The organism is Micromonospora sp. ATLC20 (assembly GCF_057196585.1).
In genome coordinates, this window is sequence record NZ_JBXUOV010000019.1 from 1 (window position 1) to 53,225 (window position 53,225).

Sequence of the window (53,225 nt, forward strand, 5' to 3'; positions counted from 1 at the left end):
GGGGGCGAGGAACTGCCCGTAGAGCTGCCGGGCACGCCGGTGCTTGGCCGGTTGACCGTGGTAGACGGCCAGGGAACGGGTGATCCCCCAGCGCGGCGGGCCGGGAGTCCCGGGCGGCGGCGTACAGCTCGGCGAGCTCGGCGGTGACGATGCCCAGCGACCATTCGTCCACCGCGGCGTGGTGGAAGGTCAGCGCGAGCACGTGGGTGGCGTCGTCCAGCCGGAACAGGGTGGCCCGCAGCAGCGGGCCGCGGGCCAGGTCGATCGGGGTGGCCGCCTCGGCGGCGAGGTGGCCGGTCAGCTCGGCCTCCCGGCCGGCCCGGGCCAGCCCGGTCAGGTCCACGGTGCGCAGCAGCCCGGCCGGCGGTTCGGCGACCACCGGGACCACCTGCTCCCCGGCGTCGTGCAGCGTGGTGCGCAGCGGCTCGTGCCGGGCCACCAGCGCGTCCAGCGCGGCGGTCAGGGCCGGCACGTCGAGCGGGCCGCGCAGCCGCCAGGCCACCGGGGCAAGGTAGGCGGCGTCGCCCGGGGCGGCCCGCTCGAGCAGCCACATCTGCCGCTGCGCGGCGGAGGCCACCGGCTCCCCGCTGCCGGCGGTGATGCTGTCCGGGCCAGCGGCCCGACCGGCCCGCAGCGCCGCGAGCAGGGCGGCCCGGCGGGGCGGGAGCAGATCAGTCACGGTGCGCCCCGAGCATCGCCTCGGCTTCGTCGTCCGAGCAGGTCAGCAACCGCAGGTACGTCTCGGCGGCGGCGTCCGCGTCGGGTCCGTGCGCGGCTCGCAGCGCGGCCACGAACTCACCGAGCACCGGGTGCTCGAACACGGCGCTCAGCGGCACCCGTACGCCCAGCGCGACGCGTAGCTGTGCGGCCATCCGCGCGGCGTCCAGCGAGGTGCCGCCCGCCGCGAAGAAGTCGGCCGGCTCCGCCGGCCCGCCGGGCAGCACCGCACTCCACGCGGCGGCCACCACCTCGTGCAGGGCGTCGCCGCGCCCGGCCGGATCCTGCGTGCTCATTCGTCCCCCAGGTGAAGTGCCCAGCATCGGTCCGGCGTGGGCGACGGTGCGCGGTGTCCCCCGTGCGTGGTGCTTTTCGTGAATCCGCCGCCGGCCGGGTGGTCGTCGACCCGCGTCGGCGGTGTGGTCGCCGGCCGGTCCGCGGTCGTCAGCCCGAACCGGCGGCCGGCTCGGCGGCCAGCGCGTCCAGGGCGGCCCGCTCGTCGGCCAGTTCGGCATGCGGGCAGGGCAGCCGCGCGTCCGCGCGGTACGCGGCGTCGAGCAGGAACCACAGCCAGGCCCGGTACCGTCCGGCGATCTCGTCGGCAGCGGCGGCCGACTCCTCGGGCGGGAAGCCCTGCTCGGCGACGAAGGTGCGGGCCTGGCCGGTCAGCTCGGCGCCCCACCTGGCGGCGAGGGCCGTCGGGTCGCCGTCGCCGGGCGGGTCGTCGGCGACCGGGGTGGCCCGGCCCAGCTTGCCGAGCAGGGCGGCGTACTCGGCACGCGCGGTGGCCACTGTGGGCCGCGCGGCGGCGACCAGCAGCACCCGCCGCGGGGTGGCGCCGGCGTCGGCCAGGGCGCGGGCGACGTGCCGAGCCAGCGGCGCGGCGCTGCAGTACCCGAGGACGGTCACCGGTGCCCCGCCGGGCCGGCGCCGCAGCAGTTCCTCGGCGCAGGCCCGGGCGAGCGCCGGGTGGTCCAGCGGCGTACCGGCGCGTTCCAGCGTGGTCACCGGGTCGAACCGCCAGACCGACCGGTCCGGGTCGGCGGCCGCGAGGGCGGCGGCCAGCCCGGGGCCGGCGGAGTCACCGGAGAACTCGACCGTCAGCAGCGAATCGGTCGGTCCCTGGCTGACCTGCCGCAGCGCGAGCGTGGCTGACATCTGGTTCCCCCTGGACGTGAGCTTCGAGCTGGTCCGTGACGTCGGTGGCGAGCGCAGCGGTGGCGGCGGAGTCCAGCAGCCGGCCGTCGCTCTCGACGAGCACGGTGAGGGTGCCGTCGGCGTGCTGGCGCAGGGTCAGGCAGACCGGGAAGCGGTTCACCGGCCGGTGCAGCTCCCGGCGCCGCCAGCGAAGCGCCCCGGTGACGAGATCCGGTTCCGCCACCGAATCGAGGTAGAACGCCGGGAAGTCGCCCGGCCGGGTGCCGGTGCCGCGGAGCACTTCGCGTGCGACGGCGGTGAACGGGGCCTGCTCGGCGACGGCTCGGCGCAGCTCCCGGCGCACCCGGGTGAGGGTCTCCGGCCAGCCGTCGTGCAGGTCGTCGGCGCGCAGCAGCACGCTGTTCACCGCGTACCCGGCGACGGCGAACTCGTCGGCGTCCTCCCGGGTGGCGCTGGCGCAGCCGAGAACCACGCTGTCGGGTCCGCACAGCGCGCCCAGCGCCCGGGCGTACGCCGCCGCGGTCAGCTCGGTGACGGTCCCGCCGCCGGCGGCCAGCAGCGCCCCGGCGGTCACCCCGACGGCCCGTTCCCGCACCGTACGGTCGCCCGTGCGGCGGGGTGCGGGCACCGGGACGTCGCGGATCCGGGCGACGGCGGCGTCGACGGCGGCCCGGCCGGACGGCGTGGCGATCCGGGCGGCCCGGCGCCGCGCCAGGTCGCAGACCGTGGCCGGTGCGGGCGACGGCGACCAGGCCGGGTCGGTCCAGGTCCGGTCGAGGTCGTCGAGCAGCAGCCGCACCGACCAGGCGTCCACCACCAGGTGGTGCCAGACCAGCAGCAGCTCGGTACGCGGGCCGGCGTGCAGCACCGTGGCCCGTAGCAGCGGCTCGGCGGCGGTGTCGAAGGGCCGGTACGCCCGCGCCGCCACCGCCGCGTCGAGGGCCGCGCCGTCGGGCAGCTCGACCAGCTCCACCGGTGGGTCGTGCCGGTAGAGGACCAGCTCCGGCAGCCCGTCGGCCGAGTCCAGTCCCGCGCCGAAGGCCGGGTGGCCGGCGATCGCCCGGCGCAGCGCGTCGACCAGCCGACGGTGGTCGACCGGGTCGTCGGTGCCGAAGCAGACCGGCTCGACGTACAGGGGCGAGCCGGGCTGCATCTCGTCGTGCAGCCAGAGGCCCAGCTGCTCGTCGGTGAGGGGTGCGCGGCGGGCACCGGTGGACCGCTCGTCCCCGGCCGGCGTGGTGCCGGGACCGGCGGCGGCGATCCGGCCGGCGAGTGCCGCCGCGGAGGGCGCCTGGAGGATGTCGGCGCCGGTCAGCGGCACCCCGGTGCGTTCGCGCAGCCAGGCGGCGGCGCGGGCGGCGGCGAGCGAGGTGCCGCCCAGGGAGACGAAGTCGTCGCCGTCGCGGATGTCGGCGACCGGCAGCACCCGCCGCCAGGCCGTCCGCACCAGGTCGGAGTCGTCCTCGGCGGTCGTGGCCACGGGCAGCGGCAGGGCGGCCAGGTGGTCGTGGTCGTACTTGCCGTGCGGGGTCAGCGGCAGCTCGGGCAGGAGCGTCACGACAGCGGGCACCGCGTGGCCGGGCAGCCGCCGCGCGGCGTGCTCGCGGACCGTCCGCTCGGTCAGCTCCGCGCCGGGCGTGGGGACGACGTACGCGGCGACCACCTGTCCCAGCCCGTCGACGGTCCGCCCGCCCACCACCACGTCGTGTACGCCGGGCAGCTCGCCCAGCACCGCCTCCACCTCGGCCGGTTCGATCCGGAAGCCGCGTACCTTGAGTTGCCGGTCCACCCGGCCGAGGAAGAGCAGGTTGCCGTCGGGCAGGGCGCGGACCAGGTCCCCGGTGGCGTAGCCGGGCTCGCCGTCGGCCATCGGCATGAACGGGGACGGCCCGGCGGGCGGGCGAAGGTAGCCCCGGGCAACCGCAGCGCCCGAGACGACCAGCTCCCCGGCACCGGTGGTGGCGTACGTGCCGTCGGTGCGGCGCAGGTGGATCCGGGTGCCCCGGACCGGGGTGCCGATCGGGGTCCGCTCCCCCGGCACGGCGCCGTCGCGCGGCACCACGTATCGGGTGCAGCAGACGGTCGCCTCGGCCGGCCCGTACCCGTTGACCACGTTCAGCTCGGGGCGGCTGCGGGCGATGTCCTCGAGCAGGGTGCGCGGGATCGGCTCGACGCCGACCAGAAGCCGGCGCAGCCCGGCCAGGGCCGCGGGGTCGGCGCGCAGCAGCGCCAGCAGGTCGGGCAGGAAGGCCGGTGGCACGTACCCGCTGTGCGCCCCCGAGCGGTCGAGGAAGGCGGCCAGCGCGGCGCCGTCGTGCCGGGCCGCCTCGGGCACCACCACCAGCGTCCCGCCGCGGTGCAGCGGAGCGAAGCACTCCCAGACCGCCACGTCGAAGGAGGGGCGGGTCCACCAGGTGCCGACCGGCGACCGCGGCACCGGCGCCAACTCGTCCAGGTCGGCCAGGAGGTTGCCCAGATTCCGGTGCTCCACCTGCACCGCCTTGGGCATGCCGGTCGAGCCGGAGGTGTGCACCACGTACGCCACGTCGGTCGGCTCGCCGGTGTCGTCCAGCGACGCGACCGGCCGCAGCGCGACGGCGTCGGCTGCCAGATGGCGACGGTGCGGGCCGGCGGGGTCGTCACCGGTGACCAGGCGCGGGTCGGCCGCGGCGAGCAGGGTGGCGATCCGGGCCGCCGGCTGGCGTGGGTCCAGCGGCACGTACGCGGCACGCAGCGCGAAGGCGGCGAGCGCCGCGGCGACGGCGTGCGCGCCCGGCTCCCGGAGCACCGCGACCCGGTCCCCGGCGGTCACCCCGTGTTCGCGGTAGCCGGTGAGGTAGCGACCGGCGAGGGCGAGCAGGCCGGCCCAGCTGAGGGTGGCGTCGTCGGCCCGTACTGCGGTGCGCTCCGGATGGTGCGCGGCTGCGGCGAGGACGGCGGCGAGGAGGGTGCCGCTCACCGCGTGGCTCCCATCCGGTCCGGGTCCAGGGCCTCGACGGCGCGCAGGTAGTCGGCGAACCGGCGGTGCTCGTAGAGCAGGGCCGCCCGGACGTCGAGTCCCGAGCCGCGTCGCACCTCGGCGCTGAACCGGACCGCCAGCAGGGAGTCCCCGCCCGCGCCGAAGAAGTCGTCGTCCGGTTCGGCCGCGCGGCCCAGCACCGCCTGCCAGGCAGCGGCCACCGTGGACGCGACCGTACCGTCCTCGGCCTGCGGCGCCGTCGGCACGTCGTCCGTGGCGCTGTCCCGCAGGGCCCGGCGGTCGAGCTTGCCGTTGACGGTCAGTGGCAGCTCGGGCCGGACCTCGACCAGGTGCGGCACCATCGACGCCGGCAGCCGCTCGCGCAGCCCGGCCCGTACGGCGTCCGCGTCGACCGGGCCGACCACCCAGGCGGCGAGGACCGCTTCACCGGCCCGGTCCAGCACGTCGGCTACGGCCTGGGTCACCCCGGGCACCGCGAGCAGCGCGAACTCCACCTCGCGCAACTCGATCCGGTTGCCTCTGATCTTGACCTGCCCGTCGCTACGCCCGACGAAGTGCAGCTGCCCGGTGCCGTCGGAGCGGCACAGGTCTCCGGTGCGGTAGTGGCGTCCGCCCGGAGTGGAGCGGAAGACGGCTGCAGTGCTCTCCGGCGCGTTGCGGTAGCCGCGGGCCAGCAGCGGCCCGGCGACGAGCAACTCGTCTCCGCCGTCGACGGGGGCGAGGCTGAGCCGGGCGCCGGCGACGGGCCGGCCGATCGGGGGCGGCCCGGTGCGCTCGACGTGCCGGCGCAGGTCGTCGGTGGCGGTGACCAGGATGGTCGCCTCGGTCGGGCCGTACAGGTTGTGCACCGCCGCGCCGAAGTCCGCCGGCGGCCACACCCGCAGCCGGTCACCGCCGGTGGCGAGACTGCGCAGCCGGCCGGTGGGCGGGTCCGCGCGGAGCAGCTGTTCGGCCAGCGGGGTGGCGAGGAAGGCGTGGTCGGCCCGGCGCAGGACGTCAACGATCCGCTCCGGTTCGCGCAGCACCGTCTCGTCGGCGAGCAGCACCGTCGCACCGTGCGACAGCGGCGCCCAGAGGTCGAGCAGGCTGGCGTCGAAGGCCAGGCCGGCGAAGGCTGCGGTGCGCACGCCGGGACCGAGGCGGAAGAACTCGCCGTACCAGTCGAGGACGGCGCGCAGCGACCCGTGTTCGACCTCGACCTGGCGCGGCCGGCCGGTGGAGCCGGAGGTGGAGACCAGGTACGCGAGCCGCGTCGGGTCGTCCGGCGGCGTCAGCAGTTCCCCGCCTGGTTCGGTCGCTCGGGACCGGACGACGGTGAGTTCCGGCGGCAGCCGGTCGGCCAGGTCGTCGGCCGCGACGGCCAGCCGGCAGTCCGCCTCGGCGAGCACCTGGGCGATCCGGGCGGCCGGCAGGGCCGGGTCGAGCGGCAGGAAGGCGGCCCCGGCCAGCCAGGCTGCGAACTGGGCCACCGGTGCCGCCGAGGTGCGCGGCTGCAGCACGGCGACCACCGGTTCCGCCCCGGCCAACCGCGATCGCAGGACCGCCGCCAGCTCCCGGGCGGCGGTGACCAGCCGGCCGTACGTCATGGTCCCGTGCCGGTCGGTCAGCGCCGGCCGGTCGGGGTCCTCCTCGGCGCGGCGCAGTACGGCGGCGGGAACGGTGGCGGGGTGGTCCGCCTCGGCAGGGTGGCCGCCGGGCAGGACGGGCGGGGTCACGACGGAAGCTCCAGAGGTACGCGGCGACGATGCCGCGCGAGGGGGCAACAGGTGTTACGCGCCTCATGGTTGCATCGCTGTCGATGTCATACCTCCACCGACAGGGACGATCAGGAATGCGTTCGCCCCGAATACAATGCACGGCCGTCTATTGACGGCGGACCCGCTCCACGCCGTTACCCCGGGGTAGAACGCCGCTGACGCCCCGCCACCGCACGTCCGCGCTCCACCAGGCCAGCGGGGTGGGCGAGCGACCGATCAGCTCGATCGCACGGGCTCGGCGGTCTGCTCCCAGAGGGAACGCATCTCCTCGAACGCCTGCTCCATGAGCTGCACCATCGCCAGCCGGGCGCGCTCGCCCTCGTGCCGCTGGATCGCCTGGGCCACCTCGGCGTGCAGGCGCAGCGCCTCCTCGTGCGGATGGTGCGGCATGAGGTGGTGCTTGTGCCGGCCGGTCAGCACCTCGGCGACCAGGTCCTGCAGCCGGACGAACATCTCGTTGCCGGAGGCGAGCAGCACCCGGCGGTGGAACTCGATGTCCAGGCGCAGGAAGCGCTCCTCGTCGCCGGCCTTGCCGGCGGCCCACATCTTCGCCGCCAGGCCGACGAGGTCGCTGGCCTCGTCGTGACCGGCCCGGTCGGCGGCCAGCAGGGCGGCGTGCGGCTCGATGGCGGTGCGCAACTCGGTGATGGACCGGAGCTGGGCGAGCCGGCTGGCCGAGGCCAGCCGCCACCGGATCACCTGCGGATCGAAGACGTTCCAGTCGTGCGCGGACCGGATCGTCACCCCGACCCGTCGGCGGGTCTCGATGAACCCGATCGACGCCAGGACACGCAGCACCTCGCGCACCACCGAGCGGGAGACCTCGTACCGGTCGACCAGGTCGTCGATGTTGAGGACCGCCCCGGGGGCGAACTCTCCGCCGCAGATGGCGGTGCCGAGGTGCTCGAGGACGCGGGCGTGCAGCCCGACCTCGGGCGGAGCGGGCTGGGTGCCGACGCCCCCGGAGGAGTGCGATTCCACGCTAAGGATCATATCAGTTCGGTCAACCCCTTGAATAAATCAGCTTTTTCGACCTAGCATCCCGTGGTTAAGCGGACGTTACAGCGTTGTGGCGCTCTTCCCCCGGGGCGGCGACCACGAGAAATGGAGAGATGACGTGCAACGTCGATCGATAATCGGTACGTCTCTGGCCGTGGTGGTCGCCATGGGCTTGGCCGCGTGCGGCGGTGGAGAGGACAGCGGCGGGTCGAAGACCGTGCGCGTGACGCTGGTGAACCACGTCTGGACGGAGAACGTCAAGAAGGCGCTGCCGGAGTTCGAGAAGCAGACGGGCCTGAAGGTCGAGGTCACCCAGCTCGGTGAGGACCAGCTGTCCGACCAGTACAACGTCAAGCTGAACGCGGGATCCAGCGACCTCGACGTGATGATGTACCGGCCCCTGCAGGAGGGCAAGCAGTTCGGCAAGAACAAGTACCTGGCCGACCTGACCGAGCGGTCCAAGTCGGACAGCGCCTTCGACTTCAGCGACTTCCAGGCCGCCCCGGTGCAGGCCACCACGTACGACGACAAGGTGGTCGGCGTGCCGATCATCACCGAGTCGGAGGTGCTGTACTACCGCAAGGACCTGCTGAAGAAGTCCGGCTTCGACGCCCCGCCGAAGAGCCTGGACGAGCTCAAGGCGCAGGCCGCGAAGGTCGAGGCCGACAACCCGGGCGTCGCGGGCTTCGTCTCCCGCACCGGCAAGGCCGCCGCCGTCACCCAGTTCTCCAGCTTCCTGTTCAGCTTCGGCGGTGACTTCGTCGACGCCAACGGCAAGGCCGCGGTCAACACCGAACAGGCCAAGCAGGCGTACGCCTACTACGGCGGGCTGCTGCGCGAGCACGGCCCGAACAACGTCAGCACCGACATGAGCTGGTCCGAGGCCATGGCGATCTTCACCCAGGGCAAGGCGGCCTTCTACACCGAGGCCAACTCGCTCTACAAGAACGCCACCGACCCGGCCAAGTCGAAGGTCTCCGACACCGTCGGCTTCGCGCCCTTCCCGGCCGGCCCGGCCGGCTCGAAGCCCTACAACATCCCGTCCTGGGCGCTGGGCATCAACGACCAGTCGAAGAACAAGGACAACGCCTGGAAGTTCATCCAGTGGGCGGCCGGCAAGGAGCAGTCGCTGGCGCAGCAGGAGGCCGGCGTCCCCGGCGCACGCGCCTCGGTCTGGGCCAACCCGCAGGCAATCGCCACCTACCCGAAGGACCTCGCCGAGGCCACCACGGCCAGCACCGCCAACGGCGTCGGTCACGACCGCCCGCTGGTCGTGAAGGTCGCCCAGGCGCGCGAGATCGTCGGCCAGCCGATCGTCGACGCGATCACCGGCAAGGACCCGGCCGCCTCGGCGGACGCGGCGAACGAGGCGTTCCAGAAGTTCCTCGACGACGAGGCGAAGTAACCCGACCGCGGGACGGCGGGGCCGACCGGCCCCGCCGTCCCCGCACCGGGTCCCGGCCCTGACCACTCGGAGACCTCATGTCAGCCGTCACCACACCAGTCACCAGACCGTCGCAGGCCGGCCCGGCCCCGGCGGAGTCGGGCTGGTCGCGCTGGGCCAACGCGCACCGCAAATGGCTCTTCGCGGCCCCCGCCATGGCGTTCGTCGCCGTGCTGATCATCTTTCCGGTGGCGTGGACCGGATACCTCAGCCTCACCGACGCCGAGGGTTCGGTCCGCGCCGAGAGCGAGTTCATCGGGTTCCAGAACTACCTCGACGTGCTCGCCGACACCGACCGGTTCTGGCCGGCGGTGTGGCGAACCGTTCTGTTCACCGGCGTCGTGCTCGCCGTCGAGGTGGCGCTCGGCATGGCGATCGCCCTGCTGCTGTGGCGGCCGTTCCGCGGTGAGCGCTGGGTCCGGGTCGCCATCCTGCTTCCGCTGGTCGCCACCCCGGTGGCGGTCGGCATGATGTGGCGGCTGATCTTCGACCCCACCATCGGCATGGCCAACCAGGTGCTCAGCTGGGTCGGGATCGGTCCGCAGCCCTGGCTGTCCGGCCAGAACAGCGCCCTGCCGACGACGATGTTCATCGACATCTGGCAGTGGACCCCGATGGTCGTGCTGATCCTGCTCGCCGGCCTCACGTCGCTGTCGGACGAGCCGCAGGAGGCCGCCCTCATCGACGGCGCCAGCACCTGGCAGCGGTTCCGGCACGTCACGCTGCCGCTGCTGATGCCCACGGTGATCGTCGCGATCCTGCTGCGCGGCATCGATGCGCTGAAGACCTTCGACATCCTCTACGCCACGAAGGGTCGCGGCGGAGGGTCGTTCCACGAGGTCGAGACGCTCAACGTCTACGCGTACGGGCTGAGCTTCGACTACAACGACTACGGCGTCTCATCGACGGTCCTGATCATCTTCTTCCTGATCATCATCGGGGTGATGTGGGCCCTGACCTACCGCAAGAAGGGACTGGACCGATGAAGCCGGGCAAGCCGTTCAAGGTCTTCCGGGCGGTGGCCCTGGCCGTCGTGGTGCTGGCGCTGATCGCGCCGCTGCTGTGGATGATCGCCGCGTCGTTCAAGACCAACGTCGACATCTACGACACCGGCAAGGCCTTCGTCTTCTCGCCCACCCTGGACAACTACGGCAACGTGCTCCAGCAGGCCAACTACGTCCAGTTCATCGGCAACAGCCTGTGGGTGGCGTTCGCCGCCACGCTCTTCTCGCTCATCCTCGGGGTACCGGCCGCCTACTCGATGAGCCGGTTCAGCATGAAGAAGTCAGCGCTCGTGGTGCTCATGGCCCGGATCATCCCGGGCGTGTCGCTCCTGGTGCCCTGGTACTACGTCTTCTCGAACCTGCAGATGGTCGGCGGGTACACCGTGCTGATCCTCAGCCACATGTTCGTGTCGCTGCCGCTGATCGTCTACATCATGATGGGCTTCTTCGACAGCCTGCCGGAGGACCTGGAAGAGGCGGCGCTGGTCGACGGACTGACCCACATCGGCGCGTTCCGGCGGATCACCCTGCCGCTGTCCGTGCCCGGCGTGGCGACCGCCGGCATCCTGTCCTTCATCTTCTCCTGGAACAACTTCATGTTCGCCCTGGTGCTTTCCGGCGCGGACACGAAGACCCTGCCCGTGGCGATCTTCGACTTCGTCGGCTACGCCAGCATCGACTGGGGCGGCCTGATGGCCGCGGCCACCGTGGTCACTCTGCCGATCATGGTGATCGCCCTGTTCGTGCAGAAGTACATCGTCTCCGGGCTCACCGCCGGCGCCACGAAGGGCTGAGGACGCCATGACAACGATCGCACGGGTGGAGACGTTCCTCGTCGCGCCACGGTGGCTGTTCGTCCGGGTCGAGACCGTCGACGGGATCGTCGGCTGGGGCGAGGCGACCTGCGAGGGCCGCTCCGAGACCGTCCGCACCGCCGTCGAGCAGCTCAGCGAGCTGCTGGTCGGCCGGGACGCGCTGCGGATCGAGGACCACTGGCAGGTGCTGACGAAGGCCTCGTTCTACCGGGGCGGGCCGATCCTGGCCAGCGCCGTCGCCGGGCTCGACCAGGCACTGTGGGACATCGCCGGCAAGCACTTCGGCGCCCCGGTGCACCAGCTGCTCGGCGGCCCGGTCCGCGACCGGATCCGGGTCTACGGCTGGGTCGGCGGCGACGAGCCCGCCGAGGTACGCGACCAGATCAGCGCCGCCGTCGAGACTGGGTTGACCGCCGTGAAGATGAACGCGTCCGGGCGGATGAGCCCGGTCGCCTCGGTCGCCGAGCTCGACGGCGTGGTCCAGCGGGTGGCCGCCGCCCGGGAGGTGCTCGGCGACGAGCGGGACGTCGCCGTCGACTTCCACGGCCGGTTCAGCCTGGCCACCGCCCGGCGGGTCGCCCCGCTACTCGAGCCGTACCGGCCGTTCTTCCTGGAGGAGCCGGTGGTGCCGGAGAACTCGCACCTGATCGGCGAGTTCGTACGCACCACGACCACCCCGGTGTCCACCGGGGAACGGCTCTACAACCGGCAGGAGTTCCTGCCGGTTCTGCAGGCCGGCATCGCGGTCGCCCAGCCGGACCTGTCGCACGCCGGCGGCATCACCGAGGTCCGCAAGATCGCCGCGCTGGCCGACGTGTACGACGTCCAGCTCGCCCCGCACTGCCCGCTCGGCCCGATCGCCCTGGCGTCCTGCCTGCAGGTCGGCTTCGCCACGCCCAACTACCTGATCCAGGAACAGAGCATCGGCATCCACTACAACCTCGGCGCCGAGGTGCTCGACTACTGCCTCGACAAGACCCCGCTGACCTTCGTCGACGGCTACGTCGAGCGGCTCACCGCGCCGGGCCTCGGCATCGAGATCGACGAACACGCGGTGCGGACGGCGGACAAGCGCGGACACGCCTGGCGCAGCCCCACCTGGCGGCACGCCGACGGCTCCTATGCGGAATGGTGAAAACATGACTGTCAATCTCGTCGCCGAACTCGCCGCCGCCCGGATGCTCGCGGTCATCCGGGGCACCGACACGGCCTGCGCGATCGCCGCCGGCACCGCCCTGCTGGAGGAGGGCGTACGGATCGTGGAGGTGGCCCTGACCACGCCGGACGCGGCGCGGGCCGTCGAGGCCCTGCGCGCGGTCGCACCGGCCGGCTCCCTGGTCGGCGCCGGCACGGTGCTCACCGTCGCGGACGTCGCCGAGGTGGCGGCGGCCGGCGCGCAGTTCGTGGTGACGCCCGCGGTGGTCGAGTCGATCGCCGAGGCGGCGCGGCGCGGCCTGCCCGTCGCCGCCGGGGCGTTCACCCCGACCGAGGCGTACACGGCGATGCGGCTGGGCGCGTCGGCGATCAAGCTGTTCCCGGCGTCGGTGGGTGGCCCCCCGTACCTGAAGGCGGTGCGCGACCCGTTCCCCGACATCCCCTTCGTGGCGGTCGGCGGTGTCGGCCTGGCCGACCTGCCCGGCTACTTCGCCGCCGGCGCGATCGCCGTCGGCCTCGGCGGCCCGCTGGTCGGTGACGCCGCCTCCGGCGGCGACCTCGACGCCCTGCGCCAGCGCGCCCGCGCCTACCTCGCCGCCGTCGCATGAGCACCGCCGGCCTTCCCGTCGCCCACCCGCGCGACACCCGCCCGTCCGCCGCGCACCCGCGCGCCGGCGGCCACCCGGGCACCGCGTCATGACCGCCGTCGACCTGCTCACCTTCGGCGAGGCCCTGCTGTCGCTGCGCACGGCCGCGCCCATCGTCACCGGCGGCGCGCTCACCCCGCACCTGGCCGGGGCGGAGGCCAACGTGGCCGTCGGGGTGGCGCGGCTCGGCCACCGCGCGGCCTTCGCCGGCCGGGTCAGCGCCGACGAACTCGGCGAGTTCCTGCTCCGGCAGCTGCGCGCCGAGGGGGTACGCCTCGAACACGTGGTCCGCGACCCGGACCGCCCGGCCGGGCTGATGTTCCTGGAACGGCGGACCGCCGACCTGACCCGGGTGACCTACCAGCGGGCCGGCTCGGCCGGCTCGGCGGTGTCCGTCGAGGACCTGCGGCCCGCCCTGGCCGCCGGTGCCCGGGTGCTGCACCTGACCGGGATCACCGCGGCGCTGTCCGACGGCGCCCGGGAGGCCACCCGGTGGGCGGCCGAGACCGCCGCCCGGGCCGGGACGCTGGTCTGCCTCGACGTCAACCACCGGACGAAACTGTGGAGCCGGGACGCGGCGCGGGCCGCACTCGCTGACATCGTCGGCCACGCCTCGGTCGTGGTCGCCTCCGCCGACGAACTGGACCTGGTCGGCGCACCGGGCGCGGACGAGCCGGCTGTGGTCGCCGAACTGCTGGACCGGGGCGTGTCGACGGTGCTGGTGAAGCTCGGCGGCGACGGCGCCCGCGCGTACACCCGGGAGGGCGTGCGGCACGCGGCAGCGGTGCCCGTGACGGCGGTGGACACCGTCGGCGCGGGGGACGCCTTCACCGCCGGCTACCTCTCCGGCCACCTCGACGGTCTCGACCTGGCCGGGCGGCTGCGCCGCGCGGTCACCCTGGGCGCCTTCGCCGTCGGCGGCAACGGCGACTGGGAGTCGCTGCCTCGCCGCGACGAACTGTCCCTCCTGAACGACGTGCAGCCCGGCAGCACGCTGCGCTGACATCATCCCTGAGAAAGGCATCGGCATGAAGATCGTCGCCGCGGACGTCATCGTCTCCAGCCCCGACCGGAACTTCGTCACCCTCAAGATCACAACTGACGAGGGGCTCACCGGGCTGGGCGACGGCACCCTCAACGGACGCGAACTGGCCGTCGCGTCGTACCTGGCCGACCACGTCGTCCCGCTGCTGATCGGGCGCGACCCGCATCAGATCGAGGACACCTGGCAGTTCCTCTACCGCTCGGCGTACTGGCGGCGGGGGCCGGTCACCATGGCCGCCATCGCGGCCGTGGACGTCGCTCTCTGGGACATCAAGGCCAAGGCCGCCGGGATGCCGCTCTACCAGCTCCTGGGCGGCGCCTCCCGGACCGGGATCCTGGCCTACGGGCACGCCTCCGGGCGGGACCTGCCCGAGCTGTTCGACTCCATCCGCAGCCACCTGGAGCAGGGCTTCCGCGCCATCCGGGTGCAGACCTCGGTGCCCGGCATCAACGCCGTCTACGGCGTGGCCGCCCAGCCCAGCGCCGACGGCAAGCGCTACGACTACGAGCCGGCCCAGCGCACGCCGCTGCCCGCCGAGGAGGACTGGGACACCCGTTCGTACCTGCGGCACCTGCCGGGGGTCTTCGAGGCCGTTCGAAACGAGTTCGGCCCCGAGCTGCCCCTGCTGCACGACGGGCACCACCGGATGACCCCCATCCAGGCCGCCAAGCTGGGCAAGGCGCTCGAGCCGTACGACCTGTTCTGGCTGGAGGACTGCACCCCGGCGGAGAACCAGGAGGCGTTGCGGCTGGTCCGGCACCACACCACCACCCCGTTGGCCATCGGCGAGGTCTTCAACACGGTCTGGGACTACCAGACGCTGATCCGCGAACAGCTCATCGACTACGTGCGCTCCGCCGTCACGCACACCGGCGGCATCACCGCCATGCGGAAGCTGCTCGACTACGCCGCCCAGTACCAGATCAAGTCCGGCATCCACGGCCCGACCGACATCTCCCCGGTCGGTATGGCCGCCGCGCTCCACCTCGACCTGGCCATCCACAACTTCGGCATCCAGGAGTACATGCGGCACGGGGCGCTCACCGACGAGGTGTTCCGGCAGTCGTTCACCTTCGCCGACGGACACCTGCACCCGGGACAGCAGCCCGGCCTCGGCGTGGAACTCGACGAGGAGGCCGCGGCCCGGTTCCCGTACCAGCCGGCGTACCTGCCGTTCAACCGGCTCAAGGACGGCACGGTCCATGACTGGTGACCGCCGCCCGCCCACCCGGCACGTGGTGGTGATGGGCGTGTCCGGGGCGGGCAAGACGACGGTGGCGCGGGGGATCAGCGAGCTGACCGAGCTGGTGTTCGCCGAGGCGGACGAGTTCCACCAGCCGGCCAACGTGGCCCGGATGCGCGCCGGCATCCCGCTGGACGACGCGGCACGCCGGCCCTGGCTGCGCGACCTCGCGGCCTGGATGGCCGGCCGGCACGCCGAGGGCGTGTCCACGGTGCTTGCCTGCTCGGCGTTGAAGCGCTCCTACCGGGACGTGCTGCGCCAGGGACCACCCAGCGTGGAGTTCGTGCACCTGGCCGGCACGGCCGAGCTGATCCGGGACCGGATGACCCGGCGGGTCGGGCACTACATGCCGGCCAGTCTGCTCGACTCCCAGCGGGCCACCCTTGAGGACCTGGCGCCCGACGAAGCCGGGGTGGTGCTGGACGTGGCCGCGGCACCGGAGGAACTGGTCGTCGCGGCGGTCGACCGGCTCGACCTGCCCCGACGGACATCCGTCGGCACCGGTTCACCCGGCGACGTCGACGGGAGACCGCGCGGGACGGTCGCGCAGTGATCGCCAGGTCGGCAGTGCGCTCGCCAGCACCGCCAGGAGCAGGCAGAGCCCCACCACCCCGCCGACGACGGACCACGGCACCACCAGGTCGACCGGTACGCCGGTCTGCTCGGCCAGGCCGGCACGGATACTCAGCAGACCGACGAACGCGACGGCCCCGCCGAGCAGCGCGCCGATCAGCACCACCAGGGCGGACTCGGCCGTGACCAAAACCGGCCTGGTCGGGCCGGGCGGCCCACGCTGAGCGGGTCGTCCTCCCGGAAAGTGCATGGATGGCGGGGCCCCTCCGCGGCTAGGCTTGGCCGTCATGACGACCCTCGGCGTGGTGTTCCGGCCCCAGAATCCACCCGAACGCCTCCGCTCCGTCGCACGCGCCGCTGACGAAGCCGGCCTCGACCAGTTGTGGCTCTGGGAGGACTGTTTCCTCGAAAGCGGCATCGCCACCGCCGCCGCGGCCCTGGCCTGGACCGACCGGCTGGCGGTGGGCGTCGGGCTGCTGCCGGTGCCGTTCCGCAACGTCGCGGCACTCGCCATGGAGGCCGCCACGCTGCACCGGCTCTTCCCCGACCGGGTGCTGCTCACCGTGGGCCACGGCGTCCAGGACTGGATGGAGCAGGTCGGAGCGCGGGTGGGCTCGCCGCTGACGCTGCTGCGCGAGCACGTCGAGGCGCTGAAGGCGCTGCTGGCCGGCGAGACGGTCACGACGTCGGGTCGGTACGTCAAGCTCGACAAGGTCAAGCTGGACTACCCGCCGGTGGGCACGGCCCGGATCTTCGCCGGCGCGACCGGGCCGAAGACGCGTGCTCTCGCCTGCGAGGTCGCCGACGGGATCCTGCTGACCGCCGGCACACCTCCGCAGGAGGTGGCCGCCGTCAGGTCGACGGCCAAGGCCGTCACCGTGTACGTCCATGCGGCGACCGGCCCCGACGCCGAGGCACGCATGGCACGCGAGCTGGAGTCGTGGAACGAGTCGGACATCTGGGACGCCACAGCGTTCGGCGACGCAGCCGACATTGCCGCTGTCGTGAACCGCTACCGGGACGCCGGAGCCGACGCCGTGATCCTCCAGCCCACCGCTGACGAACCCGACCTCGAGGGCTTCGTCCGGTTCACCGCACAGCAGGTCGGTCCACTGGTGCGGTAGCCGGCCGATGTCGCTCCGCGCAAGGCCTGCCCGCGGCGTCCGGCGGGGCAGGCCTTGCGCGCGGCGGTGGTCAGCTCACCGCGCTCGGACTGCCGTCGAGCGTGGGGTAGTCGATGTAGCCGCGGGCGTCGCCGCCGTAGAAGGTGGCCGGATCGGGTGTGTTGTAGGGCCCGCCGGCGGCGAGCCGGGCGGGCAGGTCGGGGTTGGCGAGGAACAGGCCGCCGAAGCTGATCAGGTCGGCGGTGCCGTCCTCGATCAGCGCGAGCTGCTCGGGGCCGGTGACCGTTCCGGGCGTGAACGGGTTGAGGATCAGCGGGCCGTCCCACCGGCGGCGCAGCTCGCGGGTGAGGTCGCGGTCGTCGGCCTCGGCGATGTGCAGGTAGGCCAGGCCGAGCGGGTTGAGGGTGTCGGCCAGCGCGGTGTAGGTGTGCTGGTGTGCGTCCTCGGTGATGTCGTTGAACGGGTTGGCGGGAGAGATCCTCAGTCCGGTCCGGTGGGCGCCGATCGCGTCGGCGACCGCGCGGACGACGTCGACGGTCAGCCGGCTACGGCCGGCGACCGTGCCACCCCAGCGGTCGCTGCGCCGGTTGGCATTGGTGGAGAGGAACTGGTGCAGCAGGTAGCCGTTGGCGCCGTGCACCTCCACGCCGTCGAACCCGGCGGTAACGGCGTTGCGGGCAGCGGCGGCGAAATCGCCGATGGTCGTGAGGATCTCCGCGTCGGTCAGCTCGCGGGGCGTGACGAAGTCCTGTGGGCCCTGCGCGGTGAACACCTTGCCGGTGGCGGCGACCGGTGACGCACCGACCGGGACGAGGCCCTCGGGCAGCAGGCTGGGGTGACCGATCCGGCCGGTGTGCATGAGCTGGGCGAAGATGACCCCGCCCTGGGCGTGGACGGCGTCGGTGACCTGACGCCACGCCGCGACCTGTTCGGCACTGTGCAGGCCCGGCGTACTGGGGTAGCCCTGGCCGATCACCGAGGGCTGGATGCCCTCGGTGATGATCAGACCGGCGGAGGCGCGCTGGGCGTAGTAGGTGGCGGTGTCGGCGGTCGGCGCGGCGCCCGGGCCGTGGGCGCGGCTGCGGGTCATCGGCGCCATCGCGATCCGGTTGCTCAGCTTGGTGCCGGCGAGGCTGACGGGTTCGAATGCGGTCGTCATCGTGATCTGTCCTCCGTGCAGGGGGGTGGGTGGTGGCAGACGCCCCGCGAAGGGGGGCGGCTGACTCAGGGAATGAGGACGGTCTTGCCGGCCAGCCGACCGGCCTCGGACTCGTCGTGCACGGCGGCCAACTCGCGCAGGGCCCGCCGCTGGCCGACGTCGATGCGCAGGTCACCGGCGTCGACGCGGGCCACCAGCTGGGCGAGTTGGGCGGCGTCGCTGCGGACGAAGACCCGTACCGTGCGGATGCCGCGTCCGGGCTGCTCCGGGCCCGGAGCGGTGGTGCTCACGAAGGCGCCGCCGTCGGCGACCAGATCCACGAGTTCGACGCCCTGTGCGGGAGTGATGGGCGCCAGGTTCAGCACCACGTCGAACCGTTCGCCCGCCACGGCGTCGGTGAGCGCGGTGGTGGTGTGGTCGACGATCCGGTCGGCACCGTAGGAGAGCAGCCGGTCGCGGCTGCGCGCACTGGCGGTTGCGGTCACCTCGGCACCGGCCTGCTCGGCCAACTGGACGGCGTATCCGCCGACCGCGCCACCCGCACCGTTGACGACGATGCGCTGCCCGCTGGTCAGGCCGGCGTGCTCGAACAGCGACTGCCAGGCCGTCAGGCCGGCGGAGGGCAGGGCCGCAGCGTCGGCGAGTTCGCCGGTACGCGGCGCGGCGGCAAGCGCTTCGGCGGGGACGACCGCGTACTCGGCGGCCGCTCCCGGCGCGGCCATCGGCGCAAACGCCAGGACCGCGTCACCGACGTTCCAGTTGCCGGCGCCCTCGCCTACCTCGGTGATGGTTCCGGCGACGTCGAAGTTCGGCGTGTGGGGGAAGGTCAGCGGGAAGACGTCCCGCAGGTAGCCGGCGCGGATCGCCACGTCCACCGGGTTGAACGAGGTGCCGGCCACCTGGACGACCACCTCTCCGGCTCCCGCCACCGGCCGTTCGGTGTCCTCATAGGTGAGCACGTCGCTGCCGCCGTGGGAGTGGTAGCGCACTGCCTTCATGGTGTCCTCCTCGGGTAACCGCTTCGAACTCGAAGCATGACTCGACCCTAGGTCGCTTCGAGTTCGAAGCAAAGCCACGCGAGGAGTGACACCACTCACAATGCTGCGAGTTCGAAGCAGGTAAGGTGCGCACATGACATCCACCCGCACGGCGGGGGACGGCAGCGACGACGGGGTGCCACCGCTGCACCCCGAACAGCTGCAGACCTACTTCGCGCTCCTGGAGGCCGTCAGCCTGCTGCAACACCACGTCGAGCAGCAGCTACGCACCGAGGGCGGCATCAGCTACGTGCAGTTCCAACTGCTGGCCAACCTCGCGCGGTCCGAGACGCCGCTGACCATGACCCAGCTCGCCGACGGCGTCGTCTACAGCCGCAGTGGGCTGACATATCAGGCCGGACTGCTGGAGAAGGCCGGCCTGATCACTCGCAGCAGCTTTCCCGGTGACGAACGAGCCACCCTCGTCGCCCTGACCGACGCGGGCGCCGCCCTGTTCCGCCGGATCCTGCCCGGCCACATCGAGGTGTCGCGGCTGCTGCTGTTCAACCCGCTCTCCGACGACGACGTGCGTCACCTCGGCGACATCATGACCCGGGTACGCGACCACATGCGCGCGCTGCCGCCCCGCTCGGCCGCACCACGCAAGCGCCGCCCCAGGTCCACGCCGGACACCCCGGCCCAGGCCGACTGACCCGCTCCGCCGTCAGCCCGCCCGGACAGAGCAGTCCCCGCCGCTTTCCTCGGCACTACGCCGACGTCGGTGACCCGGGCACCGACCCGGACCTCCGGGTCAGGTGGCGCTGGTGCGGGCGGGCTGCCGGTCGATGTCGGGTTCGAGGTAGATCGCCGTGGCGATGGGCAGCACCCGACGGATCCGCGCCTCGGCGTCGTCGATGGCGGCGGCGACGTCGACTCCCCGGTCGGAGGTGCTGATGGCGATCTTCGCCGCGACCAGGAGTTCCTCCGGCCCGAGGTGCAGAGTGCGCAGGTGGATGACCCGGTCGACGCCCGGGGTGGAGACCAGCTCGGTGTGGATCGCGGAGACCTCTTCGGGCAGTGCCGCCTCGCCGATGAGCAGGCTCTTGGTCTCGACGGCCAGGACGACGGCGATGACGACCAGCAGGACGCCGATGCACAGGGTGCCGATGCCGTCGAAGAGCGCGTTCCCGGTGAGCACGCTCAGGCCCACGCCGGACAGGGCGAACAGCAGGCCGAGCAGGGCGCCGGCGTCCTCCAGCAGGATCACCGGCAGTTCCGGGGCGCGGGCGTGGCGGACGAAGGAGGCCCAGCTCCGCGTGCCGCGTACCTTGTTCGCCTCCTTCACCGCGGTCCGCAGCGCGAAGCCCTCCAGGGCGATCGCGATCAGCAGGACGGCGACGGCGATCAGCGGCGAGGACAGCTCGTGCGGGTCGCTGATCTTGTGATAGCCCTCGTAGAGGGCGTACAGGCCGCCGAGGGTGAACAGGATGATCGCCACGATGAACGAATAGACGTAGCGCTCGCGGGCGTACCCGAACGGGTGCAGCGCGGTGGGGGCACGGCGGGCACGCTTGCCGCCGACCAGCAGCAGAGCCTGGTTCGTGGAGTCCGCGACCGAGTGCACGCCCTCGGCGAGCATCGACGCCGACCCGGTGATGCCGGCGGCCACGAACTTGCTCACCGCGATACCCAGGTTCGCGACCAGCGCCGTCACCACGGCCTTGGTGCTGCCCTCCGCCGCCATCGGCTGTTCCCCTCGTCGTACGTCACGGTGTGGGTGGTCAGTGTGCCAGCGCCCCGGCGGACCGCTGGCACAGGTGCCGACGAGCCCTTGCCCGGAAGCGTCCGAAACCAACCACACTGGCCGGAGCCGGCGTCCGGCGGCCCGGAGAGGTCTCCCGGGCCGCCGGCGGTGGTGCTACTTGGCGCCGGTCAGGGCGACCAGGGCGTTGGCGGTCCGGAAGTACGGGTTACGGCCCAGGTCGCCGACGGTGGTGATGTTGAAGGCGTCCTTGAGGAGCTTCGCGTCGCCGTCGCTGACCCCGGCGAGGGCGGACACCGGGGCGTCGACGATCTCGGTGAGGGTCTTGTCCTGGTAGGCCTTGTCGACCAGCTTGGTGAGGTCGGCGGTGACGGGCATGCGCACTCCTTCGAAATCCCGATCGGTGGAAACCGATCGTCTACGGACAAAACTGCCGAATTAGATCATGGAGCGGGCGCGTCAGTCCACTGTGGAAAAAGGTTGGCTCACGCCTCCTCGTCGCCGCCCTCGTCGTCACCGAAGGAGTCGAAGACCTCGTCGGCGACCATGCCCCCGGCGAAGCCCAGGGCCGCACCGCCCACCACGCCCGCGGCAACGGCACCCATGCCGGGCCCGCCGTGGTGCTCCTGGTGGTGGTGCTCCTTGTGGTGCCCGCCGGGGTGGCCGTACGCGGCGTGCCCGTAGCCGGGAGCGCCGTACACGGGCTGCCCGTAGCCGGGCGGCGGGGGCGGGTAGCCGGGAGCGCCGTAGCCCTGGGCGGGCGGGGCGTAGCCGTGGCCGGCGTGCAGGCTCTGGTAGCCGTCGAGGGCCTGGCGGACCCAGGTGTCGACCTGTGCGGCCCAGTCCACACGGTCGGCGTCGGCGTGCGCGGCGTGGTAGCGGCCGTACGAGTCGTGGCCGCCGGCGAACAGGCCACCGCGCTTGTCGAACTCCAGCACCACGTCGACGCCGCGCTCGTTCGTGACGAAGGTCAGCTCGACCTCGTTGACGCCGTGGGCGTACTGCGGGGCGGCGTAGTACTCGATCTCCTGGTAGAACGGCAGGCTCTGGTGCAGCCCGGAGATGTGCCCGCGTTCCAGGTCGGCGCCCTTGAACCCGAAGCCGAGCCGGCCGAACGCCTCGAGGATGCGCTCCTGCACCGGCAGCGGGTGGACGTACACCGGGTCCAGATCGCCCTTGTCGATCGCGCCGCGGATCGCCACCTCGGTACGCAGGCCCATCGTCATGCCGTGCAGACGCTGGCCGTACAGGTCGGTCACCGGCGTCTCCCACGGCATCGCCACCTGGAACGGCAGCGACAACTGCTGCCCCTCGCGCAGGTTCAGACCACCCGCCACCTGTACGCGATGGAACTCGACGAGGGCGTCGTACTCCTCCTCCGCGCCGTCGATCTCCACCCGGGTGACCAGCCCGACGGTGATGTGATCGATCGCCACGTCGTGGCTGCCGCCGGTCAGGTTCACCTGCCCGCCCAGCATCAGGCCCGGGCGGGTGCTCGGATTGGACAGGACCGTATCGACGCTCGGGCCGCCCACCCCGAACGCACCAAGCATCTTCTTGAGCACCACGAACCTCTCCCTCGACGACCGTCGTACGTGCGACACGGGAACTGTGAAACTTTCACGTGAAACCCTTGTGCCACAACGAGACCAGCGGCGTCCATAATGGAAGCCATCGAGCGGGGAAGCTACCAACGCCACCTGAGAAGTAGCTGAGTGAATCCGGACGACTACCCTCCGGAACCGGGATGGAGTGCCGCGACCGCTCGCATGGCGACGTCGACGGAGGCCTGAAGGTCCTCGCGGCTCGCGCCGGCCGCCGCGTGGACGGCGTGCCCCTCGCTGAGCGCCATCACGAAACGGGCGAGCGCCCGGCTGTCCAGGCCGTCCGGGAGATCACCCTCCTTCGCCGCACGGGACAGCCGTTCTTCGAGCGCGGCCTCGGTGGCCGCCCGGCCGGCGGCGAGGATCTCGGAGATGCGGGCGTTCTCCGGGGAGCAGGCCAGGCCGCCCTGGATGGAGAGACAGCCGGCGGGGTGGCCGCCCGCGGTCAGGTTGTCGGCACTCGCGCGCAGGAAGGCTTCGATCGCGGCGTACGCGGTCGGCTGGTCGAGGGCGGCGCGCGCGTTCGCCAGGTTGGTCTCGTGGTAGCGGTCGAAGGCCCGCTTGAACAGCTCTTCCTTGCTGCCGAACGCGGCGTACAGGCTCGGGCGGTTGATGCCCATCGCCCTGGTGAGTGAGCTCAGCGACGCGCCCTCGTAGCCCTGCCGCCAGAAGACCTCGGCGGCCCGGTCGAGGACCGTCTGCTCGTCGAAGGCCCGCGGCCGTCCCGGGGTCGGAGTCTCAGTGCCCATGCCTCGACTATACCGCTCGGTACAGAAGTGACCCAGCCCACGAACCGATCGGTACAGAAAGCTGTTACGGTGGTCCACGAACCGATCAGTACAAAACTGGGAACACGAGGGAACAGCATGACCGTCACGTTGATCACCGGCGCGAACAAGGGCATCGGTTTCGCGATCGCCAGACAGCTTCTCGACCTGGGGCACGTCGTCTACGTCGGAGCGCGCGACACCGGGCGGGGCGAGGAGGCCGCCTCGGCTCTGGGGGCACGGTTCGTGCCGCTCGACGTGACCGACGACGACTCGGTCACGAAGGCGCTGGCGACCATCGACGCCGACGAGGGGCGGCTGGACGTCCTCGTCAACAACGCCGGCATCGCCGAGAACGGCGTCGTCGACGGGCCGACCGCCCTGCGCGTCTTCGACACCAACGTGGTCGGGATCGTCCGGGTCACGGAGGCGGCGCTGCCGCTGCTGCGCCGGTCGTCCAATCCGAGAGTGGTCACGGTGTCGAGCAGCGCCGGCTCCTTCTGGGCGGTCACCAACCCCGACCGGCCGGAGTACCACCTGACGTCACCGCTCTACTCGGCGTCGAAGTCCGCCGCCACGATGATCACCCTCCAGTACGCCAAGTCCCAGCCGGGAATCAGGTTCAACGCGGTCGAGCCGGGCTACACCGCCACCGACCTGACCGCCGCGATCGGCGGCGGCAGGACCCCGGCGGAGAGCGCCCGGACCGTCGTACGCCTGGCGACGCTTCCCCCCGACGGCCCGACCGGAACCCTCCAGGACGACCTCGGGCCCCTGAGCTGGTAACCGTCCGCCCCGACCGCATCCGCACATCATCCGCACAGCAGAGGAAGAGTGACATGACTCAGCACGATCTCCGCGACTGGTACCTGCGCTACGTCGCCGCACTGAACGCCCACGAGTTCGACGGCATGGACGAGTTCATCAACGACACGGTGATGCTGAACGGCGAGCCGGGCACCCGGGACGACGTGCTCGCGGTGCAGAAGCACGACGTGGACGCCGTTCCGGATCTCCGCTGGGAGGTCAAGGAACTGCTGTTCGACCGCGACCGGATCGCCGTACGCGCGATCAACTACGGCACGCCGGTGAAGGAGTGGCTGGGCGTGCCGCCCTCCGGCGCCTCGTTCGAAATCGTCGAGTACGCCATCTACAAGGTCAGCGACGGGCGGTTCGTGCAGATGACCGCGCTGCACGACTCGGCCGAGATGCTGCGGCAGCTCACCGCCGCCCGCTGACGGACCACCGACGATGACATCCATCGGCATCATCGGCGCGGGCGAGGTCGGCAGCCAGCTCGCCCGCGCGGCGGTAGCGGCCGGGTACACGGTCGTGATCGCCAACTCGCGGGGACCGCACACGCTGACGGACCTCGTGGCCGAACTCGGGCCGTCGGCGCGGGCGGCGTACGCCGCGGAGGCGGCGGCAGCGGGCGACTTCGCGATCGTCGCCGTGCCACTCAAGGTCGTGAACGACATGCCGGTCGAGGAGCTGGCCGGCAAGGTCGTGCTGGACACGAACAACTACATGGTCTGGCGGGACGGGAACATCCCGGTCCTCGACTCGGGCGAGAAGACGGTCCACGAGCTGCGCCAGGAACAGCTCCCCACGTCGAAGGTCGCGAAGGCGTTCACCCACATCCAGGCGCCACGGCTGCTCACCTCGGCCCGGCCCGCCGGCGCGCCGGACCGGCTGGCGCTGTCCGTCTCCAGCGACCACCCGGAGGCGGTCGAGCTGGTGACACGGCTCTACGACCGGTTCGGCTTCGACACAGTGGACAACAGTCCGCTGAGTGAGTCCTGGCGTACCGGCCCGGGTCAGCCGGCGTGGCTCCGCCACGCGCACCAGAACCGCGAGGAGTTGGCGCGCAACCTGACGAGGGCGCGGCGGTTCGTCGCCGCGTGACTCCGGCCGCCCCCGCCCGGTGAGGTGCTCACCGGGCGGTGGCGACGTCGACGAAGCCGTGCACGAGTGACCTGCGGTCGCGGCGCCGCCACGCCACGACGAGCGGGCTCGGCGCCACGCCGTCCACCGGGACGACGACGATGCCGGGTACGGCAGGTGGACGAGGGCGGCCCGGCGTGGAGGAGTTCCTCCACGCCGGGCCACGACATGAGGGTCGGGGCCGGTCAGGCGGCGCAGGTGGCGGTGGCGCCCTGGCCGGTGCCGGTGCCCTGGAAACCGAAGTTGGTCGTCTGGCCGGCGCCGACCTGCCCGTTGTAGCCCACGTTCGTGAACCGGACGGTGCCGCTGGTGCCGCTGGCCTGGGCGTTCCAGGTGCCGGTGATCGCGGCGCCGCCGGGCAGCGCGACGGTCACGGTCCAGCCGTTGATGGCCGCGGAGCCGGCGGTGACGTTCACGCTGGCGGTGAAGCCGCCGTTCCACTGGTTGATCGCGACCGACGCGGAGCAGCCGTTACCGGCCGGCGGCGGCGTGGTCGGCGGCGCCGTGGTGGGCGGCGCGGTCGTCGGCGGGGCCGTGGTCGGCGGAGCGGTCGTCGGCGGGTTGGTCGTCGGCGGCGCGGTGGTGGGCGGGTTCGGCGCGCCGTTCGCGAGGCTGAAGGCCAGGTCCGGCTGGAACGAACCGGCCGTGTAGCGGCAGCCGTCGGCCTCACCCGGGGGCTTCACCCAGAGGTACGCGTCGATGTTGGCGTCGCCGGTGTTCGTCGTCGGGTACTGCCCGATGCGCCGGTCGGTGTTGTCGTCGGCGCACCAGTCACCGGCGGCTCCCCCGTTGCGGCTGGTGTCGATGACCTGCCGCTTGCCGGAGATGCCCATGCCGTTGAGCGCGGAGATGACCGCCCGGCCGAAGTTCGCCTCGCTGGAGGTGGGGTTGAAGTTCGACACGTTGGTGAAGAAGCCGTCGGCGTACTGCACGCCGGCCGCGCGGAGCCGGTTCGCAGTGTCGTTGGCGCTGTTCCAGGTCGAGTGGCCGCCGTCGAGGTACACCTTGGCGTTGGGGTTGGCCGACTTGATGGTCTGGGTCGCCGTGGTGAGCGCCTGGTTGCGGGCGTTCAGCTCACCGGTGCTCAGGCAGGTCTGGAGCGCGAGCGAGTCGGTCTCCAGGATGATCAGGACGGTCTGGTTGCCGAGTCCGCGGGCGAAGTTGGACACCCAGGTCTGGTACTGGTTGAGGTCCGGCGCCCCGCCCGCGCTCGCGCCGCCGCAGTCCCGGTTGGTGATCTCGTATACCGACAGCACCGGGATCTGCTGCGCCGAGTTGGCGGCGCCGATGAACGCGGAGACCTCGGACTGGATGGTCGACGGGTTGAAGTTGGCGTACCAGCGGGCCTGTGGCTGGCTCGCGATCTTGTCGCGGATGACGGCGGCGCGCGAGTCGCCGGGGTTGGCGGCGACCCAGCGGACGACCGCCGAGGACGGGTCGCGGTAGAGCGATCCGGACACGGTGCCGGCGGACGCGCCGCCGACGGCGAGACCGACGCCGGCCGCGGCGAGCCCCGCGACCGCGGCCACGCTGATGGCCGCTGAACTGCGGCGGGACGAGAGGATAGCCACGTCGTGTTTCCTCCTGATCAAATAGATGTATCTAAGTTCATGGGAGCGTTCCCACGACGGTAACGGAGGCGGGCGTCGATGCCAAGATGTGAACGCCGGCCACTGCCCCGTAATCTGGCGACGGTCGACGAGGCGGGCGTGGGAGGAAGACCAGGCATGACGGCGCTACCAGGCCAGCATCTGCCTACGGCGGGTTCGCCGGTCGCCGGGCGGCCCGCGGACGAGGATCTGCGGACACTGTTCGGCAAGTCCATCGCCGTCTTCGCCGCGCTCGCCGGGCCGACGCACGTGGTGGAGGCGGCGAACCCGGCGTTCTTCACCGCCATCGGCGAGGAACGGGCCCGTACCGGGGTCGCGCTCGCCGAGCTGATGCCCGAACTCGACGGCCAGGGCTTCATCGCCCTGCTGGACGAGGTCTACCGCACTGGCGAGTCGTACACCGGCCACGACGCCCGGATCATGCTCGGCGCCGGGCCGCAGGCGCGGGAGGCGTTCTTCGACTTCACCTACGAGGCACGCCGCGACGCCGACGGCACGGTGACCGGGATCCGCGTGATCGGCGTGGAGACCACGCAGGTCAAGCACGCGCAACGGCTGATGGCCGAGCACCGCGCGATGCTGGAGCAGATCGCCCGGCAGGCGCCGCTGGCCGAGGTGCTCGACGGGATGGCCCGCTGCATCGAGAACCTCGCGCCGCAGGAGGTGCTCGTCTCCGTCCTGCTCGCCGACGCCGACGGCCGGCACCTGCGCCACGGCGCCGCGCCCAGCCTGCCCGACTTCTACAACCAGGCCATCGACGGGATCGCCACCGGTGAGGGTGTCGGCTCGTGCGGCACCGCCGCGCACCGGCGGGAACCGGTCGTCGTCACCGACATCGCCACCGACCCGTTCTGGGCCGACTTCCGCGACCTGGCCGAGCGGGCCGGGCTGGCCGCCTGCTGGTCCACGCCGATTCTGGCCCGCGACGGCGGCCTGCTCGGCACGTTCGCCATGTACCACCGCACCCCGCGTGTCCCGCGCGACGCCGACCTGGCGCTCGCCCGGGTCTTCACCGGCACCGCCGCGCTGGCCATCGAACGCCACCACATCGAACAGGCGAAGGCCGACGCGGACGCCCGCGCCCGGGCCGCCCACGACGAGCTGGCCCGGGTGGTGCGGGCGGAGCGGGAACTACGGGCCGAGGCGGAACAGCGCGCCGCCGCGGCGGCGGAACTCACCGCCCGGCTGCGCGCCGCCGCCGCCGCGCAGGCCGCCACTCCGCGCCCCGAGCGGTGTCAGCTCGGCGGCGGCGACGGCTGCACGGCACCCGCCGAGATCAAGATCGCTGACTCGTGGGGCGACTCGGCGTGGGGCTGTCCGCTCCACGTCGAGGAGGCAATCATCAACGTGCGTTCGGTCTTCATCGCCAACGAGGAACTCGGCGTGGGGCTGTCCGCTCCACGTCGAGGAGGCAATCATCAACGTGCGTTCGGTCTTCATCGCCAACGAGGAACTCGGCGGCCTGGCCGCCTACCTCAACCGCTGACCACCGGTCGATCCCGCGCCCGGGAAGCGTCGACGCCGCGCCGGGGCCTGGAGCGGGCGCGTCCTTCGTCTACCCCGCCGCCTGGGCGGAGGGGCCGTGCGGCAATCGCACCATCGCCCCGATGAGCGCGGCCAGCGGCACGGTGGCGAAGCCGACCCGGGCGTCGCTCGCCCCGTACGGCAGCCACAGCTCGCCTGCGTGCACGAGCCCGCCGCAGGAGTAGACGACGTTCGGTACGTATCCGTCCCGGTCTGCCTCGTCGGGTGACAGGAGCGCGCCGGGAAGCCGTGCGACGACCCGCTCCGGTCGGCGCAGGTCCAGCAGGAGCGCGCCGATGGCGTAGCGGCGCATCGGGCCGACGCCGTGGGTGAGCACCAGCCAGCCGTCGTCGGTCTCGATGGGCGACCCGCAGTTGCCGACCTGGATCAGCTCCCAGCTGTCCCGGGGGGCGTGCAACGGCACCGGTTCCTGCCACCGGTTCTCGCCGTTCAGACAGGTCAGGCCGATGGTCTCGCCGTCGGCGCGGCACAGGGCGAGGTGCCGGCCGCCGACGGTACGGGGGAACAGCGCGACGCCCTTGTTGCGGACGCCCGGCCCGCGCATCGGGGTGACCTCGAATCGGCGCAGGTCGGTGCTGGCCAGCGTGCGGGTGGCGATGCGCCGGCCGTCGTAGGCGGTGTAGGTGGCCCGGTACACCGGTCCGTTCTCGTCGGTGAACCGCACGAACCGGGCGTCCTCCATGCCGTTGCTCTCCGCCGGCGTGGCCGGCCAGAGCACCCGTTGATGCAGGGCGGTGTCGGCGGGGAAGGCGGTGGCGTAGCCGGCGGCGTTGGTGCGGCGCAGTTGTTCGAGACTGGCCATCCCGCCACTGCGGGACAGCAGGTCCGGTGGCAGGTCGCCGAGCACCCGCTCGAAGGTGGCCTCGTCGTACCGTTCGGGCAGGGCGTCCAGCACGGTGGCGGTGATCTCGTTGTCGCAGTCCACCTCGGCCAGGCCGGCGGCCAGGAGGTCCCGCCGGTGCCGTACGCCGGTCCGCTGCCCCACCACGAGCGGACCCGAGCGTTCGGCGACTGTCAGTCGGCGTCCGGGTCCGAGGACGGCGGTGGCGAAGCCGATGGACGACAGGTGGCCCTCGCCGATCTGGCGCAGGCTGACCGCGGCGCGTACCTGCCCGGCGCTCAGACCGGTCTGATCGGGGTGGACCACCATCGACGGGTTGCACAGCGCGGCGGACTCGACCGCGTACTCGTGACTGAAGTAGGCGCCGACCAGGAGACGGGCGGCGGGGGAAAGGTCCCAGGCCCGGGCGGCGCGGTGCCGCACCAGGTCGTAGTGGTGGTGAAGCCGGCCGTCCAGATCCCGGTGCCGAGCTCCGAAGCGCTCGAAGGTGCCCCGCAACAGACGGCCGGTCTCCTCCTCGTCGAGGTGCGCGACGCGGTCGATGAGCGCCCTCGCGCGGCTGCGTACCAGGGCGGCGTCCTCGCCCGGGACGAAGAGTTTGAGAATCACCCGGCGTGGGTCCGGGGTGAGGACGACGTCCTGCCGGACGGCCAGGCTCCCGGTCACGACCACCGCCGGGCGTGCTGCAGGGTGGAGATCAGCGCGAGGGTCGACTCGGCGCCCTGGTTGGCGTTCGGCCCGTGCGTGGTCAGACCGTCGTAGGCGCCGCCGGTCGCCGGATCCCACATCCGCGTGCCGGTGTCGTTCTCACCGAGGAACCACCCCACCGCCTGCCGTATCCCGGCCTCCCAACCGGGATCGCCGGTGACCTCGGCGGCCGTGGCGCAGGCGTCGGCGAAGGCGGCGACCTCGATCGGTTGCTGGTCGTGGCGCAACCGTGCCGCGCCGCGCCGCCACCCGCCGGCGGGTATGACCGACAGCCGCCCGTCGCGCAGTTGGACCTCACGCAGCCAGGCCAGCATCCGTAGCCCGTCGTCGAGGGAGGGTCCCCCGTGACGCAGCTGGCTGGCGGCGACGACGACCTCCGCGAGGGCCGCGCTGGCGTAGGTCAGCCCTTGCTGCGGCCAGGGCCACCGCGGGTCGGATCCGGGGCCGCCGATCGTCGTCGCGGCGTCCGTCAGCAGCGCGGCAGCGGCAGCGTGGGCGGGGTGGCGGCGAAGCACCTCGACCGCGCCGAGCCCGGCGAAGGCCATCGTGTGCGGCGCCGGGGAGCGCCGGTTGGCGCCCCGGCTGAAGGCGACGAGTGCCTCCTCCCGGATCCAGGCGGCGGGACTGCGGGCAGCGGCGGTGCCGAGCCCCCACAGCGCCCGGCCCCACCAGTCGCCGAGGCCGGCCTCGTCGGTCCAGCGCCGGTCGTGCCCGAGCCGGTTGTGAAAGGCGCCGCCGACGTCCTGGGCGTGGGTCAGGAAGGCGAGGTAGCGCTCGGCGAGCCGCAGCACCTCCTCGGCCGGCTCCGGTTCGCGGCTGGTGACGACCAGGCCGCGGGCGACATCGTCGGTGCAGTAACCGTGCTCGCGCCGGACGATGGCGTGCCGGGCGTGTTCGAACAGCCCGGTGTCGTCACTCAACCGAATCAGGTGCGCGAAGCTCGGCCGGGGCGTCGGCTGCCGGCGGCCGGTGTCCGGCACGCTGGACAGACCAGTGGTCGCGGTCACGCCTATGCCGCACTGGCCGCGGTAAGGCGGGCGGCGACGAGCCGTTCGGCGAGGGCGCCGTAGCGGGCCGCCACCGCCGGCCAGCGCAGGTCCGAGGCGATCGGGCGGACGCGGCCGGCCAGCCGGGCCGCCAGGCCCGGTTCGCTGAGGATCCGCCGGATCGCGGCGGCCAGCGCCGCCGGATCCCGATGGGGTACGACCAGACCGGGGCCGCCGGTGAGCAGTTCGACGGCGTGCGGGAAGGCGGTGGCCACGACGGGCACCCCGGCGGCCACCGCCTCGACCAGCACACCTGAGGTGACCTGTTCGCGGGAGTCGTAGGGCAGCACGACCACATCGGCGGAGCGGATCAACCGGCCGAGGGCGGCTTGGTCGTGGTAGACGTCCTGGTAGTCCACGGCGTGGGCGATGCCGAGCTGCGCGCCGAGCCGGTGCAGTCCCGACCGGTACGCCTCCCCGTGGTGCTCGACCACCTTGGGGTGGGTCCGGCCCGCGACGGTGTAGGTGGGGGTCGGGTCGAGGTCCTGCAACCGCGCGAGCGCCTGCAACGACCACTCGACGCCCTTGCCGGGGCCGAGCAGTCCCCAGGTCAGCAGGTGTGGGCGGGTACGGCGGTCGGCGGGCACGCGGACGTGCTCGGCGGCGCCGTGCGGGATGACAGTGACCTTCTCCGGCCGTACGGAGTAGCCGACGAGCAGCCGGTCGCGAGCCGTGCCGGTCATCGTGACGACCGCTCCGGCGGCGGCGACGATCTGCTCAAGCAGGGACTTCTGCCGGGCGGTCGGACGGCGGAGCACGGTGTGCAGGACCACGATGCTGGGCACGGTGAGCCGGCGCAACACCGGCAGGACGTCCTCGCCGTCGGCCCCGGGGTAGATGCCGTACTCGTGCTGCACGACGGCCACGTCGAAGGCGTTCAGGGCGGCTGCGGCGTCCCGCCAGCCGGCCTGGGTGCACGTCGACCAGGTGTGCACGACCCCGGGCCCGGCCCGCTGGTCGTCGCCGCGGTCGGTGACCCGGACGATGCCACCGCGCGTGCCGTCGGCGGTCAGGTGGGCGGCGAGGGTGGAGTTGAAGGTGGCCAGTCCACACCGTGTCGGCGGGTGGGTGCTGAGAAATCCGTAGCTGGGCATGGGTGTCGGGCCTTCCGGTTGTCGGCCACCTCCGGGGTACGGGGACGAGCCTCACGCGGTATCGGCGTACGCCGGCCAGCGTGTGTGGCCGGCGGAACGGATTCGGGAGCTGCCCGGTGCGGGGCGCCCCCGGCAGGTTCAGCGTCTCGGTCGACGGATGAGGTCGTCGTAGACGGCAAGGTATTCGGTGGCCATCCGGTCGCCGCCGAAGCGCTCCCGGGCCCGCGCCCCACAGGCGGCCCGGTCCAGCTCGGCAGCCCGGGTGACGGCGTCGACCGCCTGCTCGACGGTGTGCACGAGGAAGCCCGTCACCCCTTCGTCGACCACCTCCGGCATGGATCCTCGCGCGTACGCGACGACAGGCGTGCCGCAGGCCATCGACTCCACCACGGACAGCCCGAACGGCTCCTCGAAGGCGATCGGGTGCAGCAGCGCGGCGCTCGCGCCCAGCACCTCCGCACGTCGTTTCGGGCCGACCGAGCCGAGGAAGACGACCTGGTCGCCGTCGATGTGCGGGGCCACCTGTTCGGCGAAGTACCGCTCGTCCTGCACGATGCCGCAGATGGTCAGCGGCCGTCCGGCGCGGCGGGCGATCTCGATGGCGGTGTGGATGCCCTTGTCCGGATGGATCCGGCCGAAGGCGGCCAGTCCCGGGCCCGCCTCCCGCCTCAACGGCAGCCCGGTGAGGTCGACACCGTGGTACACCGTGGCGACGTAGTCGAGTTCCGCGCTCCGGTCGGCGTCGGAGATCGACACGTAGGACGAGCGGGCCCGGGCGTACGCGGGTAGGATGCCCGCGCCGGAGAAGCCGTGCACGGTGGTGAGCAGCGGAGCACGACAGTGTTCGGCGAACGCCAGCGGCAGCCAGTCGAGATGACTGTGCACCAGGTCGAACCGGCCGGAACGGGCCATCGCGTGGGACACGTGCATCGCCTCCCACACCCGCCCGTCCATTCCCGGGTCGTCGGCGTAGCCACGGGGGCACACGCCGTCGAGGGCGGCGGACGTGACGGAGTCGAGTGTCGCGAAGAGGGTCACGTCCACGCCGCGAGTGACCAGCCCTTCGGCGAGCAGCCCGGTCACCTGCTCCCAGGGACCGTAGTGGTGCGGGGGTGTCCGCCAGGCGATCGGCCCGAGCAGGGCAACCCTCACCAGGACCGGGTGGCGGCGAGGTCGGCCGGATCGAGACGCAGGGTGGCGAGCAGCCCGGCGTGCTGGTCGGAATCCACCAGCTCCGGCAGTTCCCGCTCGACCCATTCGGCCCTGACCTTCTGCCCGCGCTCGCGCAGCGCCGCAGCGATCCGGTATCTGGCGATCCTCATCGGTACCCCCTTGTGAAGCGGTGCGGAACGGTCATGGCCCGCCCCCGGGCCGGGCTGGTCCGGGCGTTCAGGCCCGGACCGGCGCTGTCACGGCCAGGTCGATCCGCAGATTCGGCGTGCCTGTCAGGATCACCCGCTCGGCGTCGAGGGTGGCGAACCAGCCCACCCGCACCACGGTGCCGCCGACACCGATCCGCGTCGGATGGCTGTCCCAGGCCGCCGGCGGAAGCATGACCCGTTCGATCACGCCGTCGCCTCGGGCGGCGAGCGCGGTGATCAGGCTGGACAGTTCGACGACCGGGTCTCGTGACGTGGGCCACCAACCGCCGTCGAACATCGCGCGGCTGGACGGTGGATCGGCCAGCCGCAGGCGTGCCGTCGGCAGGTCACTGGTGCAGACCCACGTCATGCGGTCCTGGGCTGAGCGGACCATCAGTTCCGTCCCTCTCGTACGCCGGCGTCCGGGTCGGTGCCGGCGAGGTCTGGACGGGTGCCGGGGGTGGCGCGGCGCCTGCGGGTCGCCAGCCGCAGCTGGATGACGCGTCGCGTGGTGGTCTGGACGGTCACCAGTAGCACGCCGAACACCGCGGCCAGCAACAGCGCGACCCCCATCGGGAGCTCCCCGCTCGCACCGAAGAAGTGCACGGTCGTGCGTTGACCGTTCTGCAGGATGAAGATCAGAAGCAGGAGCAGCACCACGGCGAAGGCCGTGATCGCGACCAGCGATCCCGGGGCGCGGACGCGCGGCACCGGACGGGGCCGGTTGTTGATCTCAGGTGTGGACCGCACGGTGGCGGAGCGGGTGGAGTCGGCGAACCTGGTCATGGTGGACCTCATCTCGGCGGTGGTGCGCGAACAACGCGAACCGGGAGCCGTCGGGGTCCGGGACGACATCCTGAGCCTACCCGCGGCCTGACCGATCGGTACGTCCAAGATGTCGGAACTACCCCTCTGGCCGAACACGTACCGTCAGAGCCCGGCCGGCGACCGCTCAGCGGAGCATCCCGGCTCTCAGCTGGGCCAGAGAGCGCGTCAGCAGCCTGGAGACGTGCATCTGCGACAGCCCGACCCGGGCGGCGATCTCTGCCTGGGTCAGGTCACCGTAGAACCGCATGGTCAGGATCCGACGTTCACGTAGGGGAAGCGCCGCGAGGAGCCCTCGGAGGGTGAGGTGGTCGTCCACTGCCGCGTATCCCGGATCGGCGGCGCCGACGTGTGCGATCCGCTCGACACCGTTGCCCCCGGGCCGTGGCTCGTTCACCGACTGCAGACGATAGAAGTCGAAGGCGGTGACGGCGGCCACGATCTGGGGGACAGTCACCTCCAGGTGGTCGGCGAGCTCTGCGTCGGTTGGTTCGCGACCGTGCCGCTGCCCGAGCTTGCTCCGCGCCTCCGGCACCCGGGCGCTCAGTTCCTGCATCGATCGCGGGGGCCGGATCGCCCAGGCCGAATCGCGGAAGTGTCGTCGGATGCCGCCGAGGATGGTCGGGATGGCGTAGCCGGCGAACGGCGCGCCCAGGTCGGTGTCGTAACCGTCGACGGCTTTGATCAGACCGAGCGCGCCGACCTGAGCCAGATCCTCGTATGACTCTCCGCGGCCGGTGTAGCGGCGGGCCAGCCGGTCCGCCATCGGCAGGTTCGCCTCGATGATCCGGGCTCGCAGCCGGGCCCGGTCGGGATCTTCGGGGCTCAGGGCCGCGCGTCGACGCAACAGTTGTTCACTCGCCCCCGTTGCCGGGGTCACTGTCGGAGGGGACGGCACGGCCGGCGGTGTCACGATTGTGGTGACCATTGTCCTGTGCCCCTAACGGGCTGGTGGCGGCGAGACTGGCGGCCACCGGGGACCCGGGCGACACCGTCACCGTACGCCTTCATTCCCCCGGCCGAAACCCGGGCGGCCCGGCGAAGCACCCTCAGGTGTCGAACCGGTCGTCAGTCGGACTTGTCGGCGACCGGTACCGGCGCGAGCTGCTCGGAGCCGTCGACGATCGCCTGGGCCAGTTCGGACAGCCGCCGGTTGCGGCTGCGGGCGCCGTCGCGCAACATCGCGAAGGCCTGGCCGACGTCCACCTGGAGGCGCTCGGCCAGAATGCCCTTGGCCTGTTCGATCAGCACACGGCTGTTCAGGGCGGTCTGCAGCTGCTCGGTGATGATGTCGCGCTCGTGGATGGCACGGTGTTGCAGCAGTCCGATGGTGGCCACGTCGGCGAGCGCCCGGGCTATGCGGAGCCTGCCCTGGTCGACAGCTCCCGGCCGGACGTCGAAGAGGCTCAGCGCGCCGATCACCTCGGAACGCAGGCGCATGGGCAGGGCGTGCACCCCAGCGAAGCCGACCTCGGCCGCGGCGGCGCTGAACCTCGGCCATCGGGCGGTGGTCAGGGTCAGGTCGGCGACCGACACCGGTTGCCCGGAGGTGAAGCAGTCGAGGCAGGGCCCCTGGCCGGTCTGGAGCTGGAACAGCTCCAGCAGCCGGGTGCGTTCGGAGGAGGCGGCGACCACCCGCAGCGTGGCGCGCTTGTCGGTCAGGAGCAGCCCGGCCGCCGACACATTCAGCAGCTCGACACACCTCTCGGTCAGCCCCTGCAGGAACTCGATCACGTCGAAGTCGTCGACGAGAGTGTCGGCCATCTCCACGAAGACGTCGGCCAGCTGGATCTCGGTCATTTCGGTCACCTCGCCGATCAGCGGTCCCGCAGTCGGACCGCCGAGCGGCGCGTCATCGCCCTGGCGGACCAGATGCACGTGGCGCCCGCCCACGACCCGATTCAGAGGTAGGTCTCTGCGTCCGTCACCCTGGATGACGGCCTAGCGCCGGGCGGGCGCGCCGGCCGACTCGCGAGCGGGGCGCGCCGCGGTGAACGGGCTCCGCAGGCGGGTCATGGATTCGGCGCTGATGTCCGCGATCGGACTGCGCTCGTCGTCGGTGGCCCCGAACCCTTCCGCGCGGAAGGGGTTCAGGGCGAACGTGTTGTCGGGCACGTGGTGCTCCAAGGAAATCTGCACGGCAGCGCTCGACTCAGTCATCGCGGCTGGGAAACCGTGGGAAAAGCAAGGGGTCGGCGATCAGCCGCCGGCACCCCGTTAGGGACAGCCTAGCGCGCATCGGCCGACCCGGCCCGTCACGGTCGATATCGGCGGCGTTCTCAGAGCTGGACGACGTGACCCACCCGGGGCGGCGTCCGGCCCGCGAGGACGTCGAGCCACGCGTCCCGCAGCGCCTCCGGGCCGGTGCCGACCCGCACGTCGAGCCATCCGCTCACTACCTGGGAGAACCGCTGCCAGGCGTCGGCGAAGCGTTCGTCGAGACCGGCCCGGCCCCAGTCCTGGCTCCGCTTGCGGATGCGCACCGGCGCGAAGAAGACCTCCCCGGCGGCGTCGGCGTTGGGCGTCTGCTGGGTCAGGCCGACGGCGATGTCCCGGACGAGCAGGTCGCCGAGGTGCGCCCGCAGGGCGGCGCGGGTCGCGGGTGAGCCGGACAGGTCGAGGTAGACGGTCGGAACGGCGTCGAGCGCGCCGATGTCGTCGTAGGAGAGGACGTCGTCGTAGCAGCCCAGCGATCGGGTGAAGGCGAGGTTCCCGGGCGAGGTGAGCCCGATCAGGCGCGGGCCGCGGCCGTGCAGCTCGAACGCGGCGGCGTACGCCGTCTTGCTCGACGCCGACGACAGCACCAGCGTCCGCGCGCCGTAGCCGTCCTCGTCGATCACCTGGTCGGCGAGCATGAACGAGGTGAAGAACAGCGGCCGGAACAGGATCAGCAGGTCCTCCTGCTCCGCGCGGTAGGCGGGGTCGCCGTCGGTGGCCCGGTAGGAGTTGTACGGCGAGGGCAGTTCGGCCCGGTGCGGGCTCGCGTCGCGGAACCCGGACGCGTCCACCCGGTCCGGGCGTACCACCAGGTGGCCTGCGGGCGGCAGGTAGCCGTAGACCCGTTGCCCCGGCTCGACGCCGGCCACCGTGGACGCGACGACCTCGGCGAAGCCCCACAGTGGCGGGAGCCCCCACCCGCCGTCGAGCCCGCGCGGCTGCGGCGGGAAGAACTCCCAGTAGCGCATCGCCTCGCCGAGCACCGCGTAGGTGACGTTGTTGGCGGTCAGGCCGACGCGGTCCACGCGCAGCAGCGCCTCCCCGTCGGCGAGGCCGGGCACGGCGCCGTCGACGAGCGTGGTGCGAGCGAGGTCGTCACGGGCCACAGCGAACGTCCACGAGTCAGCCATGGCCTGACGCTAGGCAGCGGCGAAACCGGAGACAAGTGCACTGGGAGTGCAAAATCCCACTCGGCCGCGTCGTTGCGCGCCGCCGGTTCAGAGGTAACGAACACCGGTCAGCTCCGCCGCCGCAGCCCAGATGCGCTTCCCGACGGCCGGGTCGGCGGCCTGCCGGCTCAGCCGCGCCTCGGTCACCGGGCCCCAGGTCTCGAAGAACCGGGACGGGCCGAAGAACTGGCCGCCGCGTACCTCCGGGTCGGTCGCGGCCCGCAACTGCGGAAGGACGCCCCGCTCGACCGGCTGGGTGGCGAGCAGGCCGAGCCGCCCGATCACCCGTCCCAGCCGGCCCCGGTGCTCCCAGGCACGCGGCGTGAGGTTGCTGCGGGTGAGACCGGGATGCGCCAGCGCGCTGACGACCGGCGACCCGGCCGCGCGCAGGCGGCGGTCCAGCTCGACGCCGAAGACCGTGGTGGCGAGCTTCGAGCGGCCGTACGCGGCAGAGGCCCGGTAGTCGCGCTCGGACATCAGGTCGCCGAAGTCGAGGCGCGCGTTGCGGTGGGTGAGGGAGCTGAGGCTCACCACCCGCGCCGCCCGCGCCCCGGCCAGGGCGTCCAGCAGCAGGCCGGTCAGCGCATAGGGGCCCAGCGTGTTGGTGGCGAACTGGAGCTCGAAGCCGTCGGCGGAGGTACGGCGCGGGCCGAGCAGCACCACACCGGCGTTGTTGACCAGCAGGTCGATCGTCGGATGGTCGGCGGTCAGCTTCGCGGCGAACGCGCGTACCGAATCGAGGCTTGCCAGGTCCAGCTCGCGTACCTCGGTGTCGCCGCCGATGTGGCCGGCGGCCTGCCGGCCGGCGGCGGTGTTCCGCACGGCCAGCACGACGTGGGCGCCGCGGCGGGCCAACTCGGTGGCGGTGACCAGGCCGAGGCCCGAGTTCGCGCCGGTCACGACGGCGACCCGGCCGCGCTGGTCGGGGATGCGGTCGGCGGTCCATCCGGTCATCTGCTGCTCCTCGGGTGCGGGGTTCGCGTCCGGCGATGACGCTAGGAGCGATCCGGCCGGTCTCGGTCGTTCGCGGTTGCCTAGGTCCGCCGGACCTACCCTGGGCGCCCGGCGTCGCGGCAGACTGGCGGCATGAGCAGCCCGCATCCGTACGCCCGCGAGCTGGGCGCCTTCCTCCGCGCCCGGCGCGGCCGACTTCGCCCCCGCGACATCGGCCTGGAGCCGGGCGGCCGACGCAAGGTGACCGGCCTGCGGCGGGAGGAACTGGCCCTGCTGGCCGGGCTGAGCACCGACTACTACCAGCGGATGGAGCAGGGCCGGGAGGTACGCCCCTCGGACGACGTCCTGGACGCGATCGCTGGCGCCCTCGGTCTGGACGACACCGAACGCCGGCACCTGTTCACGCTGGCCCGGGCCGCCCGGCGGCCGGTGCCCGCGCGCGTCGAGCGCGGCCCGGAGCGGGTGCCGGACAGCACCCGGCGGCTGCTGCGGGTGATGGACACCCCGGCGGTCGTCCTCGGCCGGCATCTCGACCTGCTCGACTGGAATCCGATGGCGCAGGCGCTGCTCGGTGACCCGGCGGATTACCCGCCCGGCCGGCTCAACATGCTCCTGCTGATGTTCGACGACGCGCTGACCGGGGGACGGAGCTGCCCGGACTGGGAGCGGCAGGCGCTGGACTACATCGGCATGATGCGCGCCGCCGTCGCCGACGACCCGACCCATCCCCGCGCCACGGCCGTCGTCGGCGAGCTGAGCATCCGTAGCGCGGAGTTCCGGCGGCTCTGGGCACGGCACGACGTCCGCGCCTCGGTGAGCGGCACCAAGACGTTCCGGGTGCCCGGACTGGGGGACATCGTCCTGGACTGGGACACCTATCCGCTGCCGGGCAGTCCCGGCCCGGTCATACTCGTCTTCACCGCCGAGCCGGGCAGCCCGGACGCCGACCGGCTACGGCTCCTGGCGTCGTGGCGTGCGACCCGCCCGGCGCCCGCCGACGTCCACCCGGCCTGATCCGGTCACCGCCCCCGGTTGAGGCCGACGATCGCGCCGTTGAGGGCGGTGGCGAAGAGGGTCCAGGCGACGTACGGGGCGAGTGCCGCCCCGGCGGGACGGTCGGTGCGCGCCGCGCGGCCCAGCAGCACGACGTTGGACACGTTGAGCGCGGCGATCTCGGCCAGCGCGGCTCCGGGCCTGCGGGCGCCGAAGAACAGGGCGCTCCAGCCGGCGTTGAGCGCCAGGTTGAGCGCGTAGCCGCGCGCGAAGGCGGCGCGCTCGGGCCCCTCGGAGCGGTCCAGCGCGCGGGCGCCGGCCACCGCGATCAGCCCGTACAGCGGGGTCCAGACCAGGGGGAACGCGGCCGACGGCGGCTGCCAGGCGGGCTTGCGCAGGCGGCGGTACCAGCGCGACGAGGTGCCGGTGGAGGTGGCGGCGGCGCCCGCGGCGGCGGTCGCGGCGACTGCTGCCGCAGTCTTGACCAGGGTCGGTACTCGCATCCCGCTCATCTACCCGGTCGGCGGCGGATCAACCCGCCACCCACCGGAAGATCCACTTCCGGATACGCCCCGATGCACAGATCCTTCACCGTCGCGCCGAGAGTCGTAGACAACTTTCACGACCGTCGATAGCCTCTCAATCCAGTGACAGATGTCGATAAGGAGGCTCCATGCGACGGCTCATGCTCTCCTGCGCCCTGGCGGCCATCGGCGCCTGGGCGGTAGCCCCGGCGCCAGCGACCGCCGCCCCTCGCCCGGCACCGGGCCCCGTCGCCGACGCCGTGACCGCGAAGCTTCTCGGCTCGGCCGGCTCGGCCACCGCCCGCGCGGCGGACGCGCAGCAGGCCCGGATCACCGTCACCCGCACGAACGGCCGGTGGGCCTTCGGCACCGCGGTGCTGCTGGCCGACCGGTCCGAGGACGCGCACCCCACCGGATCGGTCTTCCTCGCCCGGTCCGACAGCAAGGGCTGGACCGTCGCCTTCGACGGCGAGGCGTCGTTCGGTGACCTGGCCGCCGCGTCACCGCTGGTGAGCGAGAACGAGAAGGCCGTGTTCCGCACGCCGGTGGCGCCACTGGCCGCGGGCGGGGACTTCCGCACCGGCATGGCGCTGCCGTTCGCGGTCGGGCAGACGTGGACGCTGACCTCCGGGCCGCACGGCTGGGGCGGGGCGGCCGCGCCGTGGAGTTCGGTCGACCTCGCCGGTGGCGACCAGGTGGTCCGGGCCGCGCGGGCCGGTACGGCGTACACGATGTGCACCGGGTGGATCCGGGTCATCCACGACCGGGGCTACTCGACCGACTACTACCACCTGTGGAACAGCATCTCCGTCAACGGCGCCGCCGTCGCGCAGGGCGCGTACCTCGGCAACACCGGCACCGACGTCACCTGCGGCGGCTCCGCCACGGGCCGGCACGTGCACTTCGGGCTGCGGCAGAACTCGGCGTACGTGCCGATCGCCGGGCACGGCATCGGCAAGTGGGACTTCGTCAGCGGCGCGGCCGCGTACCAGGGTGGCGCCCGGCACGGATCCGCCTACGTCGGCGGGGGTGGCGGCGTCTACAACTACGGCGCGCTCGGCTTCAACCAGGGAGTCGTCGACGCCAACGGCGGTGGCACGCTGACCCGGCGCTCCGGCCCCGGCACGGGGTACGGCGCGGTCGGATCGATAGCGGACGGGGCCACCGTCACCGTCTCCTGCTCCGCCAACGGCACCTCGCACACCGGCCGGTACGGCACCACGGCGCTGTGGGACCGGCTCAGCGACGGAAGCTGGGTGTCCGACGCCTACCTCTCCACCGGAGTCAACGGGCCGATCAACGGCTGGTGCTGACCACGCGGGCGACACGTGCCGGCGCCGGACACGGCGTCGGCACGCGCGGCGTATGACGCAGACGGGATGCCCGCATCCATTGCCGTTCATCGATGCCTGCCCATAGGCTCCCTGCCACCACGAGTGCGGCCCGGCGGGGCGGCACAGCGTCGATGTCTGGAGGGAACCATGGTCCGTTGGCGCAGATTCCTCGGCCGGATGGCGGCCGTTCTGGCAGTGGTCACCGCGGGAGCGGTCACCGCGGTGGCGCCCGCCGCAGCGGCACCGGCCGGGGACATGACGCCGTACGTCGTCGGCGGCACCCGGGCCGCGCAGGGCGAGTTCCCGTTCATGGTCCGGCTCTCGATGGGCTGCGGCGGAGCGCTCTACAGCCCGCGACTGGTCCTCACCGCCGCGCACTGCGTCGGCCGTACCGGCGCCAACACCAGCATCACCGCGACGCTGGGCGTGGTGGACCTCCAGTCCTCCAGCCGGATCCAGGTCCGCTCCAACTACGTCTACCGGGCCCCCGGCTACAACGGCAACGGTGACGACTGGGCGCTGATCCGGCTCGCCACCCCGGTCACCTCGCTCGCCACGCTCAAGATCGCCACCAGCACTGCGTACGACAACGGCACGTTCACGGTGGCGGGCTGGGGCGCCGCGCGGGAGGGCGGCGCGCAGCAGCGCTACCTGCTCAAGGCCACGGTGCCGTTCGTCGACGACACCACCTGCAACCGCTACTACGGCGGCGACGTGATCCCCAGCGAGGAGATCTGCGCCGGTTACGCCAGCGGCGGTGTCGACACCTGCCAGGGTGACTCGGGTGGCCCGATGTTCCGCCCGGACGCCGCCGGCGCCTGGATCCAGGTGGGCATCGTGAGCTGGGGCAACGGGTGCGCCCGCCCCAACTACCCCGGCGTCTACACCCAGGTCAGCACGTTCGCCTCGGCGATCCAGTCCGCCGCCACGAGCCTCGGCGGCTGACCGCGCACGGCGCGGTGGCCCGGTCGCGGCGTTGCGGCCGGGCCACCGCCACGTCCACGCGGATCCGCCGGTGACGGTGACTGCTACCTTTCGGACGCATGGACGACTCCCCTCGCTGGTACCGCCCGGCCCCCGACGTGCTGCTCACGGTCGGCAGCGCCACCGCGCTGCTCGGCTACCTGATCCCGTGGTTCCGCGCCAGCCGCCGCCACCAGTGGTCGTACTCGGGCTGGGCCTACCTGGAGACCGAGGGCGGCTGGACCTGGCTGGTCGTGGTGTCCCTGGTGATCGCCGTCCTCGCCGGCCTCTGGGCCGGGCGGAGCGTGGCGTGCGCCAAGCTCGCGGTCGGCGCGGCGGTGGCCGGGATGTTCCTCGCCAGTGCGGTGGTCGCGGTGAGCCTGGGCGCACTGCCGGAGCGCGACAGCATCAACTGGGTCGGTGAGCTGCCGTTCGAGATGGGGATGCCGCTCATGGCGGTCGGATTCGGGGCGGTCGTCGCCGGGGCGCTGGGCACCGTACGCCGCCCGGTGCAGGAGTGACGCGACGTCACGCCGCCGGCAGGTCCACCACCCGGGTGGCCCAGCGGGCCATCAGTGCCGGGTCGTGGGTGATGACCAGGACCCCGGCGCCCTGTCGGCGCTGGTAGTCGCCGATGACGGCGGCGACGTGCGCCTGGGTGGAGGCGTCGAGCATCGCGGTGGCCTCGTCGCAGAGCAGGTAGTCCGGCCGGTGCACCAGGGCGCGGGCCAGGCAGGCGCGTTGCAGTTGCCCGTCGCTCACCGCGTGCGGGCGGCGGGTCAGCAGGTCGGGCGTCAGCCCGGCCAGGTCGGCAAGCTCCGCCGCGCGGGCGGCGGCCTGCTCGCGCGGTGTGCCGGTGGCGCGCAGTGGCTCGGCGACGATGTCGGCGAGGCTGAGCCGCGGGTCGGTGGCGGCGCGCGGGCTCTGGAACAGGATCGCGACGCGGGTACGTACCTGCGCCGGCAGGCGGTGGCGGACGCCGCCGACCGGTTTCCCGTCGATCGTGACGTGACCGCCGTCCGGGGCGTGCAGCAGGGCGAGGACGCGGGCGAGTGTGGACTTGCCGCTGCCCGACGGGCCGCGCAGCCCGACCGTCTCGCCCGGGGCGATGTGCAGGTCGACCCGGTCGAGGACGCGCTGCCCGCCGTACGCGACGGAGACCTGGTGCGCGGCGAGCCCGCCGGCCGGCGCGTCGCCCGGGGCGGCGGCGTCGGTGGCGCCGGGAACCGTGATCGTCATGCCGGTACTCCCTCGCGCAGCGGGTGGTGACAGGCGACCCGGCCCGCGCCGTCGGCGGCGAGGCGGGGCAGGGCGTCGCAGGTGCCGGTGGCGCGGGCGCAGCGCGGGGCGAAGGCGCAGCCGTCGGGCAGGTCGGTGAGCGCCGGCGGGTGGCCCGGTACCGGAACGAACGCGCGGTCGGGCAACGCGTCGAGCAGACCGGCGGTGTACGGGTGGGCCGGTGCGTCGAACAGCGCCCCGGCCGGGCGGTGTTCGACGATGCGGCTGGCGTACATCACGGCGACGGTGTCCGCGACGCGGCGCGCGGCGGCCAGGTCGTGCGTGATGAGCAGGACGGCGGCGCCGGTGTCGCAGCGGCGGCGCAGCAGGTCCAGCGTGTGGTCGACGAGCGGCCGGTCGAGGCCGGTGGTGGGTTCGTCGGCGAGCAGCACCGGCGGGTCCGGTGCGAGAGCCAGCGCGGTGGCGAGCCGCTGGGCCATGCCGCCGGACAGCTCGTGCGGGTACCGGTTCAGGTCGGCCGGGTCGAGGCCGACGTCGGCGGCGACCCGGCCGGCGGCGGCGGGCGCGTCGCGGCGGCTGTGCCCGTGCGCGCGCAGCGTCTCCTCCAGCAGCTTCCGCCCGGTACGCACCGGGGTGAGCGCGGTGGCGGGGCTCTGCGGGACGAGGCCGACGCCCCGGCCGCGTACGTGCCGGGCGAGGTGCCGCTCCCCCGCGCCGATCAGGTCGACCTCGTCGCGTCCCGGCGCGCGCAGGCGGGCCTGCCCGGTGACTGCGGCGTTGCGCGGCAGCAGGCCGAGCAGGGCGTGCGCGAGCACGGACTTGCCGCACCCGGACTCACCGACCACTGCAAGCAGCTCGCCGGGCCGCAGCGTGAGGCTCAGGTCGGTGACGGCGTGCACGACCGCGTCGCGCAGCCGGAAGCGGACGGTCAGCCCGTCGACGGTCAGCAGCGCCGGGGCGGTCACAGGTGCAGCTCCGCCCGTACGCGCGGGTCGAGGCGGTCACGCCAGCGGCCGGTGAGCACGGCGAGCGCCAGCGTGGCCGCCACGAGCAGGAGGCCGGGGACGATGCTGGCCCACCAGGCGCCGGTGAGCAGGGACCGCTGCCCGTCGTTGATCATGTTGCCGATCGAGGCGAGGTGCGGCGGCAGGCCCAGGCCGAGGAACGACAGCGCGGTCTCGTGCCAGACGGCGTGCGGCACCATGAGCGTGGTCGCCAGCGCCAGGCGCGGCAGCACGTGCGGCAGCAGGTGCCGGGTGAGCACCCGGACGCGTCCGGCACCACCGGAGATCGCGGCGTCCACGAACGGCCGGTTGCGCAGGCTGAGCAGCTCGGAGCGGACGATCCGGGCGGTGGACAGCCAGTGCGTCAGCGCGATGGACGCGATCACCGCGCCGAGGCTGGGACGCAGCATCGCCACGATGAAGATGCCCAGCAGCAGGTGCGGCAGCGCGGCGACGGTGTCCACGACGCGCATGAGCGCCCGGTCGACCCACCCGCCGACGCTGCCGGCGACGGCGCCGACCAGGCCGCCGACGACCGCTGCGACGAGCGCGGCGACCGCGCCGACGAGCAGCGAGACGCGCAGGCCGTAGAGGCTGCGCACGGCCACGTCGCGGCCGAGGTCGTCGGTGCCGGCCAGGTGGTCGGGCGAGGGCGCGAGCCGGGTACGGGACAGGTCGACGGCGCTCTGGTCGAGCGGCCACAGGACCGGGGCGAGCAGCGCGGCGGCCACCACACCGGCGAGCACGACGACGGCGACTGTCGTGCCCACGCTGCCGGGGCGGCGCAGGCGCCGGACGCGCGCGGGGAGGGCGAGATCAGTCATCGAGGCGTACCCGGGGGTCGGCGGCGGCGTAGGCGAGGTCGGTGACCAGGTTCGCGGTCAGCACCACGACGGTGGTGGCCAGGGTCGTGGCGGCGAGCAGCGGGAAGTCGGCGCCCAGCGCGGCCTCGACGGTGACCGCGCCGAGGCCGGGCAGGGAGAACACGGTCTCGACCAGGACGGCGCCGCCGACGAGTTCGGGCAGGTGCGTGCCGACCAGGGTGAGGAACGGCAGCAGCGCGGTACGCAGTGCGTGTCCGAACAGGACGGCCCGGCCGGGGAGCCCGCGGGCTCGGGCGGCCAGCACGTGGTCGTCGCGCAGGCTCTCGGCGACCGCGTCGCGGACGAACAGGACGAACCACGGCGCCTGGGAGATCGCCAGCACTGTCACCGGGAGCACCAGGTGCCGGGCCACGTCGGCCGGGTCGGTGCTCGTGGCGGTGATGTCGGTGAGCCCGCCGGCGGGCAGCCAGCCGAGGCTGAGCGCGAACACGGCGATCGCCGCGAGGCCGATCCAGAACACCGGCATGGACTGCACGGCGTACGCGACGGCGCGCAGCGCCCTGTCGAACCAGCCACCACGCCGGTACGCGGCCAGTGTGCCCAGCAGCACGCTCGCCACCAGCACCAGGGCGAGCGCGGTGCCGACGAGCAGCAGCGTCCAGCCGGCCCGGGCGGCGAGCACCGACGTGACCGGCTCGTGCCGGCTGGTCGACCAGCCCAGGTCGCCGCGCAGCAGGTTGCCGACCCAGCGGGCGTACTGCACCGGCAGCGGGTCGTCGACACCCCAGTTGGCGCGGATCTGCGCGAGGTTCTCCTCGCTGGTGGTGAACGCCGCCGCGCCCGCGTACTGCTGGGCCGGGTCGATCGGGGAGGCCGCACCGAGCGCGAACATGCCCATGCTTGTCGCGGCGAGCACCGGTACTGCGACCAGCAGCCGCCGCCGGACCACGGTGCCCGCTCCGGCCAGTCGCCGCCGGCCGGTCGCGGGCGCGGTCACTGCTTCTTCGTCCATGTGTGCACGTTCCACCAGATGCTGTTGGCGACGTCGTGCTCGTGCGGCTCCACCCGCGGCGTCACCCCGGTCACGGCGTCCTTCAGCACGTAGGTGTGCTGGAGGTAGGTGAGGAACACCCACGGCACGTCGGCGGCGAGCTGCTTCTGGAACGTGGCGTACGCGGCCTTGCGGGCGGCCGGGTCGGCGTTGTCCCGGCCGTCCTGCAACGCGGCGTCGGTGACCGCCGAGCGGTACGAGCCGGGGTTGAAGAAGCCCTGCCCAGCGAAGGCCGAGCTGAACAGCTTGTAGGAGACGAAGTCCGGGTCGTAGGGCGTGCCGTAGCCCATCATCAGCGCGTCGTTCTTCATCCGCGGGGTGATCGCGTCCCAGGTCAGACCCTCGGGCGTGACACTGATGCCGACCTTCTTCGCGTCGGCGACGACGGCCAGGGCCAGTTCCTTGCGCAGGCTGTCGGTGGCCGGGTACAGGAGCGCGAACGCGGCCGCCCGGCCGTCCTTGACGCGGATGCCGTCCGGGCCGGTCTTCCACCCGGCGGCGTCCAGCGCGGCGGTCGCGGCGGCGGTGTCGGCGGCGGGCCGGCCGGCGATCGACGGCTCCGCGTATTCCGAGGTGGGTGGCACCGGCCCGAACGCGGGCTCGCCCGCACCGCCGAGCACACCCGTCACCATGGCCTGCCGGTCCACCGCGACGTTCAGCGCCTGCCGGATCGCGAGGTCGCCGGTGACCGGGTTGCCCATCGGCAGCATGACGCCCCGGTAGTCGGCGGTCGGCACCTTGTGCACCCGGTAGCCGTTCCGGTTCTCGAACCCGGAGGCGAGCTTCGGCGCCAGCTCCGCCGCGTCGAACTCGCCGGCCCGCATCCGCTGGGCCCGGACGTTGTCGTCGGCGACGAACGCCACCACCACGCCGGAGTTCGCCGGCTTGCCGTCCCAGTACGTCTCGTTCGCCGCGAGCACGAGCCGGTCACCCGGGGTCCAGGAGGTGAACCGGTACGGGCCGGTGCCGACCGGCTTGCGGTTGAACGCGGCCTTGTTGACGTCCTGCCCGGCGAACGCCTTCGCCGGGACGATCCCCAGCGCCAGCCGTTGCAGGAACGGCGCGTACGCGTACTTGAGCGTGAACACCACTGTCGCCGGGTCGGGCGCGGCGACGGAGGCGAGCATGTCCAGATCGGACCGAAGCGTGGAGTCGACTCTCGGGTCGAGCACCGCCTGGTAGGTGAACACCACGTCCTGGGCGGTCAGCGGGCTGCCGTCGTGGAACAGCACCCCCGCGCGCAGCTTCGCGGTGACCGTCTTCCCGTCCGCCGAGACGGTGGGCAGTTCGCGGGCCAGGGCGGGCACCAGCTCGTTGCGGGCGTCCCGGGCGACCAGCCCGTCGAAGATCAGCGAGGCGCCGTCGACGCCGTAGTTGAGCACCGGGTTGAGCGTGTCCGGCTCGCCCGCGGTGGCGACCACCACTGTGCCGGTATCGCTCGTGCCGCCGGTCGACGCCGAGGGCGACGAACAGCCGGCGGCGGCGAGCAGCGCGGCGGTGAGCACCGCGGCCACGCGTACGGGCTTGGGTCTGATCGCCACCGGCAACCCCTCGAACACTCGTCTGCGGGTGGCAGCGGGCGGGCGCTCCGGCGAGGATCGATCATCGCGTGCCGGAGCGCCCACTACCGCCACTATTCGGTAGTTGCCAACTATATGCAATAACCTCTGATCGATGACCGCGACCCGCCGCCCCCGGTGTCGCTCGCGAGGCGGCCGTCCGGCGGGCTGAATATGCTCACGAGGTGAAGGACAGCGAGCAGGCGATGCTGGCCGAGATGTTGCAGTCGGCCGAGGACGCCGCCCCGGTGGAGGCGGTCGAGGCCGTCACCGGCGTCATCGCCACGGCGCTGAACGCGCTCGGCGTCTCGCTGCTGATCGCCGACCTCAGCGGCCGTGCGCTGGTCCGGCTGACCCACCAGCCGGCCGGTGGCGGTCCCGGCCGGCGCCACGACGAGGAGGACGCCGAGGTCCTCCCCTTCGACGGTGGGCCCTACGAGCAGGCACTACGTCAGCAGGCCCCGGCGGTCATCCCCGGCGACGGCACCTGGACCGTGCTGGCACCGGTCACCGACCGCGGTGAGGCGATCGGCCTGCTGGAGATCGACCTGCCCGACGAGCCGGACGACGACGTGGTGGGCCGGATCGCCCGCACCGCGCTCGCGCTGGCGTTCGTGGTCATCGCCAACCGCAGGCACACCGACCTGTTCGAGTGGGGGCAGCGCACCACACCGTTCAGCCTCTCCGCCGAGATCCAGCGTCGCCTGCTGCCCGCCTCGTTCACCTGCGAGGCCAACTCCTTCGCCCTCTCCGGGTGGCTGGAACCCGCGGCGAGCGTCGGCGGGGACACCTTCGACTACACCCTGGCACGAGACGTCCTGCATCTCAGCGTCACCGACGCCATGGGCCACGGCGTGGCGAGCGCGCTCACCGCCACCCTCGGCGTCGGCAGCCTGCGCAACACACGGCGGCGCGGCGGCAGCCTGATCGTCCAGGCCGAGGAGGCCAACCGGGCCGTCGCGGAGCACGCCAACGTACGCGGCGCGTACCTCACCGCCGTGCTGGGCCGCATCGACCTGACCACCGGTCGCTGCGAACTGCTGAACGCCGGGCACGTACCGCCGATACTGGTCCGGGACGGCCGGGTCGCACCGGTGGACCTGCCGGGCAACTTCCCGCTCGGCATGTTCCCCGACGAGGGCTACCGCAGCGCGGAACTGCCGCTGCGGCCCGGCGACCGGCTGGTGATGGTCACCGACGGCATGCGCGAACGCAACGCCGCCGACCTCGACCTGCCCCGCGCCCTGCTCGGCATCGCCCACCTGCATCCCCGCGAGGCGGTGCGGGCGCTGTCCGACGCGGTGCTGGAGATCGCCGGGCCGGCGCTGGCCGACGACGCCACCCTGCTCGTCATCGACTGGTACGGCGACCACGGGCCCCGGCGCAGCACCGCCGGCGCCGACCTCGCCCGCGCGAGCGGTCAACCCGTCGAGGGGCGCTCACGGCACCAGCGGTGATGCGTCCTCCGCCTCCGCCACCGTGTCGAACAACGGGATCACCCGGTCCACCGAGGTGATCGAGAAGACCCGGCGCACGGACGCGCGGACGCCGGCCAGACCGAGCCAGCCGTCCCGCTCCCGCAGGCTCTTGTAGCCGACCACGAGCGCGCCCAGGCCACTGGAGTCCATGAACCCGACCCCGGCCAGATCGACGACGACGACCCGGGCGCCGCCCTCCGTCAGCTCGTACAGCCGGTCGCGCAGCTGCGGGGTGGTGCTCATGTCCAGGTCACCGGCGACTTCGATCACCGTGCCGACACGCCCCTGCCTGCTCGTCGCCGAGAACTCCACCACTCCCCCTCAACCGTGTCCCTCGCTACCCGACACCGTGCCAGAAACCGGCCCCTACCGCCTCCCGTGGGAGGTGCGTCGGCTCAGCGGTCTTCCCGGGAAGTGGTGGAGGACACCTCGGCGCCGGTCCGCCGCACCGGAGCGGGGATCCGCACCGCGGCGGCGGCCCGGCGGCGCTCGGCGAGGCGTACCGCCGGCCGCATGGCCAGGCCGGCGACCACGAACAGCCCGCCGAGCACCAGCCAGCCCGGGGTGCCCCAGCCGAGCAGCAGCGAGGTCAGCAGCACCGGGCCGAGCATCCGGGCCAACTGCGGCGCCATGCCGAAGAAGCCCTGGTACTGCCCCTGCCGGTCGGGGCGGGCCAGGGTGAAGCCGACCTCCCAGCCGCTGGCCGCCTGCACCATCTCGCCGAACACCTGCACCAGTGCCGCGCCCAGCAGTACCGCCGAGGCCACCCACGCGCCGCCGACCATCCCGGAGACCGCGTACGCGCCGCAGGCGACAAGCAGCACCCAACCGGCGTGCCCGCTGGCCCGCGCCGCCGTGCCCGGATCGGTCACCCGGCGGGCCACCCGGACCTGCCACAGCACCACGCACAGCATGTTCACGGTGAGCACGATCGCGCCCATCGGCGCCGGGGCGTCGGTCCGTTCCGCGATCCACAGTGGCAACGCCAGGCTGAGCAGCGGCATGTTCAGGCACATCACCGCGTTCAGCAGCGTGATCAGCGCGTACGGGCGGTCGCGCAGCACGGCCAGCCGTCCCGGCTCGGGTCCGGCCGGGACCGGCGCCGCCGCCTCGGGCAGCCGGCGCACCAGCAGGGCGGCGGCCAGGAAGCTCGCCGCGTCGAGCGCGAAGGCGGACAGGTACGCCGGGTGGCTGTCCGCCCAGAGCACGAGCGCGCCCAGCCCGGCCCCGGTGGCCAGGCCGGCGTTCGAGACCGACTGCAACCGAGCCCGTACCGCCGTGCGCCGCGTGGGCTCGATCAGCCCGACCAGCAGTGCCTGCCGGCTGGCGGTGAGCCCGGCCTGGCAGGCGGCGTAGCAACAGGCGAGCAGCACGAACAGCGGGAAGGAACGGATCACGAGGAAGCCGCTGAGTGCGGCGGCGGTGGCGATGGCGAAGACGACTGTCATCCGCCGCGCGCCGTAGCGGTCTGCCGACTGGCCGGCGGGCACCCCGGCGAGGATGCCCGTCGACCAGCCCACGGTGAGGGCGATCCCGACCTGCGCCGGGGAGAGCCCGACCACCCGGATGAAGGACAGCGCCGAGCAGGCGTAGAACGCGCCGTCACCCACCGAGTTCGCGAGCTGGGCCAGGGCCAGCACCCGGACCCGGCGGCCGGTGTCGACATCGGTCATTGCTCGTCCCCCGTTCGCCGTGCTCCTTCCTCCATCCAAGACCTGCGGATTGGCTCGCAGAAGCGCCGATCCCGGGCGATGTGATTGGGCCAATGTAGTGTCGTCGCCGTGGATGTCCACGTCAGCCTGGCCGGTCCCGGCGACCGCGCCACCCGGATCCACAGGCAGTTGCTGGAGGCGATCCTGGACGGCCGGCTGCGGCCCGGCGAGCGGCTGCCACCCACCCGCGAACTGGCCCGGCGGCTCGACGTCTCCCGCAACACGGTCGCCGTCGCCTACGAGCGGCTGACCGCCGAGGGCCTGCTCACCGCCCGGGTCGGCGCGGGGACGTTCGTCGCCGGCGAGCCGGTCGCCCGCGCCCGGCCCCGTCCCGCGCCGGCCGGTGGGGTACGCCCCCGCGCGTTCTGGGCGTCCGCCGAGCCGGCGCCCACCGCCGCGCCCCGGCCGGGCCACGACTTCCGGGCCGGCACCCCTGATACCGGGCTGTTCCCGCTGGCCACCTGGCGGCGGCTGGTCGCCGGGGAACTGCGTACCGCGACGATCCGGGGCGGCTACGCCGACCCGGCCGGGCACCGAGGCCTCCGTACCGCCGTCGCCCGGTACGTGGGTCTCGCCCGCGCGGTACGGGCCGGGCCCGAGGACGTCGTCGTCACCCACGGCGCGCAGCAGGCGCTGGACCTGATCGCCCGGGTGATGCTCGAACCGGGCGACCGGGTGGCCGTCGAGGATCCCGGCTATCCCCCGGCCCGGCGGCTGTTCGCCGGCCACGGCGCGCGGGTCGTGCCGGTGCCGGTCGACGACGAGGGCATCGACGTACGCGCGCTACCAGGCGACGCGCGGCTGGTCTACGTCACCCCGTCGCACCAGTTCCCGCTGGGCGTCCGGATGTCCCCGGCCCGCCGGGCGGCGCTGCTGGACTGGGCGACGACCCGGGACGCGGTGATCGTCGAGGACGACTACGACACCGAGTTCCGCTTCTCGGCGCGCCCGCTGGACCCGTTGCAGACGCTGGACCGGGCCGGGAAGGTGGTCTACGTCGGCACGTTCTCCAAGACCCTGCTGCCCATGCTGCGCCTCGGGTACCTGGTCGCCCCCGCCTCGCTGCGCCCGGCGCTGCTGGCCGCCCGGCAGCTCACCGACTGGCACGGCGACCACACCACGCAGGCCGCGCTGGCCCGGTTCGTCGACTCCGGCGAACTGGCCCGGCACATCCGCAAGGCGACCCGGGTGTACGCCGAGCGGCGCGACCTGATCGACGCCGCGCTGCGCTCCGACCTCGCCGGCTGGCTCGACCCGGTGCCGTCCACAGCGGGCCTGCACCTGTGCGCGCGGCTGCGCCCGGAGGCCGGCGTCGACCTGCCGGCCGTCGTCGCCCGGGCGGCCGAGGCCGGCGTCACCGTACGCGAGATCGCCGGCTACCAGGCGGGGCCGCCCGGCCCGGCCGGTCTGGTGCTCGGCTACGGCGCCGTCGCCACCGCCGACGTACCCGAAGGGCTCCGGTTGCTCGCGCGGAGCTTCCGCGGCTGACCGGCGGCGGCGCAGATTCGCCTCGCCCTCCGAGCAACCCCGGGAGCCACACATGGCGTGACTATCCCGAATCCGATCGGAGGTCCGAATGAGTGATCGCGACACGGCGTTCGCGGAGTACTTCTCGGCGAGGCACCACGCCATGCGCGCCACCGCGTATCTGCTCTGCGGTGACTGGCACCGCGCGGAGGACCTGGTCCAGACCGGGTTCACCAAGCTGTACCTGGTCTGGAACCGGATCGCCCGGCACGAGGCGCTCGACTCCTACCTGCGCCAGATCATCGTGAGGTCCTTCCTCGACGAACGGCGGCGGGGCTGGTGGCGACGGGAACGGGTGGGCACGCCCGACGCCGATCCGCCGGTGCCGGCGAGTCCGCACGAGGACCGGCTCGTGCTGCTCCAGGCGCTGGCCGCCGTACCGCCCCGGCAGCGGGCCGTCCTGGTCCTCCGCTACTGGGAGGACCTGCCGATCGACGAGGTGGCGGCGCTGCTGAACTGCTCGCCGGGAACGGTGAAGAGCCAGTCCGCCCGCGGACTGGACACGTTGCGCGGCCTCCTGTCACCCATGCACTCGACGAGCGAGAAGGGGCAACGATGAACGGAGACCAGCTGCGCGAGGCGCTTCGCGACGAGATGCGCGGCGTCGCCGCGCCACCGCGACCGAGCACGGACGCCATGCTCCGGACCGCGCGGCGGGCCCGCAACCGGCGCCGGGTCGTCCAGGCGTGCGCCGGGTCGGCGACGGCCGTACTCGCCGTCGTGGGTGTCGTGGCCCTCGCCACCCCCGACGGCGGCGACCGGCGCCCGCCGGC

Annotated in this window: 55 protein-coding genes and 1 pseudogene; 22 read left to right on the forward strand and 34 right to left on the reverse strand. The window is 73.0% G+C overall.

The features are described from left to right. From AC2CHG_RS06750 to AC2CHG_RS06775, 6 genes are all read right to left on the reverse strand, one after another. Positions 1-679 (reverse strand): condensation domain-containing protein (locus tag AC2CHG_RS06750; protein WP_484524386.1); only part of this gene is annotated, 679 nt, incomplete at its 3' end. Continuing rightward, complete coding sequence (locus AC2CHG_RS06755) at positions 672-1,013, reverse strand: acyl carrier protein (RefSeq protein WP_262012698.1); 342 nt, start codon at positions 1,011-1,013, stop codon at positions 672-674. The genes AC2CHG_RS06750 and AC2CHG_RS06755, both read right to left, overlap by 8 nt. 148 nt (positions 1,014-1,161) lie before the next feature. After that, positions 1,162-1,875: a thioesterase domain-containing protein gene (locus tag AC2CHG_RS06760; RefSeq protein ID WP_484524387.1), complete on the reverse strand. Its 714-nt coding sequence runs from the start codon at positions 1,873-1,875 to the stop codon at positions 1,162-1,164. Then, a complete protein-coding gene (locus tag AC2CHG_RS06765) occupies positions 1,799-4,834 on the reverse strand; it encodes an amino acid adenylation domain-containing protein (protein ID WP_484524388.1) in 3,036 nt (1,011 codons plus the stop codon). The genes AC2CHG_RS06760 and AC2CHG_RS06765 overlap by 77 nt, the downstream gene beginning before the upstream one ends. Beyond that, positions 4,831-6,570, reverse strand: coding sequence for a non-ribosomal peptide synthetase (locus AC2CHG_RS06770; RefSeq protein WP_484524389.1), 1,740 nt, complete (start codon positions 6,568-6,570; stop codon positions 4,831-4,833). Before AC2CHG_RS06770 ends, AC2CHG_RS06765 begins: the two co-directional genes overlap by 4 nt. 258 nt (positions 6,571-6,828) lie before the next feature. After that, complete coding sequence (locus AC2CHG_RS06775; protein WP_355512358.1) at positions 6,829-7,593, reverse strand: FadR/GntR family transcriptional regulator; 765 nt, start codon at positions 7,591-7,593, stop codon at positions 6,829-6,831. 184 nt (positions 7,594-7,777) lie between these two features. Between AC2CHG_RS06775 and AC2CHG_RS06780 the strand changes: the two genes are divergently transcribed. The 8 genes from AC2CHG_RS06780 (at position 7,778) to AC2CHG_RS06815 (ending at position 15,517) form a co-directional block, all read left to right on the forward strand. Then, the gene (locus AC2CHG_RS06780; protein ID WP_083664864.1) at positions 7,778-9,016 is read left to right on the forward strand and encodes an ABC transporter substrate-binding protein; all 1,239 of its coding nucleotides are present in this window, start codon (positions 7,778-7,780) and stop codon (positions 9,014-9,016) included. A 77-nt stretch (positions 9,017-9,093) separates the two neighbouring features. Further along, entirely contained in the window at positions 9,094-10,041 is a 948-nt protein-coding gene (locus tag AC2CHG_RS06785; RefSeq protein ID WP_073831681.1) for a carbohydrate ABC transporter permease, read from the forward strand. After that, positions 10,038-10,853: a carbohydrate ABC transporter permease gene (locus AC2CHG_RS06790; protein WP_116506973.1), complete on the forward strand. Its 816-nt coding sequence runs from the start codon at positions 10,038-10,040 to the stop codon at positions 10,851-10,853. Before AC2CHG_RS06785 ends, AC2CHG_RS06790 begins: the two co-directional genes overlap by 4 nt. A 7-nt stretch (positions 10,854-10,860) precedes the next feature. Then, a complete protein-coding gene (gene dgoD, locus AC2CHG_RS06795; protein WP_262012703.1) occupies positions 10,861-12,009 on the forward strand; it encodes a galactonate dehydratase in 1,149 nt (382 codons plus the stop codon). 4 nt (positions 12,010-12,013) lie between these two features. Next, a complete protein-coding gene (locus AC2CHG_RS06800) occupies positions 12,014-12,637 on the forward strand; it encodes a bifunctional 4-hydroxy-2-oxoglutarate aldolase/2-dehydro-3-deoxy-phosphogluconate aldolase (RefSeq protein WP_484524390.1) in 624 nt (207 codons plus the stop codon). Positions 12,638-12,725: 88 nt separating this feature from the next. Then, positions 12,726-13,679: a sugar kinase gene (locus tag AC2CHG_RS06805; RefSeq protein ID WP_484524391.1), complete on the forward strand. Its 954-nt coding sequence runs from the start codon at positions 12,726-12,728 to the stop codon at positions 13,677-13,679. Between the two features lie 25 nt (positions 13,680-13,704). Beyond that, positions 13,705-14,934, forward strand: a complete 1,230-nt coding sequence (gene manD, locus AC2CHG_RS06810) for a D-mannonate dehydratase ManD (RefSeq protein ID WP_262012706.1) — start codon at positions 13,705-13,707, stop codon at positions 14,932-14,934. Beyond that, positions 14,924-15,517: a gluconokinase gene (locus AC2CHG_RS06815; protein WP_484524392.1), complete on the forward strand. Its 594-nt coding sequence runs from the start codon at positions 14,924-14,926 to the stop codon at positions 15,515-15,517. The genes manD and AC2CHG_RS06815 overlap by 11 nt, the downstream gene beginning before the upstream one ends. On the opposite strand, the gene AC2CHG_RS06820 is transcribed toward AC2CHG_RS06815, so the two are convergent. Then, positions 15,470-15,727 carry an FtsX-like permease family protein gene (locus AC2CHG_RS06820; protein WP_484524393.1) on the reverse strand — a complete coding sequence of 86 codons (258 nt, stop codon included), beginning with the start codon at positions 15,725-15,727 and terminating at the stop codon, positions 15,470-15,472. The two genes, AC2CHG_RS06815 and AC2CHG_RS06820, sit on opposite strands and share 48 nt — an antisense overlap. 97 nt (positions 15,728-15,824) lie before the next feature. Here AC2CHG_RS06820 and AC2CHG_RS06825 point away from each other — a divergent pair, with 97 nt between their 5' ends. Further along, a complete protein-coding gene (locus tag AC2CHG_RS06825) occupies positions 15,825-16,661 on the forward strand; it encodes an LLM class flavin-dependent oxidoreductase (RefSeq protein WP_262012709.1) in 837 nt (278 codons plus the stop codon). Positions 16,662-16,731: 70 nt separating this feature from the next. Here the strand turns inward: AC2CHG_RS06825 and AC2CHG_RS06830 are convergent, their stop codons facing one another. Both AC2CHG_RS06830 and AC2CHG_RS06835 read right to left on the reverse strand, forming a co-directional pair. After that, the gene (locus tag AC2CHG_RS06830; RefSeq protein ID WP_484524394.1) at positions 16,732-17,820 is read right to left on the reverse strand and encodes an alkene reductase; all 1,089 of its coding nucleotides are present in this window, start codon (positions 17,818-17,820) and stop codon (positions 16,732-16,734) included. A 65-nt stretch (positions 17,821-17,885) separates the two neighbouring features. Then, on the reverse strand, positions 17,886-18,818 hold the full coding sequence (locus AC2CHG_RS06835; protein ID WP_484524395.1) for an NADP-dependent oxidoreductase: 933 nt from the start codon (positions 18,816-18,818) through the stop codon (positions 17,886-17,888). Between the two features lie 133 nt (positions 18,819-18,951). Here AC2CHG_RS06835 and AC2CHG_RS06840 point away from each other — a divergent pair, with 133 nt between their 5' ends. Continuing rightward, positions 18,952-19,509 (forward strand): MarR family winged helix-turn-helix transcriptional regulator, encoded by a 558-nt coding sequence (locus AC2CHG_RS06840; protein WP_262012712.1) that lies wholly within the window; start codon positions 18,952-18,954, stop codon positions 19,507-19,509. Between the two features lie 99 nt (positions 19,510-19,608). Here the strand turns inward: AC2CHG_RS06840 and AC2CHG_RS06845 are convergent, their stop codons facing one another. The 4 genes from AC2CHG_RS06845 to AC2CHG_RS06860 all read right to left on the reverse strand — a co-directional run bounded on the left by AC2CHG_RS06845 (position 19,609) and on the right by AC2CHG_RS06860 (position 22,912). Then, entirely contained in the window at positions 19,609-20,541 is a 933-nt protein-coding gene (locus AC2CHG_RS06845; protein WP_262012713.1) for a cation diffusion facilitator family transporter, read from the reverse strand. Positions 20,542-20,715: 174 nt separating this feature from the next. Then, a complete protein-coding gene (locus AC2CHG_RS06850; protein ID WP_018788305.1) occupies positions 20,716-20,937 on the reverse strand; it encodes a hypothetical protein in 222 nt (73 codons plus the stop codon). A 107-nt stretch (positions 20,938-21,044) separates the two neighbouring features. Then, positions 21,045-22,127, reverse strand: a complete 1,083-nt coding sequence (locus AC2CHG_RS06855; protein ID WP_410054892.1) for a sporulation protein — start codon at positions 22,125-22,127, stop codon at positions 21,045-21,047. Between the two features lie 161 nt (positions 22,128-22,288). Next, complete coding sequence (locus AC2CHG_RS06860) at positions 22,289-22,912, reverse strand: TetR/AcrR family transcriptional regulator (protein WP_262012714.1); 624 nt, start codon at positions 22,910-22,912, stop codon at positions 22,289-22,291. 117 nt (positions 22,913-23,029) lie between these two features. Between AC2CHG_RS06860 and AC2CHG_RS06865 the strand changes: the two genes are divergently transcribed. Genes AC2CHG_RS06865 through AC2CHG_RS06875 form a run of 3 tightly spaced genes read left to right on the forward strand, consistent with a single transcriptional unit; the run spans position 23,030 to position 24,835 of the window. Next, entirely contained in the window at positions 23,030-23,716 is a 687-nt protein-coding gene (locus AC2CHG_RS06865; RefSeq protein WP_262012715.1) for an SDR family NAD(P)-dependent oxidoreductase, read from the forward strand. Between the two features lie 53 nt (positions 23,717-23,769). Continuing rightward, on the forward strand, positions 23,770-24,168 hold the full coding sequence (locus tag AC2CHG_RS06870) for an ester cyclase (protein ID WP_262012716.1): 399 nt from the start codon (positions 23,770-23,772) through the stop codon (positions 24,166-24,168). A gap of 13 nt (positions 24,169-24,181) precedes the next feature. After that, positions 24,182-24,835, forward strand: a complete 654-nt coding sequence (locus tag AC2CHG_RS06875; RefSeq protein ID WP_262012717.1) for an NADPH-dependent F420 reductase — start codon at positions 24,182-24,184, stop codon at positions 24,833-24,835. A 224-nt stretch (positions 24,836-25,059) separates the two neighbouring features. On the opposite strand, the gene AC2CHG_RS06880 is transcribed toward AC2CHG_RS06875, so the two are convergent. Continuing rightward, positions 25,060-26,445, reverse strand: a complete 1,386-nt coding sequence (locus AC2CHG_RS06880) for a glycoside hydrolase family 6 protein (protein ID WP_262012720.1) — start codon at positions 26,443-26,445, stop codon at positions 25,060-25,062. Between the two features lie 156 nt (positions 26,446-26,601). On the opposite strand from AC2CHG_RS06880, the gene AC2CHG_RS06885 reads away from it, so the two are divergent. Further along, positions 26,602-28,095, forward strand: a complete 1,494-nt coding sequence (locus AC2CHG_RS06885; RefSeq protein ID WP_484524396.1) for a GAF domain-containing protein — start codon at positions 26,602-26,604, stop codon at positions 28,093-28,095. On the opposite strand, the gene AC2CHG_RS06890 is transcribed toward AC2CHG_RS06885, so the two are convergent. From AC2CHG_RS06890 to AC2CHG_RS06945, 12 genes are all read right to left on the reverse strand, one after another. Then, positions 28,040-29,536 (reverse strand): glycoside hydrolase family 130 protein, encoded by a 1,497-nt coding sequence (locus AC2CHG_RS06890; RefSeq protein ID WP_484524397.1) that lies wholly within the window; start codon positions 29,534-29,536, stop codon positions 28,040-28,042. The genes AC2CHG_RS06885 and AC2CHG_RS06890 overlap by 56 nt on opposite strands. Then, on the reverse strand, positions 29,533-30,585 hold the full coding sequence (locus AC2CHG_RS06895; RefSeq protein WP_262012723.1) for a glycosyltransferase: 1,053 nt from the start codon (positions 30,583-30,585) through the stop codon (positions 29,533-29,535). The genes AC2CHG_RS06890 and AC2CHG_RS06895 overlap by 4 nt, the downstream gene beginning before the upstream one ends. 2 nt (positions 30,586-30,587) lie before the next feature. Further along, entirely contained in the window at positions 30,588-31,718 is a 1,131-nt protein-coding gene (locus AC2CHG_RS06900) for a glycosyltransferase (protein WP_262012724.1), read from the reverse strand. A 138-nt stretch (positions 31,719-31,856) separates the two neighbouring features. After that, positions 31,857-32,870 (reverse strand): glycosyltransferase family 4 protein, encoded by a 1,014-nt coding sequence (locus AC2CHG_RS06905; RefSeq protein ID WP_262012725.1) that lies wholly within the window; start codon positions 32,868-32,870, stop codon positions 31,857-31,859. Continuing rightward, the gene (locus AC2CHG_RS06910; RefSeq protein ID WP_262012726.1) at positions 32,867-33,040 is read right to left on the reverse strand and encodes a hypothetical protein; all 174 of its coding nucleotides are present in this window, start codon (positions 33,038-33,040) and stop codon (positions 32,867-32,869) included. The genes AC2CHG_RS06905 and AC2CHG_RS06910 overlap by 4 nt, the downstream gene beginning before the upstream one ends. 67 nt (positions 33,041-33,107) lie before the next feature. Beyond that, the gene (locus AC2CHG_RS06915) at positions 33,108-33,473 is read right to left on the reverse strand and encodes a DUF5994 family protein (RefSeq protein WP_262012727.1); all 366 of its coding nucleotides are present in this window, start codon (positions 33,471-33,473) and stop codon (positions 33,108-33,110) included. Further along, a complete protein-coding gene (locus AC2CHG_RS06920; RefSeq protein ID WP_262012728.1) occupies positions 33,473-33,865 on the reverse strand; it encodes a LapA family protein in 393 nt (130 codons plus the stop codon). The genes AC2CHG_RS06915 and AC2CHG_RS06920 overlap by 1 nt, the downstream gene beginning before the upstream one ends. A 166-nt stretch (positions 33,866-34,031) precedes the next feature. Further along, positions 34,032-34,784 (reverse strand): SigB/SigF/SigG family RNA polymerase sigma factor, encoded by a 753-nt coding sequence (locus AC2CHG_RS06925; protein ID WP_262012729.1) that lies wholly within the window; start codon positions 34,782-34,784, stop codon positions 34,032-34,034. Positions 34,785-34,972: 188 nt separating this feature from the next. Next, complete coding sequence (locus AC2CHG_RS06930) at positions 34,973-35,704, reverse strand: GAF and ANTAR domain-containing protein (protein ID WP_151010859.1); 732 nt, start codon at positions 35,702-35,704, stop codon at positions 34,973-34,975. A 141-nt stretch (positions 35,705-35,845) separates the two neighbouring features. Beyond that, positions 35,846-36,064, reverse strand: a complete 219-nt coding sequence (locus AC2CHG_RS06935) for a hypothetical protein (protein ID WP_225319468.1) — start codon at positions 36,062-36,064, stop codon at positions 35,846-35,848. A 119-nt stretch (positions 36,065-36,183) separates the two neighbouring features. Further along, positions 36,184-37,251 carry a DUF2855 family protein gene (locus tag AC2CHG_RS06940; RefSeq protein ID WP_262012730.1) on the reverse strand — a complete coding sequence of 356 codons (1,068 nt, stop codon included), beginning with the start codon at positions 37,249-37,251 and terminating at the stop codon, positions 36,184-36,186. A gap of 87 nt (positions 37,252-37,338) precedes the next feature. Continuing rightward, the gene (locus tag AC2CHG_RS06945) at positions 37,339-38,244 is read right to left on the reverse strand and encodes an oxidoreductase (protein ID WP_484524398.1); all 906 of its coding nucleotides are present in this window, start codon (positions 38,242-38,244) and stop codon (positions 37,339-37,341) included. A 132-nt stretch (positions 38,245-38,376) separates the two neighbouring features. On the opposite strand from AC2CHG_RS06945, the gene AC2CHG_RS06950 reads away from it, so the two are divergent. Continuing rightward, on the forward strand, positions 38,377-39,258 hold the full coding sequence (locus tag AC2CHG_RS06950) for a helix-turn-helix transcriptional regulator (protein WP_355510279.1): 882 nt from the start codon (positions 38,377-38,379) through the stop codon (positions 39,256-39,258). Positions 39,259-39,263: 5 nt separating this feature from the next. Here AC2CHG_RS06950 and AC2CHG_RS06955 read toward each other — a convergent pair whose 3' ends face one another. Then, entirely contained in the window at positions 39,264-39,740 is a 477-nt protein-coding gene (locus tag AC2CHG_RS06955) for a TspO/MBR family protein (protein ID WP_151010867.1), read from the reverse strand. A gap of 170 nt (positions 39,741-39,910) precedes the next feature. Here AC2CHG_RS06955 and AC2CHG_RS06960 point away from each other — a divergent pair, with 170 nt between their 5' ends. From AC2CHG_RS06960 to AC2CHG_RS06970, 3 genes are all read left to right on the forward strand, one after another. Then, positions 39,911-41,074, forward strand: a complete 1,164-nt coding sequence (locus AC2CHG_RS06960) for a peptidoglycan DD-metalloendopeptidase family protein (RefSeq protein ID WP_357207474.1) — start codon at positions 39,911-39,913, stop codon at positions 41,072-41,074. 168 nt (positions 41,075-41,242) lie between these two features. After that, complete coding sequence (locus tag AC2CHG_RS06965; RefSeq protein WP_151010871.1) at positions 41,243-42,040, forward strand: S1 family peptidase; 798 nt, start codon at positions 41,243-41,245, stop codon at positions 42,038-42,040. Between the two features lie 98 nt (positions 42,041-42,138). Next, complete coding sequence (locus AC2CHG_RS06970; protein ID WP_463840927.1) at positions 42,139-42,579, forward strand: hypothetical protein; 441 nt, start codon at positions 42,139-42,141, stop codon at positions 42,577-42,579. 7 nt (positions 42,580-42,586) lie between these two features. On the opposite strand, the gene AC2CHG_RS06975 is transcribed toward AC2CHG_RS06970, so the two are convergent. Genes AC2CHG_RS06975 through AC2CHG_RS06995 form a run of 5 tightly spaced genes read right to left on the reverse strand, consistent with a single transcriptional unit; the run spans position 42,587 to position 47,717 of the window. Further along, positions 42,587-43,297 carry an ABC transporter ATP-binding protein gene (locus tag AC2CHG_RS06975; RefSeq protein WP_484524399.1) on the reverse strand — a complete coding sequence of 237 codons (711 nt, stop codon included), beginning with the start codon at positions 43,295-43,297 and terminating at the stop codon, positions 42,587-42,589. After that, a complete protein-coding gene (locus AC2CHG_RS06980) occupies positions 43,294-44,262 on the reverse strand; it encodes an ABC transporter ATP-binding protein (RefSeq protein ID WP_484524400.1) in 969 nt (322 codons plus the stop codon). Before AC2CHG_RS06980 ends, AC2CHG_RS06975 begins: the two co-directional genes overlap by 4 nt. Further along, positions 44,259-45,125 (reverse strand): ABC transporter permease, encoded by an 867-nt coding sequence (locus AC2CHG_RS06985; protein ID WP_355510294.1) that lies wholly within the window; start codon positions 45,123-45,125, stop codon positions 44,259-44,261. Before AC2CHG_RS06985 ends, AC2CHG_RS06980 begins: the two co-directional genes overlap by 4 nt. Then, complete coding sequence (locus tag AC2CHG_RS06990) at positions 45,118-46,137, reverse strand: ABC transporter permease (protein ID WP_484524401.1); 1,020 nt, start codon at positions 46,135-46,137, stop codon at positions 45,118-45,120. The genes AC2CHG_RS06985 and AC2CHG_RS06990 overlap by 8 nt, the downstream gene beginning before the upstream one ends. Further along, entirely contained in the window at positions 46,119-47,717 is a 1,599-nt protein-coding gene (locus AC2CHG_RS06995) for an ABC transporter substrate-binding protein (RefSeq protein WP_484524402.1), read from the reverse strand. The genes AC2CHG_RS06990 and AC2CHG_RS06995 overlap by 19 nt, the downstream gene beginning before the upstream one ends. 203 nt (positions 47,718-47,920) lie before the next feature. On the opposite strand from AC2CHG_RS06995, the gene AC2CHG_RS07000 reads away from it, so the two are divergent. Beyond that, complete coding sequence (locus AC2CHG_RS07000; protein ID WP_484524403.1) at positions 47,921-49,192, forward strand: PP2C family protein-serine/threonine phosphatase; 1,272 nt, start codon at positions 47,921-47,923, stop codon at positions 49,190-49,192. On the opposite strand, the gene AC2CHG_RS07005 is transcribed toward AC2CHG_RS07000, so the two are convergent. Together AC2CHG_RS07005 and AC2CHG_RS07010 are read right to left on the reverse strand one after the other, a co-directional pair. Continuing rightward, positions 49,175-49,525 (reverse strand): STAS domain-containing protein, encoded by a 351-nt coding sequence (locus AC2CHG_RS07005; RefSeq protein WP_315985914.1) that lies wholly within the window; start codon positions 49,523-49,525, stop codon positions 49,175-49,177. The two genes, AC2CHG_RS07000 and AC2CHG_RS07005, sit on opposite strands and share 18 nt — an antisense overlap. A gap of 83 nt (positions 49,526-49,608) precedes the next feature. Further along, complete coding sequence (locus tag AC2CHG_RS07010; protein WP_484524404.1) at positions 49,609-50,886, reverse strand: MFS transporter; 1,278 nt, start codon at positions 50,884-50,886, stop codon at positions 49,609-49,611. 108 nt (positions 50,887-50,994) lie between these two features. Between AC2CHG_RS07010 and pdxR the strand changes: the two genes are divergently transcribed. The 3 genes and pseudogenes from pdxR to AC2CHG_RS07025 form a co-directional block, all read left to right on the forward strand. Beyond that, on the forward strand, positions 50,995-52,413 hold the full coding sequence (gene pdxR, locus AC2CHG_RS07015; RefSeq protein ID WP_484524405.1) for a MocR-like pyridoxine biosynthesis transcription factor PdxR: 1,419 nt from the start codon (positions 50,995-50,997) through the stop codon (positions 52,411-52,413). Between the two features lie 88 nt (positions 52,414-52,501). Beyond that, on the forward strand, positions 52,502-53,011 hold the full coding sequence (locus AC2CHG_RS07020; protein ID WP_262012743.1) for a SigE family RNA polymerase sigma factor: 510 nt from the start codon (positions 52,502-52,504) through the stop codon (positions 53,009-53,011). Next, positions 53,008-53,225 (forward strand): annotated as a pseudogene (locus AC2CHG_RS07025) (hypothetical protein); the annotation flags it as partial. The gene AC2CHG_RS07020 and the pseudogene AC2CHG_RS07025, both read left to right, overlap by 4 nt.

Coding starts and splice junctions, on each gene's coding strand:
- AC2CHG_RS07020 (WP_262012743.1), top strand. CDS start 52,502: ATGAGTGATCGCGACACGGCGTTCGCGGAGTACTTCTCGGCGAGGCAC.
- AC2CHG_RS06815 (WP_484524392.1), top strand. CDS start 14,924: ATGACTGGTGACCGCCGCCCGCCCACCCGGCACGTGGTGGTGATGGGC.
- AC2CHG_RS06910 (WP_262012726.1), bottom strand. CDS start 33,040: ATGAGGATCGCCAGATACCGGATCGCTGCGGCGCTGCGCGAGCGCGGG.
- AC2CHG_RS06945 (WP_484524398.1), bottom strand. CDS start 38,244: ATGACCGGATGGACCGCCGACCGCATCCCCGACCAGCGCGGCCGGGTC.
- AC2CHG_RS06830 (WP_484524394.1), bottom strand. CDS start 17,820: ATGACGACCGCATTCGAACCCGTCAGCCTCGCCGGCACCAAGCTGAGC.
- AC2CHG_RS06840 (WP_262012712.1), top strand. CDS start 18,952: ATGACATCCACCCGCACGGCGGGGGACGGCAGCGACGACGGGGTGCCA.
- AC2CHG_RS06825 (WP_262012709.1), top strand. CDS start 15,825: ATGACGACCCTCGGCGTGGTGTTCCGGCCCCAGAATCCACCCGAACGC.
- AC2CHG_RS06960 (WP_357207474.1), top strand. CDS start 39,911: ATGCGACGGCTCATGCTCTCCTGCGCCCTGGCGGCCATCGGCGCCTGG.
- AC2CHG_RS07010 (WP_484524404.1), bottom strand. CDS start 50,886: ATGACCGATGTCGACACCGGCCGCCGGGTCCGGGTGCTGGCCCTGGCC.
- AC2CHG_RS06870 (WP_262012716.1), top strand. CDS start 23,770: ATGACTCAGCACGATCTCCGCGACTGGTACCTGCGCTACGTCGCCGCA.
- AC2CHG_RS06790 (WP_116506973.1), top strand. CDS start 10,038: ATGAAGCCGGGCAAGCCGTTCAAGGTCTTCCGGGCGGTGGCCCTGGCC.
- manD (WP_262012706.1), top strand. CDS start 13,705: ATGAAGATCGTCGCCGCGGACGTCATCGTCTCCAGCCCCGACCGGAAC.
- AC2CHG_RS06990 (WP_484524401.1), bottom strand. CDS start 46,137: ATGGACGAAGAAGCAGTGACCGCGCCCGCGACCGGCCGGCGGCGACTG.
- AC2CHG_RS06970 (WP_463840927.1), top strand. CDS start 42,139: ATGGACGACTCCCCTCGCTGGTACCGCCCGGCCCCCGACGTGCTGCTC.
- AC2CHG_RS06760 (WP_484524387.1), bottom strand. CDS start 1,875: ATGTCAGCCACGCTCGCGCTGCGGCAGGTCAGCCAGGGACCGACCGAT.
- AC2CHG_RS06755 (WP_262012698.1), bottom strand. CDS start 1,013: ATGAGCACGCAGGATCCGGCCGGGCGCGGCGACGCCCTGCACGAGGTG.
- AC2CHG_RS06930 (WP_151010859.1), bottom strand. CDS start 35,704: ATGACCGAGATCCAGCTGGCCGACGTCTTCGTGGAGATGGCCGACACT.
- AC2CHG_RS06955 (WP_151010867.1), bottom strand. CDS start 39,740: ATGCGAGTACCGACCCTGGTCAAGACTGCGGCAGCAGTCGCCGCGACC.
- AC2CHG_RS06950 (WP_355510279.1), top strand. CDS start 38,377: ATGAGCAGCCCGCATCCGTACGCCCGCGAGCTGGGCGCCTTCCTCCGC.
- AC2CHG_RS06940 (WP_262012730.1), bottom strand. CDS start 37,251: ATGGCTGACTCGTGGACGTTCGCTGTGGCCCGTGACGACCTCGCTCGC.
- AC2CHG_RS06935 (WP_225319468.1), bottom strand. CDS start 36,064: ATGACTGAGTCGAGCGCTGCCGTGCAGATTTCCTTGGAGCACCACGTG.
- AC2CHG_RS06800 (WP_484524390.1), top strand. CDS start 12,014: ATGACTGTCAATCTCGTCGCCGAACTCGCCGCCGCCCGGATGCTCGCG.
- dgoD (WP_262012703.1), top strand. CDS start 10,861: ATGACAACGATCGCACGGGTGGAGACGTTCCTCGTCGCGCCACGGTGG.
- AC2CHG_RS06975 (WP_484524399.1), bottom strand. CDS start 43,297: ATGACGATCACGGTTCCCGGCGCCACCGACGCCGCCGCCCCGGGCGAC.
- AC2CHG_RS06780 (WP_083664864.1), top strand. CDS start 7,778: ATGGGCTTGGCCGCGTGCGGCGGTGGAGAGGACAGCGGCGGGTCGAAG.
- AC2CHG_RS06850 (WP_018788305.1), bottom strand. CDS start 20,937: ATGCCCGTCACCGCCGACCTCACCAAGCTGGTCGACAAGGCCTACCAG.
- AC2CHG_RS06845 (WP_262012713.1), bottom strand. CDS start 20,541: ATGGCGGCGGAGGGCAGCACCAAGGCCGTGGTGACGGCGCTGGTCGCG.
- AC2CHG_RS06915 (WP_262012727.1), bottom strand. CDS start 33,473: ATGGTCCGCTCAGCCCAGGACCGCATGACGTGGGTCTGCACCAGTGAC.
- AC2CHG_RS06965 (WP_151010871.1), top strand. CDS start 41,243: ATGGTCCGTTGGCGCAGATTCCTCGGCCGGATGGCGGCCGTTCTGGCA.
- AC2CHG_RS06785 (WP_073831681.1), top strand. CDS start 9,094: ATGTCAGCCGTCACCACACCAGTCACCAGACCGTCGCAGGCCGGCCCG.
- AC2CHG_RS06900 (WP_262012724.1), bottom strand. CDS start 31,718: ATGCCCAGCTACGGATTTCTCAGCACCCACCCGCCGACACGGTGTGGA.
- AC2CHG_RS06805 (WP_484524391.1), top strand. CDS start 12,726: ATGACCGCCGTCGACCTGCTCACCTTCGGCGAGGCCCTGCTGTCGCTG.
- AC2CHG_RS06835 (WP_484524395.1), bottom strand. CDS start 18,818: ATGAAGGCAGTGCGCTACCACTCCCACGGCGGCAGCGACGTGCTCACC.
- AC2CHG_RS06885 (WP_484524396.1), top strand. CDS start 26,602: ATGACGGCGCTACCAGGCCAGCATCTGCCTACGGCGGGTTCGCCGGTC.
- AC2CHG_RS06860 (WP_262012714.1), bottom strand. CDS start 22,912: ATGGGCACTGAGACTCCGACCCCGGGACGGCCGCGGGCCTTCGACGAG.
- AC2CHG_RS06920 (WP_262012728.1), bottom strand. CDS start 33,865: ATGACCAGGTTCGCCGACTCCACCCGCTCCGCCACCGTGCGGTCCACA.
- AC2CHG_RS06865 (WP_262012715.1), top strand. CDS start 23,030: ATGACCGTCACGTTGATCACCGGCGCGAACAAGGGCATCGGTTTCGCG.
- AC2CHG_RS06875 (WP_262012717.1), top strand. CDS start 24,182: ATGACATCCATCGGCATCATCGGCGCGGGCGAGGTCGGCAGCCAGCTC.
- AC2CHG_RS06985 (WP_355510294.1), bottom strand. CDS start 45,125: ATGACTGATCTCGCCCTCCCCGCGCGCGTCCGGCGCCTGCGCCGCCCC.